At 69.5% G+C, this 56,815-nt stretch carries 50 protein-coding genes (2 of these 50 cut by a window edge); 35 read left to right on the top strand and 15 right to left on the bottom strand.

The features are described 5' to 3' along the window. The 4 genes from AC1DB1_RS12675 to AC1DB1_RS12660 all read right to left on the bottom strand — a co-directional run. Positions 1–918, bottom strand: partial view of a DUF445 domain-containing protein gene (locus AC1DB1_RS12675; protein ID WP_477201018.1) — the 5' portion only. 351 nt of this gene lie to the left of the window's left edge; 918 of the gene's 1,269 nt are visible here — the first part of the coding sequence; its start codon is at positions 916–918; the stop codon falls past the left edge of the window. Beyond that, positions 918–2,030, bottom strand: coding sequence for an aminopeptidase P family protein (locus tag AC1DB1_RS12670; RefSeq protein ID WP_477201017.1), 1,113 nt, complete (start codon positions 2,028–2,030; stop codon positions 918–920). Before AC1DB1_RS12670 ends, AC1DB1_RS12675 begins: the two co-directional genes overlap by 1 nt. A gap of 100 nt (positions 2,031–2,130) precedes the next feature. After that, positions 2,131–3,291: an acyl-CoA dehydrogenase family protein gene (locus tag AC1DB1_RS12665; RefSeq protein ID WP_477201016.1), complete on the bottom strand. Its 1,161-nt coding sequence runs from the start codon at positions 3,289–3,291 to the stop codon at positions 2,131–2,133. Between the two features lie 108 nt (positions 3,292–3,399). Further along, entirely contained in the window at positions 3,400–4,155 is a 756-nt protein-coding gene (locus AC1DB1_RS12660; protein WP_271175379.1) for an SDR family NAD(P)-dependent oxidoreductase, read from the bottom strand. A 59-nt stretch (positions 4,156–4,214) separates the two neighbouring features. On the opposite strand from AC1DB1_RS12660, the gene AC1DB1_RS12655 reads away from it, so the two are divergent. Together AC1DB1_RS12655 and AC1DB1_RS12650 are read left to right on the top strand one after the other, a co-directional pair. Further along, a complete protein-coding gene (locus AC1DB1_RS12655) occupies positions 4,215–4,844 on the top strand; it encodes a TetR/AcrR family transcriptional regulator (RefSeq protein ID WP_477201015.1) in 630 nt (209 codons plus the stop codon). 4 nt (positions 4,845–4,848) lie between these two features. Then, positions 4,849–5,643, top strand: a complete 795-nt coding sequence (locus tag AC1DB1_RS12650) for an alpha/beta fold hydrolase (protein ID WP_271175377.1) — start codon at positions 4,849–4,851, stop codon at positions 5,641–5,643. A 178-nt stretch (positions 5,644–5,821) separates the two neighbouring features. Here the strand turns inward: AC1DB1_RS12650 and AC1DB1_RS12645 are convergent, their stop codons facing one another. Then, positions 5,822–6,415, bottom strand: a complete 594-nt coding sequence (locus tag AC1DB1_RS12645; RefSeq protein ID WP_477201014.1) for a TetR/AcrR family transcriptional regulator — start codon at positions 6,413–6,415, stop codon at positions 5,822–5,824. Positions 6,416–6,485: 70 nt separating this feature from the next. On the opposite strand from AC1DB1_RS12645, the gene AC1DB1_RS12640 reads away from it, so the two are divergent. Continuing rightward, positions 6,486–7,613, top strand: a complete 1,128-nt coding sequence (locus AC1DB1_RS12640; RefSeq protein WP_477201013.1) for an ABC transporter permease — start codon at positions 6,486–6,488, stop codon at positions 7,611–7,613. A gap of 30 nt (positions 7,614–7,643) precedes the next feature. Further along, positions 7,644–8,627 carry an aldo/keto reductase gene (locus AC1DB1_RS12635; protein WP_477201012.1) on the top strand — a complete coding sequence of 328 codons (984 nt, stop codon included), beginning with the start codon at positions 7,644–7,646 and terminating at the stop codon, positions 8,625–8,627. Positions 8,628–8,720: 93 nt separating this feature from the next. Here AC1DB1_RS12635 and AC1DB1_RS12630 read toward each other — a convergent pair whose 3' ends face one another. Both AC1DB1_RS12630 and AC1DB1_RS12625 read right to left on the bottom strand, forming a co-directional pair. Continuing rightward, a complete protein-coding gene (locus AC1DB1_RS12630) occupies positions 8,721–9,659 on the bottom strand; it encodes a hypothetical protein (RefSeq protein WP_477201011.1) in 939 nt (312 codons plus the stop codon). A gap of 128 nt (positions 9,660–9,787) precedes the next feature. Further along, positions 9,788–10,999, bottom strand: coding sequence for an MFS transporter (locus AC1DB1_RS12625; RefSeq protein ID WP_271175372.1), 1,212 nt, complete (start codon positions 10,997–10,999; stop codon positions 9,788–9,790). A gap of 319 nt (positions 11,000–11,318) precedes the next feature. Between AC1DB1_RS12625 and AC1DB1_RS12620 the strand changes: the two genes are divergently transcribed. From AC1DB1_RS12620 to AC1DB1_RS12595, 6 genes are all read left to right on the top strand, one after another. Continuing rightward, positions 11,319–13,790 carry a ribonucleoside-diphosphate reductase subunit alpha gene (locus AC1DB1_RS12620; protein ID WP_477201010.1) on the top strand — a complete coding sequence of 824 codons (2,472 nt, stop codon included), beginning with the start codon at positions 11,319–11,321 and terminating at the stop codon, positions 13,788–13,790. Positions 13,791–13,909: 119 nt separating this feature from the next. Further along, positions 13,910–14,899, top strand: a complete 990-nt coding sequence (locus AC1DB1_RS12615) for a ribonucleotide-diphosphate reductase subunit beta (RefSeq protein WP_477201009.1) — start codon at positions 13,910–13,912, stop codon at positions 14,897–14,899. 119 nt (positions 14,900–15,018) lie between these two features. Next, positions 15,019–15,849 carry a sulfurtransferase gene (locus AC1DB1_RS12610; RefSeq protein WP_477201008.1) on the top strand — a complete coding sequence of 277 codons (831 nt, stop codon included), beginning with the start codon at positions 15,019–15,021 and terminating at the stop codon, positions 15,847–15,849. A gap of 101 nt (positions 15,850–15,950) precedes the next feature. Further along, on the top strand, positions 15,951–16,985 hold the full coding sequence (locus tag AC1DB1_RS12605; protein WP_477201007.1) for a PLP-dependent cysteine synthase family protein: 1,035 nt from the start codon (positions 15,951–15,953) through the stop codon (positions 16,983–16,985). Positions 16,986–17,021: 36 nt separating this feature from the next. Then, positions 17,022–18,323 (top strand): NtaA/DmoA family FMN-dependent monooxygenase, encoded by a 1,302-nt coding sequence (locus tag AC1DB1_RS12600; protein WP_271175368.1) that lies wholly within the window; start codon positions 17,022–17,024, stop codon positions 18,321–18,323. Further along, complete coding sequence (locus AC1DB1_RS12595) at positions 18,323–19,804, top strand: aromatic amino acid lyase (RefSeq protein ID WP_271175367.1); 1,482 nt, start codon at positions 18,323–18,325, stop codon at positions 19,802–19,804. Before AC1DB1_RS12600 ends, AC1DB1_RS12595 begins: the two co-directional genes overlap by 1 nt. Positions 19,805–19,814: 10 nt before the next feature. Here the strand turns inward: AC1DB1_RS12595 and AC1DB1_RS12590 are convergent, their stop codons facing one another. Continuing rightward, on the bottom strand, positions 19,815–20,324 hold the full coding sequence (locus AC1DB1_RS12590; protein ID WP_477201006.1) for a GNAT family N-acetyltransferase: 510 nt from the start codon (positions 20,322–20,324) through the stop codon (positions 19,815–19,817). A gap of 241 nt (positions 20,325–20,565) precedes the next feature. Here AC1DB1_RS12590 and AC1DB1_RS12585 point away from each other — a divergent pair, with 241 nt between their 5' ends. From AC1DB1_RS12585 to AC1DB1_RS12570, 4 genes are read left to right on the top strand one after another with little or no spacing between them, the layout of a single operon-like run. After that, entirely contained in the window at positions 20,566–21,468 is a 903-nt protein-coding gene (locus AC1DB1_RS12585; RefSeq protein ID WP_271175365.1) for an ABC transporter substrate-binding protein, read from the top strand. Between the two features lie 5 nt (positions 21,469–21,473). Further along, a complete protein-coding gene (locus tag AC1DB1_RS12580) occupies positions 21,474–22,460 on the top strand; it encodes an amino acid ABC transporter permease (protein ID WP_477201005.1) in 987 nt (328 codons plus the stop codon). After that, positions 22,457–23,233, top strand: a complete 777-nt coding sequence (locus AC1DB1_RS12575) for an amino acid ABC transporter ATP-binding protein (protein ID WP_271175364.1) — start codon at positions 22,457–22,459, stop codon at positions 23,231–23,233. The genes AC1DB1_RS12580 and AC1DB1_RS12575 overlap by 4 nt, the downstream gene beginning before the upstream one ends. Before the next feature lie 56 nt (positions 23,234–23,289). Beyond that, the gene (locus AC1DB1_RS12570; protein WP_477201004.1) at positions 23,290–24,066 is read left to right on the top strand and encodes an SDR family oxidoreductase; all 777 of its coding nucleotides are present in this window, start codon (positions 23,290–23,292) and stop codon (positions 24,064–24,066) included. Positions 24,067–24,103: 37 nt separating this feature from the next. Here the strand turns inward: AC1DB1_RS12570 and AC1DB1_RS12565 are convergent, their stop codons facing one another. Then, positions 24,104–25,288 (bottom strand): ROK family transcriptional regulator, encoded by a 1,185-nt coding sequence (locus AC1DB1_RS12565; protein ID WP_477201003.1) that lies wholly within the window; start codon positions 25,286–25,288, stop codon positions 24,104–24,106. Positions 25,289–25,483: 195 nt separating this feature from the next. On the opposite strand from AC1DB1_RS12565, the gene AC1DB1_RS12560 reads away from it, so the two are divergent. The 6 genes from AC1DB1_RS12560 to AC1DB1_RS12535 are packed head-to-tail and all read left to right on the top strand — an operon-like array spanning position 25,484 to position 32,388. Beyond that, positions 25,484–26,788: an extracellular solute-binding protein gene (locus AC1DB1_RS12560; protein ID WP_271175361.1), complete on the top strand. Its 1,305-nt coding sequence runs from the start codon at positions 25,484–25,486 to the stop codon at positions 26,786–26,788. A gap of 15 nt (positions 26,789–26,803) precedes the next feature. Then, positions 26,804–27,760 (top strand): carbohydrate ABC transporter permease, encoded by a 957-nt coding sequence (locus tag AC1DB1_RS12555; RefSeq protein WP_477201002.1) that lies wholly within the window; start codon positions 26,804–26,806, stop codon positions 27,758–27,760. Further along, on the top strand, positions 27,757–28,659 hold the full coding sequence (locus AC1DB1_RS12550; protein WP_477201001.1) for a carbohydrate ABC transporter permease: 903 nt from the start codon (positions 27,757–27,759) through the stop codon (positions 28,657–28,659). The genes AC1DB1_RS12555 and AC1DB1_RS12550 overlap by 4 nt, the downstream gene beginning before the upstream one ends. Continuing rightward, complete coding sequence (locus AC1DB1_RS12545; protein ID WP_477201000.1) at positions 28,659–30,350, top strand: hypothetical protein; 1,692 nt, start codon at positions 28,659–28,661, stop codon at positions 30,348–30,350. Before AC1DB1_RS12550 ends, AC1DB1_RS12545 begins: the two co-directional genes overlap by 1 nt. Next, positions 30,347–31,534 (top strand): Gfo/Idh/MocA family protein, encoded by a 1,188-nt coding sequence (locus tag AC1DB1_RS12540; protein ID WP_477200999.1) that lies wholly within the window; start codon positions 30,347–30,349, stop codon positions 31,532–31,534. The genes AC1DB1_RS12545 and AC1DB1_RS12540 overlap by 4 nt, the downstream gene beginning before the upstream one ends. Next, complete coding sequence (locus AC1DB1_RS12535; RefSeq protein WP_477200998.1) at positions 31,525–32,388, top strand: DUF6807 domain-containing protein; 864 nt, start codon at positions 31,525–31,527, stop codon at positions 32,386–32,388. The genes AC1DB1_RS12540 and AC1DB1_RS12535 overlap by 10 nt, the downstream gene beginning before the upstream one ends. Here the strand turns inward: AC1DB1_RS12535 and hrpA are convergent. Further along, positions 32,385–36,251 carry an ATP-dependent RNA helicase HrpA gene (hrpA, locus tag AC1DB1_RS12530; RefSeq protein ID WP_477200997.1) on the bottom strand — a complete coding sequence of 1,289 codons (3,867 nt, stop codon included), beginning with the start codon at positions 36,249–36,251 and terminating at the stop codon, positions 32,385–32,387. The genes AC1DB1_RS12535 and hrpA overlap by 4 nt on opposite strands. 143 nt (positions 36,252–36,394) lie before the next feature. Here hrpA and AC1DB1_RS12525 point away from each other — a divergent pair, with 143 nt between their 5' ends. After that, positions 36,395–37,966, top strand: coding sequence for a long-chain-fatty-acid--CoA ligase (locus tag AC1DB1_RS12525; RefSeq protein ID WP_477200996.1), 1,572 nt, complete (start codon positions 36,395–36,397; stop codon positions 37,964–37,966). A gap of 43 nt (positions 37,967–38,009) precedes the next feature. Here AC1DB1_RS12525 and AC1DB1_RS12520 read toward each other — a convergent pair whose 3' ends face one another. Next, complete coding sequence (locus AC1DB1_RS12520) at positions 38,010–38,417, bottom strand: hypothetical protein (RefSeq protein ID WP_271175354.1); 408 nt, start codon at positions 38,415–38,417, stop codon at positions 38,010–38,012. Between the two features lie 17 nt (positions 38,418–38,434). Then, positions 38,435–39,268 (bottom strand): aldo/keto reductase, encoded by an 834-nt coding sequence (locus tag AC1DB1_RS12515; RefSeq protein WP_271175353.1) that lies wholly within the window; start codon positions 39,266–39,268, stop codon positions 38,435–38,437. A 60-nt stretch (positions 39,269–39,328) separates the two neighbouring features. Here AC1DB1_RS12515 and AC1DB1_RS12510 point away from each other — a divergent pair, with 60 nt between their 5' ends. From AC1DB1_RS12510 to AC1DB1_RS12500, 3 genes are all read left to right on the top strand, one after another. Continuing rightward, positions 39,329–39,811: a hypothetical protein gene (locus AC1DB1_RS12510; RefSeq protein ID WP_477200995.1), complete on the top strand. Its 483-nt coding sequence runs from the start codon at positions 39,329–39,331 to the stop codon at positions 39,809–39,811. Between the two features lie 115 nt (positions 39,812–39,926). Next, positions 39,927–40,574 (top strand): FMN reductase, encoded by a 648-nt coding sequence (gene msuE, locus AC1DB1_RS12505; protein WP_477200994.1) that lies wholly within the window; start codon positions 39,927–39,929, stop codon positions 40,572–40,574. 23 nt (positions 40,575–40,597) lie between these two features. Next, entirely contained in the window at positions 40,598–42,001 is a 1,404-nt protein-coding gene (locus tag AC1DB1_RS12500) for an NtaA/DmoA family FMN-dependent monooxygenase (RefSeq protein WP_477200993.1), read from the top strand. A gap of 2 nt (positions 42,002–42,003) precedes the next feature. On the opposite strand, the gene AC1DB1_RS12495 is transcribed toward AC1DB1_RS12500, so the two are convergent. Both AC1DB1_RS12495 and AC1DB1_RS12490 read right to left on the bottom strand, forming a co-directional pair. After that, a complete protein-coding gene (locus AC1DB1_RS12495) occupies positions 42,004–42,162 on the bottom strand; it encodes a hypothetical protein (protein ID WP_271175349.1) in 159 nt (52 codons plus the stop codon). 11 nt (positions 42,163–42,173) lie between these two features. Then, the gene (locus AC1DB1_RS12490) at positions 42,174–43,343 is read right to left on the bottom strand and encodes a fatty acid desaturase family protein (RefSeq protein ID WP_477200992.1); all 1,170 of its coding nucleotides are present in this window, start codon (positions 43,341–43,343) and stop codon (positions 42,174–42,176) included. A gap of 135 nt (positions 43,344–43,478) precedes the next feature. Here AC1DB1_RS12490 and AC1DB1_RS12485 point away from each other — a divergent pair, with 135 nt between their 5' ends. Further along, entirely contained in the window at positions 43,479–45,329 is a 1,851-nt protein-coding gene (locus AC1DB1_RS12485) for a thioredoxin domain-containing protein (RefSeq protein ID WP_477200991.1), read from the top strand. Between the two features lie 30 nt (positions 45,330–45,359). On the opposite strand, the gene map is transcribed toward AC1DB1_RS12485, so the two are convergent. Then, positions 45,360–46,130 (bottom strand): type I methionyl aminopeptidase, encoded by a 771-nt coding sequence (gene map, locus AC1DB1_RS12480; protein WP_477200990.1) that lies wholly within the window; start codon positions 46,128–46,130, stop codon positions 45,360–45,362. A gap of 105 nt (positions 46,131–46,235) precedes the next feature. On the opposite strand from map, the gene AC1DB1_RS12475 reads away from it, so the two are divergent. The 10 genes from AC1DB1_RS12475 to AC1DB1_RS12430 all read left to right on the top strand — a co-directional run. Then, positions 46,236–46,535, top strand: a complete 300-nt coding sequence (locus AC1DB1_RS12475; protein WP_477200989.1) for a helix-turn-helix domain-containing protein — start codon at positions 46,236–46,238, stop codon at positions 46,533–46,535. A 94-nt stretch (positions 46,536–46,629) separates the two neighbouring features. Then, positions 46,630–47,667 carry a LacI family DNA-binding transcriptional regulator gene (locus tag AC1DB1_RS12470; RefSeq protein ID WP_477200988.1) on the top strand — a complete coding sequence of 346 codons (1,038 nt, stop codon included), beginning with the start codon at positions 46,630–46,632 and terminating at the stop codon, positions 47,665–47,667. Further along, the gene (locus tag AC1DB1_RS12465; RefSeq protein ID WP_271175343.1) at positions 47,664–48,620 is read left to right on the top strand and encodes a carbohydrate ABC transporter permease; all 957 of its coding nucleotides are present in this window, start codon (positions 47,664–47,666) and stop codon (positions 48,618–48,620) included. Before AC1DB1_RS12470 ends, AC1DB1_RS12465 begins: the two co-directional genes overlap by 4 nt. Further along, positions 48,617–49,528, top strand: a complete 912-nt coding sequence (locus AC1DB1_RS12460) for a carbohydrate ABC transporter permease (RefSeq protein ID WP_477200987.1) — start codon at positions 48,617–48,619, stop codon at positions 49,526–49,528. The genes AC1DB1_RS12465 and AC1DB1_RS12460 overlap by 4 nt, the downstream gene beginning before the upstream one ends. A 71-nt stretch (positions 49,529–49,599) precedes the next feature. Then, complete coding sequence (locus AC1DB1_RS12455; protein WP_477200986.1) at positions 49,600–50,892, top strand: ABC transporter substrate-binding protein; 1,293 nt, start codon at positions 49,600–49,602, stop codon at positions 50,890–50,892. A gap of 123 nt (positions 50,893–51,015) precedes the next feature. After that, positions 51,016–52,167 carry an ADP-ribosylglycohydrolase family protein gene (locus AC1DB1_RS12450; protein ID WP_477200985.1) on the top strand — a complete coding sequence of 384 codons (1,152 nt, stop codon included), beginning with the start codon at positions 51,016–51,018 and terminating at the stop codon, positions 52,165–52,167. Next, entirely contained in the window at positions 52,168–53,547 is a 1,380-nt protein-coding gene (locus AC1DB1_RS12445) for an ADP-ribosylglycohydrolase family protein (RefSeq protein WP_477200984.1), read from the top strand. Next, complete coding sequence (locus AC1DB1_RS12440) at positions 53,544–54,479, top strand: ribokinase (protein WP_477200983.1); 936 nt, start codon at positions 53,544–53,546, stop codon at positions 54,477–54,479. The genes AC1DB1_RS12445 and AC1DB1_RS12440 overlap by 4 nt, the downstream gene beginning before the upstream one ends. A 91-nt stretch (positions 54,480–54,570) precedes the next feature. Further along, positions 54,571–56,562 carry a formylglycine-generating enzyme family protein gene (locus AC1DB1_RS12435; protein WP_477200982.1) on the top strand — a complete coding sequence of 664 codons (1,992 nt, stop codon included), beginning with the start codon at positions 54,571–54,573 and terminating at the stop codon, positions 56,560–56,562. Continuing rightward, on the top strand, positions 56,559–56,815 hold the 5' end (the start) of the coding sequence (locus AC1DB1_RS12430; RefSeq protein ID WP_477200981.1) for a CaiB/BaiF CoA transferase family protein. It continues 931 nt past the right edge of the window; the window shows 257 of its 1,188 coding nt (coding positions 1–257); the start codon lies at positions 56,559–56,561; its stop codon lies beyond the right edge, outside the window. The genes AC1DB1_RS12435 and AC1DB1_RS12430 overlap by 4 nt, the downstream gene beginning before the upstream one ends.

The raw sequence follows: 56,815 nt of genomic DNA, 5'->3' as shown, positions 1-56,815 counted from the left end.
GCCCTGCCAGACCGATTCGGCGAGCTCGCGCACCCGCGGATCGTCGAACGCGCGGCCCTTGGCCTGCTCGAGCTTCGCGATGGTCGCCGGATCGTTCTGCAGCCGCTCGACCAGCTCGCCCAGGTAGTCGTCGAGCGCGCGGCGCAGGGTGTGATCCGGGTCGTAGCGCACGGCCGCGACGAAGGTGCGGGCCTCGTGATAAACGCGGTCGTCCACGACCCGCTTGGCGAACGACGGCACCCAGCCCGGCAGCCGGTCGGAGACCGCGACACCGAAGGCCTCCGGGTTCGCCGCCAGCCACGCGTCCAGGCGGTCGAGTGCGAGGTCCACAGCCTCGTGATGGCCGCCCGAGCTCAGGATGCGCGCCCCGAGCCTCCCGATCGGCGGCCCCCACTCCGGATCGATCAGGTGACGGCGCGCGATCGCCTCGATCGCGTCGCGCATGTCGTCGTCGTCGAGCAGCGAGGCGATGCCCGTGAGCGCCGTCGACGCCTCCGCCACGAGCTGCCGCGCGTTCGCCGGGCGCGCGACCCACGACCCGACGCCCGCCGCGATGTCGATCGAGCGCAGCTTGCCCGTCACCACGTCATCGGAGAGGAAGTTCGTCTCGACGAACTCGCCCAGGCTCGCCCCGATCTCGTTCTTGCGGTTCGGGATGATCGCGGTGTGCGGGATGCGCAGCCCGAGCGGGTACCGGAACAACGCCGTGACCGCGAACCAGTCGGCGAGCGCGCCGACCATGCCGCCTTCCGCAGCGGCCCGCACGTAGCCGAGCCAGGGATACCGTCCCTGCAGGGCGAACGACACGGCGAAGACGACCGCCATCACGACCAGCAGCGCGGCAGCGATCGCCTTCATGCGGCGCAGCGCGATCCTGCGCTGCTCGTCGGCCGGCGAGAGCACGCGAAGCGTCGTCATCAGTGCACGATGTGGAGTTCGTGGCTGGTGTTGTTCAGCCGGTGCGCACCGTCGGCGTCCGCGACGACGATGTCTTCGATCCGCACGCCGAAGCGGCCGGGCAGGTAGATGCCCGGCTCGATCGAGAAGCACATCCCGGCCTGGATCGGCTGCTCCTCGCCCTCGACCATGTACGGCGGCTCGTGCGTGGTCATCCCGATCCCGTGCCCGACGCGGTGGATGAAGAACTCGCCGTACCCGGCGTCGGTGATCACGGCGCGCGCGGCGCGGTCGATCTCCTGGCAGGCGACGCCGACCGCGACCGCCTCGAACGCGGTCTGCTGCGCCCGCTTGACGATGTCGAACACCTCGTGCTCCTCGTCGGTCGGCTCGCCGACGTGCACGGTGCGCGTGGTGTCGGAGCCGTAGCCGTCGAGGAGACCGCCGAAATCGAGCACGACCATGTCGCCGTGCTCGATGGTGCGTTCCCCCGCTTCGTGATGCGGGTTCGCGCCGTTCGGCCCGCTGCCGACGACCGTGAAGTCGACTTGCTGATGCCCGTGTTCGCGCAGCAGCCGGTCGAGGTCGGCCGCCACCTCGTTCTCCGTGCGTCCCGCGAAACGCACGCCCAGGATGTCCTCGAACGTCGCGTCGGCCGCTGCTCCAGCGGCCGCGAGCCGGTCGATCTCGTCGGCGCCCTTGACCGCCCGCAGCATCGGCAGAGCGCGCGAGATCGACTCGAACCGGGCATCCGGCAGCTTCTGCTGCAAGCCGAGCAGGTGCATCGCCCAGGTCACGTCGGAGATCGCGTAACGGCCCTGAGGGTCAAGCAGCGCAGCCGTCGGCACGTACTCGTCGGTGCCGTCGGACCAGTCGACGAACCGGATGGCCCCGGCTGCACGCGTGTCGGCGGCACTGCCGTGCTCGAGAGCGGGCACGATCATGGTCGGCTCACCGTCGGCGGGCACGACGAGCAGCGTGATCCGCTCGGTCGTGGCGACCGGCAGGTAGTCGGCGAAGTAGGCGAGATCCGCCCCCGGTGCGATCAGGAGTCCGTCGAAGCCGGCCGCGCGGGCGTTCGCCGCCCCCTGCTCCAGACGTGCGGCGAACTGCTCCGACGTGATCTGCATCATCCGTACTCCTCTGTCTCGGGCGTTGCGTGGGGCTGGGCGTTGCGTGGGGCTCGGGCGGACCGTGCGAGGCGTGTGGACGGTGCGGCCGCGCGCGATCGTCTCAGTCGTCGATCGGTCCCAGCCAGGCGTTCGCGACCGTCGAATGCGCCGACTCGTCGTCGGACGGGTGGAAGATCCCGGCGAGCACGTCGCGGTACAGGCGGCCGAGCTCGTTGCCGGCGAAGTACGTGGAGCCGCCGGTCACCCGGATGGCCTGGTCCACGACCTGGCGCGCCGTCTCTGTGGCGCGCACCTTGAGGCCGACGAGCTTCGGGAACCACTGTCCGCCGTGATTCGCGAGGGCATCGACGTCGTGGGCCAGTGCGTCGAGCTGCGGCAGCAGCGCATCCTGAGCGATCGCGGCGTCGGCGACCCGCCACCGGATGTCCGGATCGTTCGCGTAGCTGCGACCGTCGTTCTTGAGGCTCGTGCGGCGGTGGGCGGCCGCGACCGCGAGCTCGAGCGCCCGCGCGCCGATCCCGGTGTAGACCGCGGCGAGCAGGATCTCGAAGTTCGCGAAGATGGCGAAGACGAGGGAGTCGGGATTGGGGCCGGGGTCGAGCCGGCGCACGATGCGGTCGGCGGGGGAGAGGGCGCCGTCGAGCACGGTGGTATTCGACTGGCTGGCGCGCATCCCGATCGTGTCCCAGTCCTCCTTGATCGCGAATCCGCCGGCGTCGCGGTCGACGAAGCCGTAGACGATCTTGGGGGCGTCGGCGCTCGTCGTGTCGAGGCCCATGGTGCCCAGGCGCGTCCATCCGGGGGAGAGCGACGTGAAGATCTTGGTGCCGAAGTACCGGTACGAGCCGTCGGGCTCCGGCACCGCATCCGTCGTCGAGCCGAACAGTACGAGGTCGTTGCCGGCCTCGCTCAGGCCGAAGGCGAACACCTCGCCGGCGCCGGCCTCGCTCAGCAGGAAGTCGAGCGAGTCGTCGCCGCGGTCGTGGAGCACTTTGGCCACGCCCGTCCAGACCAGGTGCATGTTCACGGCGAGGGCGGTGGCGGGGGCCGCGCCGGCGAGCCGGACCTGCTCCCTGGCGACCCGCTGCAGGCTGAGCCCGAGGCCGCCGTGCTCCTCGGGCACGAGGGCCTTCAGGTAGCCGGCCTGGGTGAGCTCCTCGAAGTCCTCGAGGAAGAAGGCGTTCTCGGCGTCGTACCCGGCCGCCCGCGAACGGATGCGGTCGAGCAGGTCATCGCTCAGGAGCGGGATGTGCTCGGTCACCCCGCCAGCCTAGCCAGTGCGATGCGCACGGGGCAGGCCGGCTGGGGAGACTCACGGGCGCAGCTGCGGTCGGTGCTGCTGTCTGGTCGCTGCTGTCTGACCGTCGCGTTACTGCGCGGTGTAGCCGCCGTCGACCAGGTGGTAGCTGCCGGTGATGAAGCTGGCGGCATCCGAGGCGAGGAAGGCGACGAGGGATGCGACCTCTTCCGGCTCGCCCAGGCGACCGAGCGCGTGCTTGCCCTCGAGGAAGGCGAGGGCGTCGGCGGACATGTTCGCCTCGACCAGCGGGGTGCGGATGAAGCCGGGACCGACGGCGGTGACCCGCACCTTCTGGTCGGCGTACTCGAGCGCGGCGTTCTGCGTGAGGCCGAGGAGGGCGTGCTTGGCGGTGACGTAGGCCGACGAGTTCGCGAACCCGACGCTGCCGAGGATCGACGCCATGTTGACGATCGATCCGCCGCCGTTCGCGGCGATCGCGTCGAGCTGGGCGCGCAGCGAGTAGAAGACGGCGTTGAGGTTGATCTCGATGACCTTCCGCCAGCTGTCGAGCGAGTAGTCGCCGACCTTCGCAGCCTCGCCGCCGATCCCGGCGTTGTTCACCGCGATGCGCAGCGGTGCCAGCTCGTTGGCGCGCGCGACGCTCGCTACGGCGAACTCGGGGTCGGTCACATCGCCGATGAGGGATGCCGCGGTTCCGCCCGCGGCCTGGATCTCGGCGACGACGGCGTTCGCGTTCTTCTCGTTGAGGTCGGTGACGAGAACGGATGCTCCGCTCGCCGCCAGGGTGAGCGCGACGGCGCGCCCGATGCCCGAGCCGCCTCCGGTCACGATCGCGGACCGTTCGGCGACGTCGTACTGAGCCATGGGAAATCTCCTTTCAGATATCCGACACTTGTCGGATAACTCGATTGTACGATCGAAACATGGATGCGCGCCAACAGAAGACGATCACCCGGCTGCGGGCGGCCATCCTGGAGCTCGCGACGGTCGGCCCGGTCACCGACGTCACGGTCTCGAAGCTCGCACAGACGGCCGGTGTGCATCGCTCGACGGTCTACGTGTACGCCTCCTCTCCGGTCGAGCTGCTGCAGCAGGCGCTGCGCGGCGAGCTCGACGAACTCCGCACGCAGTACCTCGTCGATGTCGAGCCGGGCGACGCCGCTGCCGCGATCACCGGAGTGACACGCGCGGTGCTGCACCATGTCGACGACCACGACGCGATCTACCGGCGCGGTCTCGGGTCGGAGCCGGAGCCGGGCTCGGCGAGCCTGCACGCGCTGCTCAGCGAGCACTTCCAGGGGTCGATCGACCTGCTGCTCGACCAGCACAGCGTGTCGGTTCCCGCGGCCGAAGAGACGGAACGGCGGATGATCGGGCGGTACCTCGCCGACGGGATCATCGGAGCCATCGACGTGTGGCTCACGACGCCGCGCCCCCGAGACGCGGACGCACTGCTCGGCGTCCTGTCGCGGCTCACCCCGTCGTGGTGGCCGGACGGCTCGCGCGGCGGAACGCGCGCTGCGTCCGGACGGCGCGCGGACTCGGGAGAATAGGCGCATGGGCCGGATCAGGAACACGCTCGACCGGGTGTTCCGCCGTGCACCGCTCCTCCATATCGCGGGTGACGAGGGCGACGGACCGGTCGTCGTGCTGGTGCACGGGATCGCCTCCTCGTCGGTGACGTTCCAGAACCTCGTGCCTCTGCTCGAACCGAACCACCGCGTGATCTCGATCGACATCCTGGGATTCGGCCGTTCGCCCGCGCCTGCCGACGCCGCGTACACGCTCGAGGAGCACGTGGCGGCGATCCACGCGACCATCCGGTCGCTACGGCTGCGGCAGCCTTTCGTGCTCGTCGGCCACTCGCTCGGCAGCCTGATCGTCGCTCGGTACGCGGCCGAGCATCCGGGTGCGCTCTCGCGGCTCGTGCTCGTCGGGCCGCCGATCTACGGAACGCCGGCCGAGATCGGCGACCGTCGGGTGCGCAATCGGGTGAGTGCGTACCTGCGCGCCTACGAATACCTGCGCGGGCACAAGGAGTTCACGATCGCCAACGCTGGGATGCTCGCCCGCCTGCTGCCGATCAAGGGCGTGTTCGAGATCACCGAGAAGAACTGGACGCCCTTCGTGCGCTCCCTCGAGAACTGCATCGAGTCGCAGACGGTGGTGAGCGATCTCGCTCGGGCGCGCATCCCGGTGCAGGTGGTCTATGGGACACTCGACGCCTTCATCGCGCCGGGGAGTCTCGCGGTGATCGAGGCGATGCGGCACGTGACGATGCACCGCGTCGAGGCGAACGACCACATCATCCGCAAGCGGATGGCGCGCGTCGTCGCCGCCGCCTGCGGCTGACCGCCCCGCCCTTCCCGCCCCCGCCCCGCCCTTCCCGCCCCAGGCCCCGCCCCTTTTTCGTTGAGGGGCGGCGAATGCGTCTAAACACGCCGAAGGAAGCTGCGTTTGCCACCCCTCAACGAAAGGTGCGCCGCCTCAACGAAAGGCGCCCCTCCAGCGAGGGCCCCGAGGTCGGCGGCTACGCCGGGCGGATGCTCGCTGCGGCAGCGAGGTAGGCGTCGGCGTCGAAGTCGCTGAACAGGGTCGACTGGGTCACGTAGCCCTGCACGACGCCCACGTACAGCCCCGCATACCGCTCGGCGAGGTCCGCCGCTTCGCCGCGGCGGAGGGTGAGCGACGATTCGTACCATTCGGTGAGGTAGTCGACCAGCATCGCGCGCACGCGCCCGCCGATCGAGTCGGTCAGCGACCGTAGCCCAGGATTGAGGGCGACCTGGCCCCAGACCTGCACGAGCAGGGAGAGGTCTCCGATCTGCGACTGGAGTCCGCGGACCAGCAAGGCGATGATCTCGCCGGGGGTCGGGATCGGGTCGTGCCGCCGGGCCTCGGCCACCTCGAGGAACCGCGCGTCGAGCACCTCGGAGATCGCGAGCTGCACGAGTTCGTCTTTGCTCTTGTAGTGCCCGTAGATGGCACCGGCCGACAGCCCCGATTCGGCGATGATGTCGGCCATCGACGTCGCCTGGAAGCCGGTGCGCGCGAAGCAGCGGAGGGCGGCCTGGGCGATCTCGTGACGACGGGATTCCCGATGGGCGTCGGAGACTTTCGGCATGACTTGACAGTATCCGATCGCGGACTCAGAATAAAGAACGAACATTCTTTTTCTTGGAGGAGGCACGATCGTGTCCACGTCAGACCCGCGCACCCCGCGCATCCCGCACACGCCCTGGGGCCGCGCGATCGCGCTCGCCGTCGGGGCGGCCGCTATCGTGGCCGTGGTCCTCCTGGCCTTCGTCTGGCCGACCATCACCTCCACCGTCAAAGACGTGCCCATCGCTGTCGCGGGCCCGAGCGCGCAGGTGACGGCCGTCGAGGCATCCCTCGACAAAGCGGCCTCCGGCGCGTTCGACGTCACCCGGGTCGACTCGAGGGCCGCCGCGGTCGACCTCATCAAGACGCGCGACGTCTACGGTGCGATCATCCTGGGCGAGAAGCCGGAGGTGCTCACGGCGTCGGCCAACGGCGTCGCGGTCAGCCAGATCCTCGACCAGATCGCCGGTCAGCTGCAGACGCAGGCCAACGCGCAGGCGGCGGCCGCCGTGCAGCAGGCGATCGCAGCCGGTCAGGCGCCGGCGGGAACCGTGGCGCCGACGATCACGGTGACCGTGACGGATGTGGTCCCACTCGCCTCCACCGACGCCCGCGGGCTCGGGTTGACGGCCGCGTCGTTCCCGCTCGTGCTCGGCGGCCTGCTCGGCGGCATCCTGATCTCGATCCTGGTGGCCGGCAGCTGGCGGCGCCTCGCCGCGGTCACGACCTACGCGGTGGCCGGCGGACTCGGGATCGTCGGCATCATGCAGGGCTGGTTCGGCATCCTCCAGGGGAACTTCTGGATCAACGCGCTCGCGGTCGGGCTGGCGATGTTCGCGACAGCATCGTTCATCGTCGGGATGAACGCGCTGATCGGCCGCGCCGGCATCGCCGTCGGCGGCGTGCTGACGATGCTCGTCGGCAATCCGCTGTCGGCCGCGACCCAGCCGCTGCAGTTCATGGTGGCGCCGTGGGGTGCGATCGGGCAGTGGTTCGTTCCTGGGGCGTCGGCCACGCTCGTGCGGGATCTCTCGTATTTCCCGGATGCGGACACGCTGTTCCCCTGGCTGGTGCTGCTGGCGTGGAGCGCGGTGGGCGTCGTCGGGATGATCGCCGGCCACTTCCGCAACCAGGTCGTCGTCGAGGCCGCGGTCGAGGAGTCGCTGCCCGCGTCGGCGGCCACTGACGACGCCGCCGACCGCATCCCGCAGCCGGCCTGACCCGCGCGCCATCCGGGTTACGCTCGCCGTATGCAACAGCGAACACTCGGACGGACCGGCCGCGAGGTCTCCGTCATCGGACTCGGAACCTGGCAGCTCGGCGCGGACTGGGGCGAGGTGAGCGAAGCGGACGCACTGGCCGTCCTCGACGCGGCGGTCGCCTCCGGCGTGACCTTCTTCGACACGGCGGACGTCTACGGCGACGGACGCAGCGAGCAGATCATCGGCACGTATCTGTCCGCGCATCCGGATGCTCCGCTCACCGTCGCCACGAAGATGGGCCGCCGCGAGGCGCAGGACCCCGCGAACTTCACACTGGCGAAGTTCCGCGAGTGGACGGACCGCTCGCGCGCCAACCTCGGAGTGGACACGCTCGATCTCGTGCAGCTGCACTGCCCGCCGACGCCGGTCTTCTCGAACGACGCGGTCTACGATGCGCTGGACACGCTGGTCGCCGACGGCGCGATCGCCGCCTACGGGGTCAGTGTCGAGACGTGCGACGAGGCGCTCGCTGCCATCGCCCGGCCCGGGACCGCCACGGTGCAGATCATCCTCAACGCGTTCCGGCTCAAGCCGATCGATCGAGTGCTGCCCGCGGCGCGCGAGGCGGGCGTCGGCATCATCGCCCGCGTTCCTCTCGCATCGGGACTGCTGACGGGCACGTACACAAGCGACACGATGTTCGCGCCCGACGACCACCGCACGTACAACCGGCACGGTGAGGCGTTCGACGTGGGCGAGACGTTCTCCGGCGTCGACTTCGAGGAGGGCGTCGCCGCCGCCCGCGAGTTCGCCGCCCTGGTGCCCGAGGGCCTCACTCCGGCTCAGGCCGCGCTCGCCTGGGTCGCCCAGCAGGATGGCGTCTCGTCCGTCATCCCGGGCGCCCGGTCCGTCGAGCAGGCGCGCGCCAACGCCGTCGCCGGCTCCGCCGCCCCGCTCGGCGATGCCTTCCTCTCCGGCGTCCGCGACATCTACGACCGCCGCCTGCGCGCCGCCATCCACCCCCGCTGGTAGCCGGCCCTCATTTCGTTGAGGGGCGGCAAATCGGCCTAAACACGCCGGATGACCCGCTATTCGACACCCCTCAACGAGCAGGGCCGCCGCTGATCAGAGGGTGAAAGTGACCGCCCGGGCACGCCGGATACGGCCGATCAGCGCTGCCGGCGACGGGACCAGGTCGTCGATGGTCACGCGGATCATCCGCCACCCGAGGTCCTCGAGTCGATCATGTCGTGTGATGTCCTTGCGCCAGATCGACCGATCGCTTCGATGCAGGTCGCCTTCGTACTCGATCGCGATACGGTGCACGGGATAGGCGAGGTCGACGCGAGCGACGAATTCGTCTTGCGAATCGTGGATGGCGAACTGAATGCTCGGCTCGGGAAGTGCCGCATCGACGATCGCCAGCCGGAGGGCCGTCTCCTGGGGAGACTCGACGCCGACGCGAACCAGCTCGAGAGCCTCCCGTGCCTTTCGAACCCCACGCGCCCGCGGGGTTGAAGCGATTCGTGTGAGTTCGTCGATCGTGCAGAGCGGATGGATGCCCGACACCATTGCGTCCGCCATTGTCACCAGCTCCTCGCGGTTGAGCCTGGGCGCGAGGTCCAGCCAGGTGAGCGGTGGCGCGATGGCCGTCACCCCGTGGCGGTCGACCGTGTCGAGTCGATTGCGGGTGTGGCCGATGACGCCTGCACCCTGCCGGCCGCGAGCAGCCCCGGCCACAGTCACGTGCACGGGTTCGCCATCGCGGTACCGGAGTCGCGCGGGCAGCGGCACGCCGAACAGCTCGGCCGCGGTCGAATGGCTGAACGCATCGAGCCGGCCGAGCGCGGCGTAGGCCCGGCACGTTTCGAGCAGAAGCGGATTCACGCCCCCGTCGAAATCGTCAGTGCTGCGCGTGACGACCACGGGACGCCGCACCCCGTGGAATGGCCGGGCGAGATCGTCGGACGAGAGGCGGGTATGCGCGATTCCGCGATCACGCGCCTCGGACACCGAGAACGGTCGATCGGCGAATTCGGAGGGGAGCGGCACGAGTCGCGGCATCCACCCACCCTGTCGAATCGGCTCGGTTCGCGCTGAAGTTATCCACAGGGCCGGCGTTGAGGGGTGGCGAATGCGTGGCCTCTCGGCGTGTTTAGGCCGATTTGCCGCCCCTCAACGAAACGAAAAAGCTAGGAGGGCTGGACGGGGACGGGCTCGGTGTCGGGGATGGGGCTCGCGTCGCGGCCGCGCAGGTCGGGGTGGATGCGCCAGGCGAGGGCGGGCACGATGAAGCCGACCAGCGCGAAGGCGCCGGCGACCCAGAAGGCGCCGATGGCGCCGTTGCCGTCGATGAGGAACCCGGCGAGCGCGGAGCCCAGTGCGGCGCCGATCAGCTGCCCGGTGCCCACCCAGCCGTACGCCTCGGCGGTGTCGCTGAACTTCACACTCGCCGACACGATCGCGAACAGCACGGCGAGGGCGGGGGCGATGCCGAGGCCCGCGATGATCAGGGTGAGCGAGAGCCCCCACCACGACCAGAGCATGAACGTCGAGATCACGACGCCCACGAACACGATGAACATGCGCCGCGCCGTCGCCCACGGACCGATCGGCACGTGCCCGAAGGCGAGGCCGCCGATGAGCGAGCCGAGTGACCAGATCGCGAGCACGATCCCCGCGAAAGGCGACCCCTCGCCGAAGTTCGCGACGACTCCCGCCTCGATGGCCGCGCACGAGCCGATCAGCAGGAAGCCGACGACGGTGGCGAGCAGCACGGGTGGACGGGCGAGGACCACGCCGAACCGGCGTTTGCTGCGCGGGATGCGCACGCGGCCGACCTCCGGCGACGCGATGAACCAGAAGCCGCCGAGAACCATGATGGCCACCGACATCAGGATGCCCTGCACGGTGCCGATCTGTGTGGAGACGAACGTGATGGCCACCGGCCCGGCGATCCAGATGATCTCCTGCGCCGATGCGTCGAGCGAGAACAGCGGCGTGAGCTGCCGCGAGTTGACCATCTTGGGGTAGATCGTGCGCACCGCCGGCTGGATGGGCGGCATGCTGAGCCCGGCGAAGAAGGCGATCGCCATCGTCCAGGGGATGGGGAGCACGAACAGGCCGATCGCAGCGACCGCGGCCGCGCAGAACGCCAGAGTCGTCCACAGGACCGTGCGCATCCCGAGGACGCCCATCAGCCGGCTGGTCATCGGACCGGCGATGGCCTGCCCGATGCTCATCGCGCCGAGCACGAGGCCGGCCGCGCCGTAGGAGTGATGGATGTGCTCGATGTGCAGCAGGAACGCCAGCGAGAGCATGCCGAACGGGAAGCGGGCCGTGAGCTGGGCAGCGATGATCCGCGCGACGCCTGGCGTCTTCAGAAGGCTGGAATAGGAGCTCACGGGATGCACAGTCTATCGGTAGGGACCCGCTCGGGAAGGGGTGGAAGAGGGCGTCGGTGCCCTGTGGAAAAGTGGACAAGTTATACACATCTGTGGATGACACGCCCACTAGATATAGGGTTCGAGAAATGTCGGACCCCCGCTATATAGTGGTCACACGCCGAAAGCCGCGAGGGTCCTCGAAGGCCATTCTGTGGGCATTCCACCCCCGGTTTTCTGCGCCGACAAGGGGTTTTCCGCGGGCTGCGCCCGCTGTCCGCACACCGGACGAAGCAGGCATCGCCGTTCAGCGAGAACGGCACGTTGAGAGGGAGAGAAAGTGGCAATCACTGTTGTGAAGCGAAACGGCGAGCGGGAGCCGTACGACGCGAACAAGATCAATCTGGCGATCGAGCACGCCGCCGAGGGTCTTGACGACAACATCACCTGGGTCACCCAGATCGCGAGCGAGCTCGAGCTGACGCTGTTCGACGGCATCACCACGCAGCAGCTCGACGAGGCCGTCATCCAGGTCGCCCTCCAGAACGTGAAGGACGACCCCGCGTTCGACACCGTGGCGGCGCGCCTCCTGCTCAAGACGATCTACAAGCGCGTCCTCGGCGACTACGAGACCGCCGAGGAGCTCGCCTCCCTGCACGCCGGCCACTTCCGCGGCTACATCGAGCGCGGCGTCTCCGAGACGCTCCTCGACTCACGCTTCACCCAGCTCTTCGACCTCGACCGGCTCGCCGCCTCCCTCGAGCCGTCGCGCGACGAGCTGCTCAAATACATCGGTGTCGTGACCCTCAACAACCGCTACGGCATCAAGGCGCGCAACGGCGAGACCCTCGAGGTGCCGCAGTACTTCTGGATGCGCATCGCCATGGGCCTGTCGCTCAACGAGGCCGACCCCACCACGCACGCCCTCGAGTTCTACACCAAGATGTCGAAGCTCGAGTACCTCGCCGCCGGCTCCACGCTGGTGAACGCGGGCACCGCGTACCCGCAGCTCTCCAACTGCTTCGTCATGGAGATGCAGGACGACATCGAGCACATCGCCAAGAGCGTGCGCGACGTCATGTGGCTCACCAAGGGCACCGGCGGAATCGGCCTCTCGGTCACCAAGCTGCGCGCCCAGGGCTCGCCCATCCGCTCCAACAACACCACGTCGACCGGTCCGATCCCGTTCATGCACACGATCGACTCGGTGCTGCGCGCGGTCAGCCGCGGCGGCAAGAAGTTCGGCGCCCTGTGCTTCTACATGGAGAACTGGCACATGGACTTCCCGGAGTTCCTCGACCTCCGTCAGAACTCCGGCGACCCGTACCGCCGCACCCGCACCGCCAACACCGCGGTCTGGATCAGCGACGAGTTCATGAAGCGCGTGCAGAACGACCAGGACTGGTACCTGTTCGACCCGCTGGAGGTCGCCGACCTCAACGAGCTCTACGGCCAGGCGTTCTCCGAGCGCTACGCCTTCTACGTGGCCGAGGCCGAGGCCGGCCGTCTGCGCATGTTCAAGAAGATCAGCGCGCGCTCGCAGTTCAAGGACATCCTGATGAGCCTCCAGACCACCAGCCACCCGTGGCTGACCTGGAAGGACACGATCAACAACCGTGCCCTCAACAACAACACCGGCACCATCCACCTGTCGAACCTCTGCACCGAGATCACCCTCCCGCAGGACCGCGACAACGTGTCGGTCTGCAACCTGGCCTCCATCAACCTGTCGCGTCACCTCGTCGACGGAAAGATGGACTGGGCACGCATCGAGGAGAGCGCCCGCAGCGCCGTCCGCCAGCTCGACAACCTGATCGACATCACGATCTCGAGCGTCGACGAGGCCGACTTCTCCAACCAGCAGAACCGTGCGATCGGTCTCGGCGTCATGGGCTTCACCGACATCGTCGAGAAGCTCGGCTTCAGCTACGAGAGCGAAGAGGCGTACGACCTGATCGACGAGATCATGGAGCACGTCTCCTACGCCGCCATCGACGAGAGCGCCGACCTGGCCCAGGAGCGCGGGGCGTACCCGAACTTCGACGGCTCGCGCTGGTCGCAGGGTCTCGTGCCGTTCGACTCCATCGCGCTCACCGAGCAGGACCGCGGCGTGCCGATCAAGGTCAACCGCACCACCCGTCTCGACTGGGACGCTCTGCGCGCCAAGGTCAAGGGCGGCATGCGCAACGCGACGCTGATGGCGATCGCGCCCACCGCATCCATCGGTCTCGTCGCCGGCACCACGCCCGGTTTCGACCCGCAGTTCTCGCAGATCTTCAGCCGCTCCACCTCGTCGGGCAAGTTCCTCGAGGTCAACCGCAACCTCGTCGAGGCGCTGCAGGCCGACGGCCTGTGGGAGACCACCCGCGAGTCGATCCTGCGCTCGCAGGGCGACATCCAGGGCATCGCCGAGATCCCGGATGCCATCAAGGCCACGTACAAGACGAGCTTCCAGCTCTCGCCGTACGCGTTCCTCGAGGTCGCGGCCCGCGCCCAGAAGTGGATCGACCAGGCGATCAGCCGCAACATGTACCTCGAGACGCGCGACATCGGCGACATGATGGACATCTACTTCGCCGCCTGGGAGCGTGGCGTCAAGACCACGTACTACCTGCACATGAAGCCGCGTCACCAGGCCGAGCAGTCGACCGTCAAGGTCAACAAGGCCGAGGAGATCTCGGGCGCCCGCAAGGGCTTCGCCACCGTCGGCGCTGCTGCTCCCGCTCCCGCGGCCGCCGAGAAGACGGAGGCTCCGGCCCCCGCACGCCGTGGCTTCGGCTTCGGAGGACTTTCGAACGGTGGTGAGAAGTAATGAGCAACACCGCGAAGATCGAGGAGTACTACGTGCCCATCGACCCGATGGACGACCTGCAGTGCGAGTCGTGCCAGTAGACCAGAACCAGCACTGAAGAAACAGGAGAACGAATCACCATGGGGATTCTGGGAACGGGAATCGAAGAGGGCCTGCTGCTGAAGCCGGTCACATACAAGTGGGCGATGGATCTGTACGACCAGGCCGTCGCGAACACGTGGTTCCCCAATGAGATCCAGCTCGGCGAAGACATCGCCGACTTCAAGAAGATGACGGACGAAGAGCGCCACGCCATCACCTTCCTGATGAGCTACTTCAATCCGAACGAACTGCTGGTGAACAAGGCGCTCGCGTTCGGTGTCTACCCGTACCTGCAGGCGGCCGAGGCGCACCTCTACCTCGCCAAGCAGATGTGGGAGGAAGCGAACCACTGCATGTCGTTCGAGTACGTCCTCGAGACGTTCCCGATCGACCGCGAGCAGGCCTACAACTCCCACGTCGACGTTCCGTCGATGGCCCGCAAGGAGGAGTTCGAGGTGAAGTTCATCAAGCGGATGACGGAGCAGACGCTCGACATCACGACGACCGAGGGCAAGCAGGACTTCATCCGCAACCTCGTCGCGTACAACGTGATCCTCGAGGGCATCTGGTTCTACTCGGGCTTCATGGTGGCGCTGTCGTTCCGCCAGCGCAATCTGCTGCGCAACTTCGGCTCGCTGATCGACTGGGTGGTGCGCGACGAGTCGCTGCACCTCAAGTTCGGCATCAACCTGATCCTCACGGTGCTGGAGGAGAACCCCGACCTGCAGACGCCGGAGTTCGCCGACGAGATCCGCCAGATGATCCTCGACGCCGTCGAGATGGAGGAGCAGTACAACCGCGACCTCCTGCCCGGTGGCATCCTCGGCCTGAACGCGAACTACATCAACCAGTACGTGAAGTACCTGGCCGACCGCCGCCTCGAGGAGCTCGGCTTCGAGCCCGAATACAAGGTCGCGAACCCGGCCAAGTGGATGGCGACCGCCAACGACACCCTCGAGCTCGTGAACTTCTTCGAGTCGACGAACACGTCGTACGAGTCGAACGCGAAGGCGTCCACCGGTCACTGACCGATTGCAGCACCGAACCGACGGCCCCGTTCCGCCGCCATCCACCCGGATGAGCGACGGGCGGGGCCGTCGTCGTGCGGCAACCGCCCTGTGCACGCCCGAACTGCGAGGATGGATGCGTGACCCCGCTGATCGACGCCCACGAACTCGCAACCGCCCTCGACTCGCCGACGCCGCCGCGCGTGCTCGATGTGCGCTGGAAGCTCGGCGGCCCTCCCGGGGCAGGGGAGTTCGAGCGAGGCCACATTCCCACCGCGGTATACGTCGACCTCGACACCGAACTCGCCGGGCACGGAGCGCCTACCGATGGACGGCATCCGCTGCCGGAGCCGGACGCGTTCCAGGCGTCGGCGCGATCGTGGGGGCTGAACGACGGCGACGCCGTCGTGGTCTACGACGACGTCTCCGGTACCTCGGCCGCCCGCCTCTGGTGGCTGCTGCGCTACTCCGGCTTCGCCGACGTGCGGGTGCTCGACGGCGGACTGACCTCCTGGCGCGAGACCGGAGGAGCGCTGGAGACCGGTGCCCGTGCAGCCGAGCCCGGACACGTGACCCTGTCGCCCGGCGCCGCGCCGACGATCGACGCCGATGAGGCCGCAGCCCTCGCCGCCGACGGGATCCTCCTCGATGCTCGCGCCGCCGAGCGGTTCCGTGGCGAGGTCGAGCCCGTGGACCCCCAGGCCGGCCACATCCCGGGGGCCGTCAGCGCCCCCACCACCGCCAACCTCGGTCCGGACGGCCGGATGCTGCCGCCGCAGCAGCTCGCCGAGCGCTTCGCCGCACTCGGGATCGACGCCGGCGCCGCCGTCGGCGTCTACTGCGGCTCCGGCGTGACCGCCGCCCACGAAGTGCTCGCCCTCGAGCTGGCCGGCATCCGCGCATCCCTCTACCCGGGGTCCTGGTCCGCCTGGTCGAACGACCCCGCCCGCCCCGTCGCCACCGGCGCCTGACCGCACCCGCCCACGCCCCCGCGACGCCTGGGCACCCGGGCGCAGCGTAATAGTGGGCAACAGGTGAGACGCGGCGCGGGCGGCGCGCCTATCGTCTATCCATGACCGCAATCGACCTGCGCCCGACCGGAGCGCCGAGCGTGCCCACGGGCGAGGTGGGCGCGACCGACGAGGTGTACGACTCGGTCGCCGCCCTCGTCGGCAATACGCCGATCGTCGAGCTGAACGCGCTCACGGCCGGCCTGGGCTCGCGTGTGCTCGTCAAGCTCGAGGGGCGCAACCCCGGCGGCTCGTCCAAGGACCGCATCGCCCTGAACATGATCCGCACGGCCGAGGCCTCCGGCGTGCTCGCCCCCGGCGGCACCATCGTGGAGGCGACCTCCGGCAACACCGGCATCGGCCTCGCCCTGATCGGCCGGCTCACCGGGCATCCCGTCGTCATCGTGCACAGCTCCGACATCTCGGCCGAGAAGCGCACCGTGCTCGCCGCCTACGGCGCCCGTCTCGTCGAGGCCGACTGGGAGGCCGATCCGAGCGATCCGGCCAACCCGCGCGCGGTCGCCGACCGCATCGCGGCCGAGACGCCCGGATCGTGGCGCTCGTCGCAGTTCGCGAACACCGCCAATCCGGATGCGCACTACCAGGGCACCGGGCCGGAGATCTGGCGGCAGACGGCCGGCCGCGTGACCCACTTCGTCGCCTCGATCGGAACGGGCGGCACCGTCAGCGGCGCCGGGCGCTTCCTCAAGGACGTGAGCGCCGGCGAGGTGCGGGTGATCGGCGCGAATCCGGTCGGCTCCACCTACGGCGACGGCGCGGCCGGACGCATCATCGTGGACGGCGTCGGGTCGGCGTGGCCGCGGGAGTACTGGCCCGAGACCTTCGACCGCGCGATCCTCGACGCGGTGCGCACCGTCGACGACCGGGAGGTGTACAACACCGTCCGCCGGCTCGCCGCCGAGGAGGCGCTGCTGCTCGGTCCCTCCTCCGGGCTGGCGATCGCCGTCGCCTTGCAGGTCGCCCGCGACGCCGCGCCCGGGTCGGTCGTCGTCGCCATCGCGCCCGACGGCGGTGTCAACTACCTCACCAAGGCCTATGATCCCCAGTGGCTGGCCGACGCCGGCCTCGGCGACTGAGCCGCACGCACCGCACGCACAACGCAGAGAGTTCACATGAGTCTTCTCCACTTCGGTTGGTTCCTCGGCGCCGGGTTCGGCGTGCAGGGCTGGGGCGACCCCAGCTACGGCATCGGCTATGACTGGAAGCAACCGCAGGTGTACCAGGACGCCGCGCGCCAGTTCGAGGCGAGCGGCTTCGACCTCTTCATCATCGAAGACGGCGTCGCAGTTCCGGACACCTACGGGGGAACGGCCGAGGTCAACCTCGCCGCCGCGCGTTTCGTGCCGAAGCACGACCCCCTCCCGCTCGTGCCGTACCTGCTCGGCGCGACCACCGACCTCGGCATCGTGCCGACCCTCAGCGCCAGTTTCTACGAGCCGTTCACCGCGGCGCGCCTGCTGTCGACCCTGCAGCACTTCGCGAACGGCCGGCTCGGCTTCAACGTCGTCACCAGCGGCTCCGACCTCGCCGCCCAGAACTACGGACTCGACAAGCAGGTGGAGCACGATCTGCGCTACGACCGCGCCGACGAGTGGGTGGATGTCGTGCGACAGCTCTGGCGCAGCTGGGACCACGACGCCATCATCGAGGACACCGCGAACGGCGTCTACGCCGACTTCACCAAGGTGCGGACGATCGACCACGACGGCCGGTTCTTCCGCGTCCGCGGGCCGCTCAACACCGCCCCGGCTGCGGAGGAGCCCGTGATGGTGCAGGCCGGAGCCTCCGGGCGCGGCCGCGACTTCGCCGGCAAGAACTCCGACGTCATCCTGGCCCTCGCCTCGACGGCCGACCGGATGCGCGAGTACCGCGACTCCATCCGCCAGGTCGCGCTCGCCAACGGCCGCAATCCGGATGACGTGAAGGTGCTGTTCGTCGTGAATCCCATCGTCACCGCGAACGCCGAGGAGACCGCCACCGTGAAGGCGGCCCGCGCCGAGCTCACGCAGGGCGCGATCGACGAGCAGCTGCAGTCCATCTCCTATCTGAGCGGCGTCGACTTCAAGCAGTTCGATCTCGACGCGCCGCTGCCCGAACTGACCACGAATGCGAATCAGGGCACCCTCGACAACTTCGTGAAGTCGGCGCCGGAGGGATCGACCCTGCGCGAGATCCTGCAGGTGCGGGCGCGCAAAGACGGCCTGGCGATCGTCGGGACGGCCGACGAGATCGCCGATCACCTCGGCGAGCTGGGGGAGGCGGTCGGAGGCGACGGCTTCCTGTTCACCGGGCAGGTGCATCCGGCGAATGTGCACCGAACGCTCGACACGCTCGTGCCCGCGTTGCGGCGGCGGGGGCTGATCCGCACCGGGTTCAGCGGAGCGGGGCTCCGCCAGAACCTCCTGGAGTTCTGATGTCCGGGCCGAGGGACGTCGTGCTCGGCACGGCACGTCCCCAGCCGTCGGAGGTGGTGGCGATCGCCGACGGGGCCCGGGTGGTGCTGGCACCGGCGGCGCTCGACCTGCTGGCGGCATCCCGTGCTGTCGTCGACCGCGCGATCGAGGCGGGCGAGCCCGTGTACGGCCTCAATCGGCGATTGGGGGCCGGGCGGGACACCGCCATCGACCCCGCCGAGTTCGACGCGTTCCAGCGGCGCACGATCCGGAACCATCGCGGGGGCGTCGGCGAGCCGCTCTCCCGTCGCGAGGCGCGCGCTGTCGTCGCGGCCCGGCTCGTCGGCTTCACCCGCGGCGGCGCCGGAGTGCGTCCCGAACTGGCCGCGGCCTACGCCGCCATCCTGAACGCGGATGTCGTGCCGCTCATCCCGAAGCGCGGCTCCGTCGGGGCCGCCGACCTCACGGCGCTCGCGGAGGTCGCGGCCGTGGTGACCGGCGACGGCACGGTGCTGGAGGCGGAGGGTGGCGAGCTCGCCGCCGCCGATGCGCTCGCCGCCGCCGGACTCACACCGCTCGCCCTGGCGCCCCACGAAGCGCTCGCCGCCCTGAGCGCGAACGCGTACAGCGTCGGCGTGGGATCCCTGGCCGCCGTCGAGGCGGACAGGCTCACCCTCGCCGCCGACCGGGCCGTCGCCCTGTCGCTCGAGGCCGTCGGCTCCGCGGGACCGGCCGGCAATCCGGGAGCCTTCAGCGAGCTCGTGGCCGATGCGCGCGGCGGCGAGGGACAGCAGGCCTCCGCCGCAGCCGTGCGGAGCCTCCTCTCCGGGAGCGCGCTGTACGCCGCCGACCGGGTCATGACGGTGCAGGATCCGCTCTCGTTCCGCACCGCCTCCCAGCTGCACGGCGCCCTGCAGCAGAGCGTGCGGCGGCTGCACGACGAGCTCGTCGTCGAGCTCGCGGCCCGGTCGGAGAACCCGGTGGCGGATGTCGCGAGCGGGCGTCTCGTCTCCGGCGGCAACTTCCAGGCCCTCCCGCTGGCGCTCGACTTCGAATCGCTGCGGGTCGCACTGGCGCACGTCGCCGCCGCCTCGGAGCGTCGCTCCGCCGCGCTCTCCCTCGCACTCGCCCCGGCCCGCGCCGACGGCCGCACCCGCGTTCCCGGTCTCGTGCTCTACGCAGCCGCGGCCGATGCCGCCGAGCTGCGCCAGCTCGCCGCTCCGGTGACGCTGGGCAGCACGACTCTCTCCGGCGTCGAGGACCACGCCTCGCTGGCGCCGCTCGCCCTGCAGACCCTGCAGCGATCCCTCGAGCTGACGCGTGAGGTGCTCGCCATCGAGGCCCTGCACGCGTCCGATCTGCTGCATGCCGGCGGGTCGGTGCCGGCCGGGCACGGAACGGGTCCCCTCGCCGCGGCCGTCGATGAGGTCATCGGCTCGGGCGTTCCGGCGCGCGAGCTCGTGACCCGCGCAGCGGACGCACTCTTCGCCGACCCCCGGTGAGAACCGGCCGCTACAGCGCCTTGTCGAACGACAGGTACGAGACCGCTTCCCAGTCGCCGTCGAGATCGAAGCGCGGCGTGTAGCCGAGCGAGAGGTACAGGGCAACGGCCTCCGGCTGCCGAGCGCCGGTCGTGAGCACGACAGTCCTCACGCCCCGGCGGCGCGCTTCGTCTTCGAGCTCGCTCATCACGCGGCGGGCGAGCCCGCGACGGCGGAAGCCGGAGTGTGTCCAGACCCGCTTGACCTCGACCGTCTCGTCGTCCTCCCGCATGAAGGCGCCGCCGGCGACCGGCGCGCCCTCGGAGAGCAGCAGGATGAACGTGCCGCCCTGTTCCGCGCTGAAGACCTCGGCCGGGTACCGGGAGAGCTCGGCCGACGACGGGATGCCGTCGTTCAGCCCGTAGCGTTCGTCGTATTCGCGCGACAGCTCCTCCACCAGCGGGCGGGCCAGCGGGTCATCCTGACTCGTGACGAGCACGGTGACGGAGGAGGCGAAATCGGTCGGGGGAACGCTCACCATCCGACGATATCCCGAACCGCCCGGAGCATCCCAGCGCAGACCGGCCGCGTACTTCGGTCTGAGATGTGGAAAACCCCGCGAGCGACGGATTCCGTGCAATGAATTGCGAAATCTGCTGGAAATCTTTACGAAAAACGGCGTTGCACGCGTGAATTAGTGTGAATGTACCGCGCGGTGGCTGAGGTATGCTCCACTCACTGCGTTCCTGCATCCCTGCACCCGGAAGAAGGACTCCACCACAATGCGCACCCGATATCTGGCCCCAGCGGCCGCCTTCGTCGCCGTGGCAGCGCTCGCGCTGACCGGCTGTGTCGACAACTCAACGCCGTCCAGCAGCAGCTCGGCGTCGAGCTCGGCCGACACCGTGAAGAAAGACGACAGCCTGGCATCGCAGCTGCCCGACAAGATCAAGTCGGCCGGCACTCTCACGATCGGCATGGACGACACCTACCCGCCGAACGAGTACAAGGACGACAACGGCAAGCCCGTCGGCTGGGAGGTCGACCTGACCAACGCGATCGCTGCGAAGCTCGGCCTGAAGACGAACTTCGCCATCGCGAAGTTCGACAACATCATCCCGAGCGTCGCCGGCGGCAAGGACGACATCGGCATGTCGTCGTTCACCGACACGACCGACCGCGAGAAGCAGGTCGACTTCGTCAACTACTACACCGCCGGCATCATGTGGGCGTCGGCCAAGGGCAAGACGGTCGACCCGGACAATGCCTGCGGTCTCAAGGTGGCCGTGCAGTCGACCACCTACGAGGACACCGACGAGGTCCCCGCCAAGTCGAAGGCCTGCACCGACGCCGGCAAGGCGGCCATCCAGGTGCTGCGCTACGACGCGCAGGACGACGCCACCAACGCCGTCATCCTCGGCAAGGCCGACGCGCTCAGCGCCGACTCGCCCGTCACCCTCTACGCGATCTCCAAGTCGCAGGGCAAGCTGCAGGAGGCCGGCAAGGCGTTCGAGGTCGCCCCGTACGGAATCCCGATCGCCAAGGGCTCGGCTCTGACCCCGGTCATCCAGAAGACCGTGCAGGCGCTGATCGACGACGGCACCTACAAGAAGATCCTCGACAAGTGGGGCGTCGCCGACGGCGCCGTCACGACCGCCGACGTCAACGCGGCGTCGAAGGGCTGATCGCAATGTCCCTGGGCAACCAGGACCGGCCGGCGACGGGGCTCACCCCGTCGCCGGCCGGCACCACCCCCTCCGAGCCGATCAAGGCGATCAAGCTCCGCCACCCCTGGCGCATCTTCTTCGCCGTCGTGCTCCTCCTGCTGCTCGTCTGGTTCGTCATCGATGCCGCCCAGCGTGACGCGTACGGCTGGCAGTACGTCGGCAAGTACATCTTCGACAAGCGCATCAGTGCTGCTGCGCTCGTCACCCTGCAACTGACGATCTACTCGATGATCATCGGCGTCATCCTCGGTCTGTGCCTCGCGGTGATGCGGCTCTCGCCGAACCCGGTGGTCAAGTCGATCGCGTGGCTGTACCTCTGGATCTTCCGTGGCACGCCTGTGTACGTGCAGCTCGTCTTCTGGGGCCTGTTCTCGCTCATCTACCCCAAGATCTTCCTCGGCGTGCCGTGGACGGACTGGGGCGTGTCGTTCGACCTCGGGTTCATGCAGAACGCGTTCATCATCGCCGTCATCGGCCTCGCGCTGAACGAGGCGGCGTACATGGCGGAGATCGTGCGCGCCGGACTGCTCTCGGTCGATGCCGGCCAGGAGGAGGCGGCGACCGCGCTCGGCATGTCGTGGGGCCAGACGATGGTCCGCATCGTCATCCCGCAGGCGATGCGCGTGATCATCCCGCCGACCGGCAACGAAGTCATATCGATGCTGAAGACCACGTCGCTGGTGGCGGCCATCCCGCTCACCACCGACCTCTACGGCGTCGCCCGTGACATCTCGGCGGTGACCTTCACACCGATCCCGCTGCTGATCGTGGCCTCGATCTGGTACCTGCTGTTCACGTCGATCCTGATGGTGGGCCAGTACTTCCTCGAGAAGCGGTTCTCGCGCGGCGTCAACGCACGCCGGCCCGATCGCGGCGAAGCGGCCCTCGCGACCGGTGCGCTGCCCGCCGCCGGCGCACCCGACGGCAACGACCTGGGAGGCAAAGGATGACCGACTCCAGCACGACTCCGATGGTGCTCGCCGACGGCGTCTCGAAGAGCTTCGGCTCCAATGAGGTGCTCAAGAGCATCTCGCTCTCCGTCAACCAGGGGGAGGTGCTCTGCATCGTCGGCCCCAGCGGCTCGGGCAAGTCCACCTTCCTGCGCTGCATCAACCACCTCGAGCGGGTGGATGCGGGCCGGCTGTCGGTCGACGGCCAGCTGGTGGGCTACCGGCAGCACGGCGACAAGCTCTACGAGCTGAAGCCGAAGGAGGCGTCCAAGCAGCGCCGCGAGATCGGCATGGTCTTCCAGCGGTTCAACCTGTTCCCGCACATGACCGCGCTCGAGAACGTCATGGAGGCGCCGATGCGCGTCAAGGGCATCCCGAAGTCGCAGGCGGCAGCGCGCGCGCAGGAGCTGCTCGCCCGCGTCGGCCTCGGCACCAAGGGCGACCATTACCCGGCGCACCTCTCCGGCGGTCAGCAGCAGCGTGTAGCCATCGCACGGGCACTCGCGATGGACCCGAAGCTGATGCTCTTCGACGAGCCCACCTCCGCGCTCGACCCGGAGCTCGTCGGCGAGGTGCTCGACGTGATGAAGGGGCTGGCGGCATCCGGCATGACCATGATCGTGGTCACGCATGAGATGGGCTTCGCCCGCGAGGTCGCGGACGAACTGGTCTTCATGGACGGCGGGGTCGTCGTCGAGTCCGGCGACCCGCGCGAGGTGCTCGCGAACCCGCAGCACCAGCGCACGCAGGCGTTCCTCTCGAAGGTGCTCTGACGTCGTCGCCGCCGGGGGCACTCGCTCCCGGCGGCGGCGACTGCCAGGATGGTCGGGTGACTGCAGAACGACCGATCGCCCTGGTGACCGGGGTCGGCCGACGCATCGGCATCGCTGCCGGGATCGTCGACAGGCTCGCCGACGACGGCTGGGACATCGCCTTCTCGTACTGGGACGGCTACGAGAGCCGGATGCCGTGGGGACCGGACACCGCCTCGCACGATGAGCTCGCCTCCGCGCTGCGTGCGGCGGGAGCCCGTGCCCTCGCCGTTCCTGCCGACTTCGAGCAGCCGGATGCGCCGGCCGCTCTGCTGCGCACGGTGAACGACGAGCTCGGTCCGGTGCGGGCGCTCGTGCTCTGTCATGCCGAATCGGTCGACAGCGGCATCCTGGACACGACCGTCGAGAGCTTCGACCGGCACTTCGCGGTGAACGCGCGCGCGAACTGGCTGCTCATCCGGGCGTTCGCCGAGCAGTTCGCAGCCGGTGCGCCAGGCGCGGCGCTCGGCCGCATCGTCGCGCTCACCAGCGACCACACCGCGCACAACCTCCCGTACGGCGCGAGCAAGGGCGCGCTCGACCGCATCGTGCAGGCGTCCGCCGTCGAACTCGCCCCGCTGGGCATCACGGCCAATCTGATCAACCCCGGTCCGATCGATACGGGCTGGATGACACCGGAGCTGGCGGAGGCGCTGCGTGCGGAGACCGCGCTCGGCCGGCTGGGAACGCCGCGCGACACCGCGGACCTCGTGTCATTCCTGCTCTCGCCCGATGGCGGATGGATGACCGGGCAGCTGCTGCACAGCAACGGAGGCTTCCACCTGCCGGTCTAGCCCCCGACGGCGGTCACAGGGGTGGGGCCGGGCCCCGTCACACGAGGTAGGTCGTCTCGCGTGCCCGCTCGATCGCCAGTTCGCCGATCCCGGTGATGGCGGCGTCGAACCGCAGAGTGCTGGCGGCCAGGCGCGGCGGGGACGGGATTCGACCGACGAGCCTCCGGCTCAGCTGCTCGACCGAGAGGTCGCTGTACTGCGCGAACGCCCCGGCGAGCACGATGACGCTCGGCGCGAGCACGACCGAGATCGCCGCGCACACGAGAGCGATGTGGTCGAAGAAGTCGTCCCGGGCGAGGGACGCCTGCTCGTCGCCGGACTCGACCGCGGCCATCATGCGGCGGAAGGCGGGACCGATCCTCCTGTCGACGTGAGGGCGCGTGCGATCGACCCACGGGGCGAGCTCGTTCGCGATGGCGTTCTCCGCGTCGCCGTGCTCGGTGAAGTACCGCGAGAACGAGGCGGTGGAGGTGAGCAGGTAGCCGACCTCGCCGGCGGCCGAACGGAAGCCGCGGTGGATGCGGCCCTCGCTCGCGATGCCCGCTCCGATACCGGTGCCGAGCACCAGTGCGATGGCGCTCTGCTCTCCGCGCGCGGCGCCTCGGAGGTATTCGCCGTACACGCTGGCGTTCGCGTCGTTCTCCGCGAGAACGGGCAGCCCGGTGCGCTTCCTCAGGATGTCGGCGATCGGCACGTCACGCCATTCCAGTTCGCTCGCCTTCGTGACCTGCCCGTCGTCGGTGATGCCGGGCAGGGCGATCCCGATGCCCACGATCGGCGCCTGCACGCCCGGCGCCTCACGGATCAGGTGGTCGACGAGGTCGAGCACGCCGTCCAGACGAGCTGTCGCGGGATCCGCTCCCTCGAAGTGGAACGGCCGGTTGGACTCGTAGAGCACGATGCCGGCGAGGTCGACGATGCGGCCGCGGGCATTCGCCTCCGTGACGTCGACGGCGGCGATCGCGCGGTGGCTCGACACGTAGCGCAGAAGGCTGGAGGGCCGCCCGGGGGAGGAGCGGTCGAGCCCGGCGACCTCGACGTGCCCGCCTTCGATCATCGCCTGCGTCAGTCGCTCCACCGTGGCCGAGCCGAGCCCCGTGCGCTCGCGGATGTCGCGGCGCGAGAGCGGCCCCGCCGCGCGCAGCAGATCGAGGATGGCGGTGCGGTTGATCTCGGTGACATCGCGGGTCGTTGCCGTGCGCGGGATGTCCGACGCGTTCATCCGGCCTCCTTTCGCATCGCTCTGATCGAATCTTCCCGCACCCGCGTCGCCTGCGCCAAGCGCGCCACGCGGTCAACGCCGGCTTCCTCGCAGCGGGCTTTACTTGTTTCTTTTCTATCGTAGTGATAGAAAAGCCTGCAACGGTTTGCGCATCCGCCGGCCGTCGGCCACTTCTCGAACGATTTGGACTCAACGATGAATCTCACGTCACGCTTTGGAAGAACCCACCGACGGCGGCTGCTGGCTGCCGCCGCCATCGTCACCGCCGCCGGACTCGCTCTGGCAGGATGCTCGGCCTCCGGATCCGGAGACGACGTCAAGAAGCTCACGCTGTGGATCTCCGCGAGCGCGGCCCAGCAGAAGGGCTTCGATCAGCTCGCCGCCGCCTACAAGACCAAGACCGGGACCTCGGTCGACGTCGTGAACATCCCGTACTCGGGGTACTCGACCAAGCTCCATAACGCCGCGCAGGCCAACGCCCTGCCCGACATCGCCGACGTTCCCGCGATCGATCCGATCTGGAAGAACAAGATCGTCGACCTCAGCTCGATCGCCGACGACAAGGCGAACAACATCAACCAGAGCTACGTCGCGAAGGACTCGAGCGGCAAGGCACTCGCCATCCCGTCCGACGTCACCTCCACCGGGCTCTTCATCAACAAGTCGCTGTGGGAGAAGGCCGGGGTCGCCTTCCCGACGTCTGCGAAGGACACTTGGACCTGGACGGACTTCGTCGCTGCGGCCGACAAGGTGCGCGAGGCCACGGGAGCCAAGTACTCCCTCGTCTACGACGCGTCGCCGTCCCGCCTGCGGGCGATGGTGTACGAGATGGGCGGCAAGTACATGCAGGCCGGGTCCGACGGGAAGTTCTCGGCGGACAGCGCCACGAAGAAGGCCGTCGACTACTTCGTCGGCCTGAACGACGACACCACCATGCCGAAGTCCGTCTGGACCAGTGGCGCCGACCCGTCGGCGCTCTTCCAGAGCGGGCAGGTCGCGGCGTACTGGTCGGGCGTCTGGCAGGTCTCGGCCTTCGCCGAGAGCATCACATCGTTCGACTGGGCCAGCGTTCCGACCCCGGCTCAGCCGGTGCAGGCCGCGGACGTCAACGCCGGAGGCCTGATGGTCGGCTTCCAGAACAGCGACGCGAAGGGTGCCGCGGCCAAGGACTTCCTGACCTGGATGTACGAACCCGCCCAGTACACGAAGCTCGCCGAGACGAACGGCTACCTGCCGGTGGAGACCGGGCTCGACGTGAAGTACAACTTCACCTCCAAGGCCGCCCTCGACGCTTTCTCCCTCTACAACGACGAGATCGCCCTCTACGAGCCCGTCTCCGGCTACTTCCTGCAGGCGCAGACCGGCTGGGCCCTCTCCGGCAAGGCGCTGACGACCGACCCGACCGTGACGGAGCTCGGAAAGGCGATCAACGGCCAGCAGACATCGGAGCAGGCGCTGAAGAACATCGTCGACGGCTACAACAAGCAGGTCGGCAAGTAGCGGAGGGAAGGACCCATGTCGGTGACCAGCTCCACAGCACCAACCGCTTCCGGAGCGCGACCAGCCGTCGGCTCGCGCTCCGGCCGCGGCCGGCCGGTGCGCCTGAACCGTTATCGGTTCGCTCCGCTCGTGCTCGTTGCGGTGAACGTCGTGCTGTTCGCGGTGTTCTTCGCCTGGCCGGCGGTGATCGGTCTCATCTACTCGTTCACCGACTACACCGGCGTGGGTTCCTTCCACTTCATCGGGATCGCGAACTATGAGCAGCTGTTCGGGGACTCGGCGTTCTACGCGGCCCTCGTGCGCACGATCGTGTTCACGCTGCTCGTCGTGCCCACCAGCTTCGTCTTCTCCCTGCTGGTCGCGAACCTCATGGTGAGCGCCTACTCGCGGGGCAAGCTCGTCGCCCGCGTCATCTTCTTCGTGCCCTGGCTCATCTCGCCCATCGTGAGCGGCGTGATCTGGCGGTGGCTGTTCGGCGAGAACTTCGGGCTCGTGAACTTCATCATCGAGTCGCTCGGCGGAAAGGCCGTGCCCTGGCAGTCGAACGCCGACCTCTCGCTGATCGTCGTGGTGATCGCCGCCACCTGGGGCGGGACGGCCTTCTCGATGCTGCTGTTCATCGCGGCGATCAAGAACGTTCCCGCCTCCTACTACGAGGCGGCGGCGCTCGACGGTGCGGGTCCGTGGCAGCTCTTCCGCAACATCACGCTGCCGAGCATCGCGCCGACGTCGTTCATCGTGATCCTCCTCACGACGCTGAACGCGATGAAGGAGTACGCGCTGTTCCAGTCGCTCAACAACGGGGGACCGGGCACGTCCAACAACCTGCTGGTGCAGTACATCTACCAGACCGGCTTCCAGCAGGGTCAGATCGGCTACGCAAGTGCGGCCAGCTTCGTCCTCATGATCATCCTGATGGCCATCGCGATCGTCCAGTTGGCCGTCAATCGCCGAACGGAGCGTCGCCGATGACCGCGAACACCCTCAGCCCCCGTGTCGGGACCGCTCCCGGGAAGCCCGCCCCACGGCGCCGCCGTCGCGACGGGCGACCGCGCGAGACCGGCCGCGCGATCTCCTCGACCACGCTGCTGTGGATCCTCGCCGCCGCGTACGGCTTCCCGCTGCTGTGGTTCGTGCTCAGCTCGTTCAAGCCGGCAGGGGACCTGTTCTCCTTCCCGCTGACCCTGCTCCCGAAGTCTTGGACCGTGCAGGGCTACGTCGACGCCTGGAACAGCTTCAACTTCTACCAGTTCTTCGCCAACACCTTCATCGTCGCCATCGTGACCACCGTCCTCACGGTGATCGCCAGCTGCTGCACGGGGTACGCTCTCGCCAAGTACGACAACCGCTGGCTCAAGATCCTCTTCGTCGCGATCCTGGCCACGACGATGCTCCCGACGGAGGTGATGCTCGCGCCGACCTTCCTCGTGGTCCGTGATCTCGGGCTCTACAACTCGCTCGCGGGCATCATCGTCCCGTCCATCCTCACCGCCACCGGTGTGCTGATGTTCCGTGCCTTCTTCCTCACCGTTCCTGACGAGCTGGTCGAGGCCGCGCGCATCGACGGCGCCAGGGAGCTGTCCATCTTCTTCCGGATCATGGTGCCGATCTCACGCCCGATCATGCTGACGCTCGCGATCTTCTCCTTCCAGTGGCGGTGGAACGACTACATCTGGCCGTTGCTGGTGCTCAACGACCCGAACAAGTTCACGCTCCAGATCGGCATCCAGAGCATCGTCGGCGCCCAGAACATCAACTGGTCGGTGCTGCTCGGAGCCTCGGTGATCTCGCTCGTGCCGCTCATTCTGCTGTACTTGGTGTTCCAGAAGTACGTGATGAACGTCAACATCAACGCGGGATTGAAGGACTGATGGACGACGAATTCGTGACGTCCGTGCGGGAGGCGGCCGTGCGCGGGGCGGCGGAGGTCGCCGCCACGACCGCGGCCGATACCGACGGGCTCGCCCACCGCGAACTGATGCGGCGGGCGAAGGTGCTGGGGTCCGTGGCGCTCGCCGCACCGGAAAGTGCGCCCGTCGACGTGTTCGGCCGGACGGCTGCCCTCGTCGAGCGGCTGGCCGCGCTGCAGACCGCCTCCGGACTCTTCGAGGGCGGGGACAATGTGCAATCGCCGCCCGACAGCGCGTTCACGATCAACGACGTCTGCGACGTGCATCACCTGCTCGGAGCGGCTCCGGCGGAGGCGGCCGGGCTGCGGGAGCGTCTCGCCGAGATCCTCGTCAGAGCGACGCCGGCCCTGCTGGCCGGCGGCGTGCACACGCCGAACCACCGCTGGGAGCTGACGGCCGCACTGGCGCGCATCCACCGGTCCTTCCCCGACCGCCGGCTCGTCGACCGGGCGGAGGAATGGCTCGCTGAGGGAATCGACATCGACGGCGACGGCTTCTTCTCGGAGCGCAGTCCCAACTACGCCACGGCCGTGAGCATCCCGTCGCTGCTGGCGGTCGCGGACATCCTGGACCGCCCGGAGCTGCGCGCCGACGTCGAACGCAACCTGGAGCTCACCCTTTCGCTGATCGGGCAGGACGGTGCGGTGGAGACCCTGCCGTCGCGCCGGCAGGACCAGGGGACGCACTTCCCGCTCGCGCGCTACGTCGCGGCGTTCCGCGAGTTCGCCGTGAACACCGGGCGCGGCGACTTCGCCTGGGCTGCCGGCCGCGCCGCTTCCGACGGCATCGATGACCAGGGACTCCTCGCCGAGTTGCTCCTACGGCCCGCCATCGGCGGGGAGCTGCCTGCGGCTCTCGCGCCGCGCCGCGACGAGCTGGTGGTGCACGCCTCCGCCTCCCTCGCGGTGCGGCGCGGAGACCGGTCGGAACTGGTGCTCTTCGGTGGTTCGGACTACCCGAGGCACCGCCGCATCCGTTCGGGGCTGGCGGTCGACCCGACCTTCCTCCGCGTGTTCGCGGGTGCGGCCATCCTCGACTCCGCGCGCCTCTCCCGGTCGTTCTTCGGGCTCGGTCCGTTCCGCGCCGATGGCCTCCACCGCCAGGAGGACGGCGGGATCGCCCTGCGCGAGCGCCTCGTCGGCGGCTACTACGAACCCCTCCCGATCGAGGCCAGGCGGCCGGATGGCGGGTACGACCTCGTCGACGAGGGCCGGTTCTCCGCGTCGATGTCGTTCGGCGAGCGGTCTGTGGACGAGGTGGTGCTCGCCACGAGCGTCGTCGCGCATCCGCGAGCCGACGGCGTCGACCTCGAGGTCGAACTGAGCGGACCGCCGCTCGCCTGGTCGCTCGAACTCGCCTTCCGGCCGGGCGGCGTGCTCGATGCACCCGGTCCCCGTCCATCGGACGGCGCCTACGTTCTCATCGGCCGCACCGCGAGCTACCGTGCCGGCGGCGACGCGATCGTCATCGAGGTGGAGGGACTGACCCCCGTGGACAACCCGATCGGGTACGTCCCCGGGGAGGACTACACGTATCTCGGCGGCACGGACGCCGCCCCGGGCGTGCGGCTGCTGATCGGCGGGCAGGCACCCGCACGCTTCCGGCTGCGCCTGCGCACCGAGCGGGACGCGACGAGCGGAGCCGCCGCGTGACCAGGCTCGACCACGATTCCCCTCCCGCTTCAGCCGGATCCGTCGCCCAGCCGCGGGTTGCGGTGGTCGGCGTGCACGGTTACGGCACCGCGCACATCCTGAACGCCCTCGAACTGCAGGATCGCGGGCTGCTGCGCCTGGTCGCTCTCGTCGACCCGGAGTCCGGACCGGTCGTGCGCGACGGCGTCAGGATCGCCGACGACCGCCTGCCGCCCCGGCTCGGCAGTATCGATGAGCTGCTCGGGCGCGTGCCGGTGGACATCGTGGTCGTCGCCACGCCGCTGCAGACCCACGCGTCACTGGCCGTCGCCGCGCTTCGCGCAGGGGCGGACGTGCTGCTCGAGAAGCCCCCGGTGACCGATCTCGTCTCGCTCGCAGCCGTGGACGACGCCGTTCGAGCAACGGGCGGCCTCGTTCAGGTCGGCTTCCAGAGCCTTGGATCGCTCGCACTGACCGAACTCCAGCGCCAGATCGGCGCGGGCGCGCTCGGCACCCCCGTCGCGATCGGCGCCAGGGGTTCTTGGACCCGCTCCACCGGATACTGGACGCGGTCGCGGTGGGCCGGCCGTCGGCAACTCGACGGTCAGCGCGTCGCCGACGGCGCGGTGGCGAACCCATTCGCCCACGCGGTCATGACCTCGCTGCGCATCGCCGGCTGGGAGTCGGCTGCGGCGATCGGCCGGATAGAGACCGACCTCCGGCGAGTGAATCCCATTGAAGCGGACGACACGTCGGCCGTGCGCATCCGTCCGTCGGCTCTCGGCGCGCTGACCTTCGACGGCACACTGACCTGCGCCTTCACGCTCGCCGGCCCCCGCGAGGAGGAACCGGTCGTCATCGTGCGCGGCACCGAGGGAGACGCCGTGCTGTCCTACACGACCGACCGGCTCTCCATCGCCGGAACGGAACGGCAGTACGCGCGGGTCGACCTGCTGGAGAACCTCATCGCCGCACGTCGCGGTGACGCGGAGCTGCTGTCGCCGCTGTCGGGCGCCGGCGGGTTCGTGCGCGTGATCGAGACGGTCTCGGAAGCGCCCGTCGCCCTGGTCGGGTCCGAGCATGTCGACTGGAAGGGCGAGGGCGGGGAGCGCAGGCCGGTGCTCGCGGGCGTCGAGTCCGCCCTCGACCGGGTCGTGGAGTCGCAGTCGCTGTTCTCCGAACTGCCGGGACTGCCGTGGCGCTGACCGTCGTCGAGCACGCGGAAGGCTTCGACCTCCGGCTCGGAGCGGACACCGTCGGGCGCTACGTCTCCCGGCCGCAGACTGCCGGTCTCGAGTCCCCGCGTCCGTACCTCCACCCGCTCCTGACCGCCGGCGGCATCGCCATCACGGACTTCCGGCCCGAGGACCATCGCTGGCATCACGGGCTCTCGCTCGCCGTCCCGACGGTGAACGGGTCCAACCTGTGGGGCGGGGGCAGTTGGGATCGTGCCGCCGGTGGGTACCTCGAAAAGGGCGACAACGGTTCGCAGCGCACCGACGACGCGACCGTGAACCCGCTCGGCGACGGACTCTCCTCCCGGGTGACCTGGCTCGGTGCCGATGGCGGGGTGCTCGCCGTGGAGGAGCGGTCGTTGACCGTCGCCGAGGTCGGGACCGGTGGCGGCTGGACGCTGGATTGGAGCTCCCGTGTGCGGGCGTCGACGCCGCTGCGTCTTGGCAGCCCGGCCGCTCACGGTCGGGCGGGCGCCGGCTACGGCGGGCTGTTCCTCCGCGCTGCCCCCGCCTTCCGGGGTGCCAGGGCGCGGACGGACCGGGCATCGTCCCGTGCCGCCGACGAGCTGCTCGGCGCCACCGCGCGCTGGCTGGCCCTCACCCGCTCCGACGGCGCGGCGACCGTCGTGCTCGGCACCCGCCACGACGCGACCTGGTTCGTGCGCTCCGAGGAGTACCCCGGATTCGGTCCCGCGCCGTTCTTCGCGCGCGAGGTCGCGCTCGGACCCGGCGAGGAACTGGAGCTGGCCGTGCGCCTGTTCGCCATCGACGGCGAGCCGGATGACGACGAGATCGAGCGCGTGCTCGCCGCGCCCGGTCCCTAGCCCCCGAGCACCTTCCGGATGCGCTGCAGCGAGACCGTCTCGGCCGTGCCCAGCGACTGCGCGAACAGGCTGATCCGGAACTCCTCGAGCATCCAGCGCGCGTGCACGATCGCTTCGGGTGCGGCCGGGTCGAGCGGGATGCGGCCGCCGGCGTCGGTGTAGAGCGCCATCGCCGTCTCCACCTGGTTCTGCCACGCACGGTCGCGCCCGGGGTTCACCGGCAGGGCGGCGATGCGCTGAGTGATGCCGTTCAGGTAGCGGGGGAGGTGCCGCAGCTGCTCGAGCCCGGTCGCCGACACGAAGCCGGGGTACACCAGCCCGGCAAGCTGGCCCTTGGCGTCGTTGAGTGCGGAGAGGAACACCAGGGAGGTCGCGCCGCCGATCGCCTTCTCGGCGGCGCGCGACGCGGTCAGGATGCGCGAGATGAGCGCGACCGTCTCGAACATCGAGTCCATCACGATGCCGGAGACGCGGTCGCGCACCGCCTCGAACTCGGCCCGCATGAACAGCTGGCCGTCGGGCTTCATGCGGTACAGAACGCTGTCGATCACGGCCATCAGGGCGTCGTCGAACAGCGCCTTGGTATTCGGGTACGGGCTGGCCGCGAGCGTGAGCTTCTCGTTCGAGGTGAGGTGCTGCTGCACGTAGGCGACCGGCGACGGGATGGACGCGAGCAGCAGCCGGCGCACGCCGCCCGGCATCGCGGCCGCCTGGTCGGCCGGGGTGCTCATCAACCGGATGCTCGCGCTCGAGCCGTCGTCGACGAGCGCCGGGTACGCGCGGATCACGTTGGTCGAGCCGCCTGGGCCCTTCTGCTCGGTGTCCAGGTGACGAGGAAGCTCGTCGAAGTCCCAGGTCGTGATCCCCGCCCGCTCGATCGCGTTCGGAGTGCGGGCCTCCGCGACGCGGGCCACCGAGTCGCGGGCGCGCGACCGCAGCCGCTCCTGCAGCTCGCCGAGGTCTTTGCCGGAGGCGACCGGCCGGCCGCGCTCGCCGATCACCTGGAAGGTCGGGCGCAGGTGCGCCGGGATGCGGTCGAGGCCGAAGTCGTCCGCGGTAACCCGGGAGCTGGTCAGCCGGTTGATGACCGCCGCCAGCGTCTCCGCGAGGCTCGCCGCCGGGCGCTCGCCCGTGTGGGCGCGCATCCCGGCCGTGCCCTGCAGCTCGCCGAGCAGCCGGGCCGCCCAGTCGGCGGCGGGCACGACGAGACGCCGGATCGCCTTCGGCAGTGACTTGATCATCGCCGTCACCAGCTCGTGCCGCAGCCCGGGCACCTGCCAGTCGAAGCCGTCGGGCAGCAGACCGGCGAGGAGGGCCAGCGGCACCTGCACCGTCACGCCGTCGTCCTCGGCGCCCGGCTCGAATCGGTAGCGCAGCGTCAGCTGCTGATCGCCCTGGCGCCAGACCGGCGGGAAGGCGTCGTCGTCGACCGGGGCCGACTCGGCGTCGAGCAGGGCCTCTTCGGTCATCGTCAGCAGGTCGGGCGTCTCGGACTTGGCCTTCCGCCACCAGCCCTCGAAGCTCCGAGTCGAGACGACGTCGGCGGGGATGCGGCGATCGTAGAACTCGAACACGGCCTCGTCGTCGTTCAGGATGTCGCGGCGGCGGGTGCGCTCCTCGAGTTCGCGCAACCGGGCGCGCAGCTTCTTGTTGGCGCGGTCGAACGCCTGCGGCGAGTCCCATTCCCCGTCGACGAGGGCGTGCCGGATGAAGAGCTCACGGGCGAGCTCCTGGTCGATGCGCGCGTACTGCACCCGGCGACGCGGGATGATCGGCACCCCGTAGAGCGTGACGCGTTCGTACGCGACCACGGCGCCCTGCTTCTTCTCCCAGTGCGGCTCGCTGTAGGTGCGTTTGCAGAGGTCGCCGGCGATCGGCTCCGCCCACGCGGGGTCGATCGCCGCATTCATCCGGGCGAACAGCCGGCTGGTCTCCACGAGCTCCGCGCTCATGACCGCGTCGGGCTGCTTCTTGGCGAGGGTCGAGCCCGGGAAGATCACGAAGCGGGTCTGCCGCGCGCCGAGGTACTCCGCCGAGGCGCGCCCGCGGGCGCCGCCCTTGTTGCCGGAGGCGGTCGCATCCTTGAGGCCGATGTGCGAGAGCAGCCCGGCCAGCAGCGATTTGTGGATGCCGTCCGGATTCACCGAGGCCTCGCCCATCGTGAGTCCCAGGGGCTTCGCCAGCTGTCGCAGCTGCCGGTAGACGTCCTGCCACTCGCGCACGCGCAGGAAATTGAGGAACTCGTTCTTGCAGAGGCGGCGGAAGGCACTCGACGAGAGCTCCTTCTGCTTCTCCTCGAGGTAGTTCCACAGATTGAGCAGGGTCAGGAAGTCGCTGGTCGGGTCGGCGAACCGCGCGTGCAGCTCGTCGGCCGTCCCCCGTCGTTCGACCGGACGCTCGCGCGGATCCTGGATCGTCAGCCCCGCCACGATCGCCATCACCTCGCGCGACGTGCCGTGCCGTTTCGACTCGACGACCATGCGCGCGAACCGCGGGTCGATCGGGAGCTGAGCAAGCTGACGGCCGATTTTTGTCAGGGCGTTCGCGCCGTCGGCGCCGCGGGTGATCGCGTTCAGCTCGCTGAGGAGGTCGAGGCCGTCTTTGATGCCGCGCGAGTCGGGCGGCGTCAGGAACGGGAACGCGGCGATGTCGCCGAGCCCGAGGGAGATCATCTGCAGGATGACCGCCGCCAGGTTGGTGCGCAGGATCTCCGGCTCGGTGTACTCCGGCCGCTTCTCGAAGTCCTCCTCGGAGTACAGCCGGATGGCGATCCCGTCGCTGGTGCGTCCGGAGCGGCCGGACCGCTGGTTCGCGCTCGCCTGCGAGATCGCCTCGATCGGCAGCCGCTGCACCTTGGCCCGCACGCTGTAGCGCGAGATGCGGGCCGTGCCGGCGTCGATGACGTATTTGATGCCGGGAACCGTGAGGCTCGTCTCAGCCACGTTCGTGGCGAGCACGACCCGGCGCCGGATGCCCGGCATCGTCGACGGCTGGAAGACCCGGTGCTGCTCCGCGCTCGACAGCCGGCCGTACAGCGGGAGCACCTCCGTGCCCGGCAGGTTGCGACCCCGGATGGCGTCGGCGGCATCCCGGATCTCGTTCTCGCCCGACAGGAAGACGAGCACGTCGCCCTGCGATTCGCGGGCGAGCTCGTCGAGGGCGTCGTTGATGCCCTGCAGATAGTCGCGGTCGGCGCCGGGCGACGACTCGGGCTCGTCGTCGACGTCGTCGTCTTCCAGCGCGTCGGCCACGAGGGCGCGGTAGCGGATCTCGACGGGGAACGTGCGGCCGGAGACCTCCACGATCGGCGCCGGAGTCCCGTCGGCCGAGGCGAAATGGGCGGCGAAGCTCTGCGGGTCGATGGTCGCCGAGGTGATGATGAGCTTGAGGTCCGGCCGCTTCGGGAGCAGCTGCTTGAGGTAGCCGAGGAGGAAGTCGATGTTGAGGCTGCGCTCGTGGGCCTCGTCGATGATGATCGTGTCGTACTTGCGCAGCATCCGGTCGCGGTGCATCTCGTTGAGCAGGATGCCGTCGGTCATCAGCTTGATGCGGGTGTTCGCCCCGACGCGGTCGGTGAAGCGCACCTGATAGCCGACGAGGCCGCCGACGTCCTCGCCGAGCTCCTCCGCGATGCGCTCGGCGATGGTGCGCGCAGCGAGTCGCCGCGGCTGGGTGTGGCCGATGCTCTCGCGCCCGAGTTCGAGCGCGATCTTGGGCAGCTGGGTGGTCTTGCCCGATCCGGTCGCACCGGCGACGATCACGACCTGGTTCTCCCGGATGGCGCGCGCGATGTCCTCCCGCTTCTGGCTGACCGGCAGCTCGGGCGGGAAGTGGAGGCGGGCGGGGGAGACGGCGGAAGACATGAGCCTTCCATCCTACGACGCGCGGCCCGTCACGCGCGCGTACGGGGGCGTTGCCTCGGGGACCGCCGTGCCGTAGGTTGCAGTCAACCCGCAGCGTTGCGGTGTTGACTGGGCACAGTGTCGATGGAGACAGGGAGCACCCCATGAGTCATGGTTACGCCACGATGTCGGTCGCGAGCATCCTCGCAGAGACCGCCCACCGGATGCCCGACAATGTCGCGCTGATCTTCGGGGAGCAGCAGATCCGCTACGGCGAGCTCTGGGAGCAGACCAGGCGCTACGCAGGCGCACTACGGGCGCGAGGGCTCGGCGAGGGCGACCCCGTCGCGCTGCTGCTGCCGAACGTCCCCGACTTTCCGCGGGCGTACTACGCCGTGCTCGCCCTCGGCGGCATCGTGGTGCCGGTGCACGCGTTGCTGAAGGCGGAGGAGATCGACTACGTTCTGCGGGACAGCGGCGCGAAGCTGCTGATCTGCGCGGCGCCGCTGCTCGGTGAGGGCGCGAAGGGCGCGGCGCTGGCCGGCATCGAGACGGTCTCGGTGCTGGTGCCGGACGAGCTGACCTCGTCCCTGCCGTTCGCCCGCCTCGAAGACGAGGCCGCGGCCGCGCAGCCGATCGACGCGTACGTTCCGCGCGATCCGTTCGACACGGCCACGATCCTGTACACGAGCGGAACGACCGGCAAGCCCAAGGGTGCAGAGGGCTGCCACTTCTCGCTCGTCGAACAGGTGAACACGCTCGCGGCCGATGCCCTCGATGTCACGGCCGACGACCGCATCCTGGGCTGCCTGCCGCTGTTCCACACCTTCGGCCAGACCTGCGTGATGAACCTCGGGTTCCGGGTCGGGGCCACGATCGTGCTGGTGCCGAAGTTCGACGGCGCGACGGCGCTCGCCCTGCTCAACGCCAATGCGTGCACGGTCATGACCGGCGTGCCCACCATGTACATCGCCCTGCTGGAGGCGGCCAAGTCGAATCCGGAGCGGCCGCCGCTGCGGTACGGGATGTCGGGCGGCGCCGCCATCCCGGTCGCGGTGATCGAGCGGATGAAAGAGGTCTACGGCATCGACGTGCACGAGGGCTACGGGCTGACCGAGACGTCGCCGGTCGCCTCGTTCAACCACCGCGGGGTGCCGACCAGGGTCGGCACCGTCGGCACGCCCATCTGGGGTGTAGACGTGGAGATCGCCGACGCCGAGATCGACGACCGCATCCAGCTGATGCCGCGCGGCGAACTGGGCGAGATCGTCGTGCGCGGGCACAACCTGATGAAGGGCTACCTGAACCTCCCGGCGGCCAACGCCGAGGCCGTGGTCGACGGCTGGTTCCGCACGGGCGACCTCGGAACGAAGAGCGCCGACGACTACATCACGATCGTCGACCGCAAGAAGGACATGATCGTGCGCAACGGGTACAACGTGTACCCGCGCGAGGTCGAGGAGGTGCTGTCGACGCACCCGTCGGTCGCGATGTGCGCCGTGTTCGGTGTCGCGGACGACGCGCACGGCCAGGAGATCATGGCCGTGGTGACGCTCATGCCCGAGGCGACCGCCGAGGGCGAAGATCTCGTCGCGTTCGTGCGCGAGCACGTCGCCGCCTACAAGTTCCCGCGGCGCGTGGAGATCCTGGAGGCGCTGCCGCTGGGGCCGAGCGGCAAGGTGCTCAAGCGGGAGCTGGTGGCGCGCTTCGAGGCGGCGCCCGTGGACGGCGCCTGACCGGCTCCTGACCGGCTCCTGACGGTCGCGCCGGACCGCGCGCTCAGGGCTGGTCGAGCATCCGGAGCTTGTACGACGAGTGCAGGTAGAAGATCGCCAGCGCGCCGTAGACGACGCACGAGACGGCAGGGACGAACGAGTTCTCCGGCTTCGACGCGAGGGCGCCGAGCAGCGAGATGCCCGACCCCACCGCGAGGCCGGCGCCGATCCAGAAACCGGCTGCCGGCCGCGCGGTCGCGCGCCACCAGGCACGCGGGTCTTCACGGTTCTCCGTGGCTCCGCGGAAGGTGCGCACCCCCACCACGACGTACGCGATGTTCAGGATCGCCACGATGACCACATCGATCGTCGGGTTCACCAGGCGCATGAACACGAAGATGTTCAGGACGAACAGGAGGGCGTAGACGCCGACGACGTAGAGGATCTTTCCGGTGATCGAGACGATGCGCACACCGCGAGCCTAACGGGCTAGTTGACCTCGTTGGGGTGGGCGCTGACGCGTCCCTCGCGCTCCATCGACGTGATCGCGGCCACCTCGTCGGCCGTGAGCTCGAAGTCGAAGACGTCGAAGTTCTCGGCCATCCGCTCGCGGCGGTTCGACTTCGGGAACACGATGTTGCCGGTCTGAAGGTGCCAGCGGATGACGACCTGGGCGGGCGACTTCCCGTGGGCGGCGGCGGGGCCGGCGACCTCGGGGGCGTCGAACAGCGGGTACTTGCCCTGGCCGAGCGGACCCCAGGCCTCGATCTGGATGCCGTGCTCGCGCGAGAACGCGGTCACCTCCGGCTGCTGGTGGGCGGGGTGCAGCTCGATCTGGTTGACGGCGGGCACGACGTCGGTGTTCGCGAGCAGCTTCTCGAGGTGCGGCACCAGGAAGTTCGAGACGCCGATGGCCTTGGCGCGGCCGGTCGCGGCGATCTTCTCGAGCGACTTCCAGGCCTGCACGAACGTGTCCTTCTCGGGCGTCGGCCAGTGGATGAGGTACAGGTCGACGTAGTCGAGGCCGAGCTTGGTCAGCGACTCGTCGAAGGCGGCCTCCGCGTCGGTCTGGCGGTCGTTCCAGAGCTTCGTGGTGACGAAGAGCTCGTCGCGGGCGATGCCGGACGACGCGATCGCCTCGCCGACGCCGGTCTCGTTGCCATAGATCGCTGCGGTGTCGATGTGGCGGTAGCCCACCTCCAGCGCGTCGGTGACGATGCGCGTGGTCTCGGCCGGGTCGACCTTGAAGACACCGAAGCCCAGCTGGGGGATGAGGGTGCCGTTGTTGAGTTCGAGTTCAGGAGTATTTGCGTTTGCAACCATTCTTCTACGGTAATCGGTGCGGGGCGCTAACGTCGAATGCACGACGGAGGAGAGGCGCCCATGGCATCGCGAGACGACATCGACCAGCTGGCCACGACGCTCCTCGTGGAGCACGGCGACCGGTTCGACGCGCTGCGCGACCACATGTTCCGCCTGATCGACGCGACCACCGCCGACGAGCATCCGCAGACCACCGAGCCGCTGGCGCTGCTCTCGCCGGTGCGGGATGGCGTGCTGTGCGTCTTCTCCTGCGTGTGCGTCGCCGCCACCGATGGCCAGCCGATCACGGTCATCGCGACGCGGCTGAGCGCGGTCGACCGCGAGGAGGCGGAGGTCGCGCCCACCCATGTCGAGGCCCTCGCGTTCGCGCGCGCCCTGCTCGGCGAATCATGGTTCCAGCAGTCGTTCCGCGAGATCTCGGAGCTGACCGATCCGTCCCGCGCATCGCGTGGTGTGCGCCTGTACCTGTCGGGGGACTTCCAGCCCGGTCTGCCTGCGGTGCTCGGCGACAGCCTCATCCCGACGGTCGAGACCCTGGACTGACGCACACCCGCCCGCACGCCTGCCCGACCCTGCGTGTGTGACGCGCGGGTCGCCTTGGTTGCGGAGTGTGACGCGCACGGTGGCGTGCCGCCCGGCACAGGCCTAGCGTCGTCGCATGTCCCAGCTCTCGTCAGTCTCCGCGACCGGTGCGGTATCCACCGGCGGCGAAGGGTCCACCGGCGCCGCCGGTCGGCCGTTGCGCGTCGTCGCCGTCTCCGGCAGCCTCCACACGCCGTCCAAGACGACGGCTCTCGTGCGGGAGATCCTCGCCTCGTTCGGGCGCGAGCTCTCCATCGACGCCCACCTGATCGCGGTCAACGAGATCGGCCCCGACTTCGCAGGCACGCTGCGGCGCGACGAGCTGCCGCCCTCGGTGGAGGACGAACTGCAGCGCATCGAGAACGCCGACCTGCTCGTCGTGGCGAGCCCCGTGTACCGCGCATCGTTCACCGGCCTGTTCAAGCACCTGTTCGACTTCGTCGGTCAGTACGCACTCGTGGACACCCCGGTGCTGCTCGCCGCCACCGGCGGCTCCGACCGGCACGCCCTCATCATCGAGCACCAGTTCCGGCCGCTGTTCGGGTTCTTCCAGGCGCTCACCCTGCCGATCGGCGTCTACGCGAATGACTCCGACTTCACCGCCGGTGCGGTCACGAGCCTCGACCTGCAGGAGCGGATCGATCTGGCGGTCGCCCGGTCGCTCCCACTGATCCGCAGCAACGTGGCCGAGGCCGACTCGATCGCGAAGTACCTGGGCCGATGAGCATCGGGCTGAGCGCCTGAGGCATGGCGCGCACGCTCATCCTCGGCGCGGTGTTCCGCGCGCTCGGCGCCTACCCCTCGGGTTGGCGCTATCCGGGGGCGCACAGCAACCCGCTCGGCGATCCCGCCGTGCTGCGCGCGACGGCGCGTGCGGCGGAGGCGGCGAAACTCGACTACCTCTTCTTCGGCGAGTGGCTGGCGACCGGGCCCGATCTGGAGTTCCGCGATCCCGATCTGCTCGCGCGTCTCGATCCGATGAGCTCGATCGCGTTCCTGGCCGGCGTCACCAAGCGGATCGGCCTGATCGCGACCGCGAACAGCGGGTATTTCGACCTGTACACGCTTGCGCGCCAGACCGCCTCGATCGACCGCTTGAGCGGTGGTCGCGCCGGCATCAACATCGTCACCGGCGCCGACCCGCGGGCGGCGGGCAACCACGGACGCGGTCCCGGGGGAGCCGAGCCGCGCTACGACGAGGCCACCGAGTACCTGCGCGCGCTCCGGCTACTCTGGGACAGCTGGGAGGACGACGCGTTCGTGCGCGATCGTCGCACCGGCCGGCTGATCGACCCGGAGAAGCTGCACCGCACGGATGCGCAGGGAGAGTTCGTGAGCGTGACGGGACCGCTCAACGCCGCGCGCCCGGTGCAGGGCCACCTGCCGATCGTGCACGCGGGAGGATCGTCGCGGTCGCGTCGACTCGCGGCGGAACTCGCCGACCTGGCCCTGGTCGCCCAGCCGTCGTTGCGGGAGGCGGTGGCCTACCGATCCGAGCTGATCGCGCAGTCGCGGGCGTACGGCCGCCCGGACGACCCGCGGGTGATCACCCCGATCCTGCCGGTCGTCGCCGAGTCGACGCGTGAGGCGCAGGAGGTTTTCGACGACCTCCTGCGGTTGGTGCCCCTCGACGACGGCTCTCCGCTCGCGCAGTCCGCGGACTTCCCGGCGAACCGCTCGATCCGTGCGTTGTCATCGGTGGTCGGTGTTCCGCTCGGCGCCCCCGATCTCGACGACGACGTGCCGCTGCGCGTCGCGCGCCGCTTCGCCGACGGCGGGCAGCGGCTGCTCGAACTCGTCGAGCGTCGAACCGGGCGGCGCCTCGGGGGCGAGCGCGCCGTGACCTATCGTCAGCTGCTCGCGACCCACGCCGTGCCGGCGGCCGCGGTCGTCGGCAGCGGCGCCGAGGTCGCCGACCACCTGCAGGAATGGTTCGAGGCCGGCGCGGTCGACGGCTTCAACGTGCTCACGCCGTTCCTGAACGGTCAGTTCAGTGCGTTCACGGGACTGGTCGTGCCCGAGCTGCAGCGGCGCGGGCTGTTCCGCACCGAGTACGAGGGGCGCACTTTGCGCGAGCACCTCGGCCTCTCGACACCGGCGAACCTGCACGACTCCGCCGCCGGCGGCGCTGCCGGGCGGCGGAGGGCCTGACGTCAGGGCGTCCTGTGGTTCGCGCGCTGCGCGATGCCGAACGCCAGCGTTCCGATGAACAGGATCGCCGCGATGATGCCGAGCCAGAGGAGTCCGTCGAAGGCGAACCCGACGACGCCGAGGGCCGCCCACACGACCAGGAGGATGATGATGACCGCCATGATGTACCGCCTCAGCTCTCGTCGGCCGCGCTCGGCGGCAGGATCGCCGGCACGATGGCCGGGAAGTCGGGCGAGCGGGCGCCGGTGCGGATGATCGCGCCGGGAGTGGCTCGCAGCTCGAGCAGGGGGCAGTCGAACGGGTCCTTCTCGCCGAGCCCGACCCGGTTGATGTAGTGGGTCACGATCACATACGACGCGATCAGGGTCGTCTCCGTGTAGTGCACGCCGTGCTCGTCGCAGAACGCCCGGATGGCGGGCGCCGCGCGCCGCAGGTGCGGGCGCGGCATCGACGGGAAGAGGTGGTGCTCGATCTGGTAGTTGAGGCCGCCCATCATGAAGTCGAGCATCCTGCTGCCCCGGATGTTGCGGCTCATCAGCACCTGGCGGTTGAGGAAATCGAGCTTGGCATCGTGCGGAACCAGCGGCATCCCCTTGTGGTTCGGGGCGAAGGAGATGCCCATGTAGAAGCCGAACAGGCCGAGCTGGACCGCGAGGAAGACGGCCGCCTTGTCCGGTGACAGCACCAGCAACACCAGGGCCAGATAGCCGAAGATCCGCACGGCGAGAAAAGCGATCTCCACCGGCCGGCGCTGCAGCGGTTCCCTGAGGAACATGCGCCGCACGCTCGACGCGTGCAGCGAGAGTCCCTCCAGCAGCAGGATCGGGAAGAAGAACCAGCCCTGGTGGCCGATGACCCATTGGAACAGGGGAGGGCGCCTCGAGAGTGCCTGCGCGGGGGTGAAGGCCACCACAGGCAGATCGATATCGGGGTCGACGCCCTCCCTGTTCGGATTGGCGTGGTGGCGCGTGTGCTTGTGCTGCCACCAGCCGTAGCTCATGCCGACGAAGAGGTCGCCGACCACGAGACTCGTCCAGTCGTTCCAGCGGCCGGAGCGGAAGATCTGACGGTGCGCAGCGTCGTGTCCGAGGAACGCGATCTGCGTGAAGACGAAGGCGAACAGCGCCGCGGTGAACAGCTGCCACCAGCTGTCGCCGATGAGGACGAAGAGGCCGATGGCCGCGAGGGTGACCACGGGGACGAGGATGAGCTTCGTCCAGTAGTAGCCGTACCGTCGTCGCATCAGACCGGAGGTGCGGATCATCGCGGCGAGCGCCGAGTAGGAATCGGGGGACGCGCCCCCGTTGCCGATCGTGACCGATCGTGTCGTTTCCTGTGGCATCCGGACTCCCTCAGCGCGTCTGGCACCGGGGTCCGGGGTACGGACTCCAGTTTACGCTCGGTCGGCGGATGGCGCCGAAGCTCCCGGCCAACGCGCAGCCTGCCGCCCGCGACCGGCGGCGCGTATGGTGGCCGCATGGCGAATCGGCTCGCGGACGCGATCAGCCCGTATCTGCGCTCGCACGCGGACAACCCCGTCGACTGGTTCCCCTGGGGGGCCGAGGCCTTCGCCGAGGCGGAGCGACGGGATGTCCCCGTGCTGATCTCCGTCGGCTACGCCACCTGCCACTGGTGCCACGTGATGGCCCGCGAGAGCTTCAGCGACCCGGTGCTGGCCGCGGAGCTGAACGCGCGGTTCGTCGCCGTGAAGGTCGACAGGGAAGAGCATCCGGATGTCGACGCGGGCTATCTGTCGGCTGCGAGCGCGTTCACAGGAAATCTCGGCTGGCCGCTCACTGTGTTCACGACGCCGCGCGGACGTGCCTTCTACGCGGGCACCTACTTCCCTCCGCTTCCGATCGCCGGACGGGCCTCGTTCCGGCAGGTGCTCGACGCGGTCTGGGACGCCTGGGAGAACCGTCGCGCCGAGGTGGACGCCAACGCGGCTGCCGTCGTCGGCGCCCTCGTTGCAGCCTCGGAGGCCGCCACCGCCGCCGCCGATCTGCCGGCCGAGCGCGAGCTGGACGATGCCGTCGCGGTGCTCGCCGCTGCCGAGGACACCGAGTACGGCGGGTTCGGCACCGCACCGAAGTTCCCTGTCGCCCCGGTGCTCGGCTTTCTGCTCTCCCGCCCGGCGGGCACCGGCGTCGCACTCCGCGCGCTCGAGCGGATGGCGTCGTCACCGCTGCACGACGGCGTGGACGGCGGATTCTTCCGGTACTCCACTCGCCGCGACTGGGGCGACCCGCACTACGAGCGGATGCTCTACGACAACGCCCTGCTGCTGCGCGACTACGCGACGGCCTGGCAGTTGACGGCGGACGAGTGGGCCGAGCGCACGGCGGACGGCGTGGCGGGCTTCCTCCTCGACGTGCTGCGGCGCCCGACGGGCGGCTTCGCCTCGGCGCAGGACTCCGAGAGCACGATCGACGGCGCCAGGGTCGAGGGGACGTACTACCGGTCGACGGCGCAGGAGCGCGCGAACCTCGAGGCGCCGCCGATCGACGGAAAGGTGCTGACCGGCTGGAACGGCCTGGCGATCGGAGCACTGGCGCGCGCCGGCTTCGCGCTGGACCGACCGGCCTGGATCGCGGCGGCCGTGCAGGCGGCCGAGCTGTTGCTCGAGCGTCACGTCCGCGACGACGGTACGCTCGTACGCACCTCCCTCGGCGACCGGGTCTCCGACGCCTCGGCGACCCTCGAGGACTACGGCGCTTTCGCCGGCGGCCTGCTCGAACTCGCACTCGTGACCGGTGACGTGGGCTTCGCCTCCGCCGCCCGCGATCTGATCGATCTGTGCCTCGACGCCGCCGGTGAGACGGTCTGCCCGTTCGAGGTGCCGGGCGGCGGCGATCCGGTGCTGCAGAGCAACGGGATGGCCATCCGGGTCGATCCGTCGGAGGGGGCGTACCCGTCTGGTCTGTCGTCGGCGGCCGCGGCGGCGCACACGCTCTACCTGCTGACGGGCCAGCGCCGCTACGAGCGGGCGTCCCGCGAGGCCATGCGGCTCGTGGCCGCGCCGGCCGGGGCGACGCCGAGCGCGTTCGGCGCGGCGCTCGAGCTCATGTCGGCGCTCGCCGCGGAGCCGGAGCAGCTGGTGGTCGTGCTGCCGGGCGGCGGGGGAGACGCCTCCGGAATGGTCGACGCCGTTCGCGGCCGGCCGAGCGGTCTGGTCGCCGTCGTCGACGAGTCGCAGGCCGAGGCGTTCGCTGCAGCCGGGTTCGAGCTGTTCGCGGCGCGGACGACGCGCGACGGCCTGCCGACGGCGTACCTGTGCCACGACTTCGTCTGCCGGCTGCCCGTGACGCTGCCCGCCGCCCTGGGCTGACGCCCGCCCGGTCGCTAGCTCTGCCGGTCGCTAGCTCGGCAGGGTGAGGATCTCGGCGCCGCCGGCGGTGATGGCGATCGTGTGCTCGCTGTGCGCCGTGCGGCAGCCGGTCGCGCTTCGCAGCGTCCACCCGTCCGCGTCGGTGACGAGCTCGTCGGTGTCGGCCATGACCCACGGCTCCAAGGCGAGCAGCAGGCCCGGGCGCAGCCGGTAGCCTCGGCCCGGCCGTCCGCTGTTCGAGACGTGCGGGTCCTGATGCATCGTCGATCCGATCCCGTGTCCGCCGAACTCGAGGTTGATCGGGTACCCCGCCGCGCTCAGGACGGAGCCGATGGCGGAGGAGATGTCGCCGATGCGCGCTCCGGGGGCCGCCGCGGCGATGCCGGCGCCCAGCGCCCGTTCGGTCGCGCCGATCAGCGCGACACTCTCCGGGGACCGTGATCCGCCCACGACGAAGCTGATGGCGGAGTCCGCTGCGACTCCGTGCAGCGAGACGGCGAGGTCGAGGGTCAGCAGATCGCCGTCGGCGAGCGCGTAGTCGTGCGGGAGCCCGTGGAGCACCGCATCGTTGACGGCCGTGCAGATGTAGTGGCCGAACGGACCGCGCCCGAACGACGGCGCGTAGTCGACGTAACAGGACTGCGCTCCGGCGCCGACGATCATCCTCTCGGCCCAGTCGTCGATGTCGAGGAGGTTCGTGCCGACCGTGACGCGGCTCTTCAGCGAGCGCAGAATGCCGCCGACCAGAGCCCCGGTCTCGCGGGCTCGCGCCAGTTCGTCGGGGTTCAGGATCTCGATCATGCGGTGCCTCTCTGATGGATCTCACGCCTGCCGGATCTCACGGCACCGATAACTATACCGGTCAGACTATCCCAGCACTTCTATCCCGGTACTACAATCGGAACCATGGTCAGGTTGCCCCTCACGCCCGCGGACGTCGAACGCGGAGAACGGCTCGGCGCCCTGCTGCGGCAGGCCAGGGGCGAGCGCTCGATGCTCCACACCGCGCTCGATGCCGGCATCTCGCCCGAGACGCTCCGCAAGATCGAGACGGGCAGGGTGGCGACCCCCGCCTTCCCGACCATCGCCGCGATCGCGGCCGTCCTCGGGCTCTCCCTCGACGCGCTGTGGGCCCAGGTCGAGCAGCCGGAACGCGACGCCGTGCCGCCCGCGGCCGCCGACGCTCGCGGGCGAATGGCCTCGTAGCCCCGCCTTCTGCACTGATCCGTTCGTCACCCTCGATCTGCGATGTGCTATCGTCTCTGTAAACGTTCTTGTAAACGTTTACGAACCTTCGATGATGCAGGGAGCACCAGTGGTCGAGACCAGGAAGTCGACGCTCGTCCTCGTGGCCGAGCGCGCCGGAGTATCGATCGCATCGGTCTCCCGCGTGCTGAACGGGCTGCCGGCCTCGCCGCAGCTCACCGAGAAGGTGCGCGAAGCGGCGGAAGCCTTGGGCTACGTGCCCGACGCCACCGCCCGGTCGCTCAAAGTCGGGCGGACCGACCAGATCGCCTTCGCCGTCGCCGACGTCGGAAACCCCGTCTACGTCGCCATGATGCACGAGGTGTCGCGCGTCGTCTCCAAGGCCGGGTTCCGCCTCGTGCTCTCGTCGACCGGTAACGATCCGCAGGACCAGATCGAACTGCTTTCGAGCCTCAACCGAGGCTTCGCCGACGGGCTCCTGCTCAGCCCGCTGCGCGTCACCGAGCCGCTGGTCGCTGCACTGCGGTCGAGCCGGCTCCCGATCGTGATCATCGGTTCGCTGCCGGCCGGCGTCGAACTCGACAACGTACGGGCCGACTCGGTCGCCGGCATCGGGCTCGCCGTCGAGCACCTGGTCGAGCAGGGCCGCAAGCACATCGCGTTCGTCAACGGCCCCGTCGACACCGTCCCCGGTGCGGCTCGACTCAGCGGATATCTGACCTCCATCGAGCGATTCGGCCTCACGACCACCGCCGACCTGCAGGTCACGGCCTCGGACTTCACCTACAAGGCAGGGCGCAAGGCGGCCGCGCGTCTGCTCGCGCAGTCGTCGCCGGACGCGATCGTCTGCGCGAACGACCTGCTGGCCGTCGCAACCCTCAAAGAGCTCACGAGCCGGGGGATCCGCGTCCCCGACGACGTGGCCGTCGTCGGCATGGACGACACGGATGCCGCCGAGCTCGCCAATCCCTCGATCACGAGCGTCGACCTCGGTTCGGCAAAGCGTGCGAAGGCAGCCGCGAAGCTGCTCATCCGGCGCCTCGCAGATCCCGGTGCGCCCGTGAAGCAGGTGGTGATCGAACCGACCCTGTCGGTCCGGGAGTCCTCGGTGCTGGCGGAGGTGACCGTATGACGACGGCCGCACCCGTGGTGATCGCTCCGGGCGATGCTGCCAAGACGCCCAAGCGCCGTAAGCGCAACCGGGGAGGCCCGGCGGGCGGCGGTGGGAAGGACGCGTGGCTGCTCGTCCTCCCGGCGTTGATCCCGGTCGTGCTGTTCAGCGTCTACCCGCTGGTCCAGGGCATCCTGCTCGGCTTCACGGATGCCCGTGCCGGGCTCAACCTGCCGGTGAACTTCAACGGCGTCGACAACTACGTGAAGCTCAGCGGCAACCAGCTGTTCTGGAGCTCGTTCGGCATCGGCCTCGTCTGGGCCTTCAGCGTGACGATCCTGCAGTTCCTCGCCTCGCTCGGCCTCGCGCTCCTCCTCAACCTGAACCTTCGGCTGCGCTGGCTCGCCCGCACCCTCGCCCTCGTGCCGTGGGCGATGCCGCCCGTGATCATCGCCATCATGTGGCGCCTGATGCTCAACCCGAGTTACGGGCCGATCAACCAGTCGCTGCACGCCGTGGGCCTGCCGAGCGACATCAACTGGCTCGGCAACGCCTCCATCGCTCTGCCCGTCGTGATCATCGTTGGTGTCTGGGCGGGGATGCCGCAGACCACGATCACGCTGCTCGCCGGCCTGCAGAACGTGCCGGCCGAACTGCACGAGGCCGCCTCGATCGACGGCGCCGGCGCCTGGAAGCGGTTCTGGCACGTCACGCTTCCCGCCCTGCGGCCCATCATCGTCGCCATCACGACGCTCGACCTGATCTGGAACTTCAACTCGTTCGCGCTGGTCTACGTGCTCACCGCTGGCGGCCCGGGAGGGACAACGATGCTGCCGATGCTCTTCGCCTACAACGAGGCGTTCCGCTACGGCAACTTCGGCTACGCCGCGGCGATGGGCAACGTCATGGTCATCGTGATCGCGATCTTCCTGTTCGTCTACCTGCGCGGCCAGATGAGGAGCCGTAACTCATGACCACCGTCGAGAACCGCCCGACATCGTCCTCCACGCCCTCCGGCTCACCGGAGAAGTCGCACAGCGCCTCCATCCGGCGGGGCCGCCTGATCGGCCGGCCGCTGCAGTACGTCGCGCTGTTCGCCTACATGATCTTCCTCGCGTTCCCGCTGCTGTTCCTGCTCACGACGGCGTTCAAGACGCCGCAGGAACTGCAGTCGCCGAACCCCGGGTTCCTGCCGACGAGCCTGAACTGGGACAACTTCGTGCAGGCGATCGAGAAGGCGAACCTGTTCACGGCCGCAGGCAACAGCCTGATCGTCGCCGTCTCCACCACGGTCCTGGTGACGGCCATCTCGCTTCCGGCGGCCTACGCGCTGGCCCGCTTCCGCACCAAGCTGCGGGGGATCGCCACCGGCTGGATCCTGCTGAGCCAGGTGTTCCCGTTCATCCTGATCATCATCCCGCTGTTCCTGGTGCTCAAGAACATCGGCCTGATCAACAACCTCTTCGGGCTGGTGCTCGTCTACACGGTGTGGTCGCTGCCGTTCGCGCTGTGGATGCTGCAGGGCTACGTCGCCGGCATCCCGGTCGAGCTCGAAGAGGCGGGGGCGATGGATGGCGCGAGTCGTTTCCGCACCCTGCGCACCATCGTGCTGCCGCTGCTCGCGCCCGGCCTGGTCGCCACCAGCCTGTTCACCTTCATCTCCGCGTGGAACGAGTTCTTCTTCGCCCTCGTGCTGATCCAGGACCCCAACCTGCAGACCCTGCCCCTCGCCCTCGCCCGCTTCGTCGGCGCCGAAGGACAGGTGCAGCTGGGGCAGCTCGCCGCGGCTTCGCTGCTGGCGACCATCCCGAGCCTGGTCTTCTTCCTGCTCATCCAGAAACGCCTGACCTCCGGGCTGCTCAGCGGCGCCGTCAAAGGCTAGGCGCACCGCACCACCACCGCATCACCGCACCTCTGCATCACCTCCGCACTCCATCCGAAAGAGAGAAAGCAATGCGCAACAAGATCCTCGCCCGCACGGGCATCGCGCTCGCCGGCATCGTGGCCGCGTCGCTCGCGCTCGCCGGCTGCTCGTCGTCGGGCTCCGACTCGTCGAGCGGCGGCAAGGTCACGCTGACCTTCCAGTCGCTGGCCTACCAGGACACCACCGTCGCCGCGACGAAGAGCATCGTCGACTCCTGGAACAAGGCGAACCCGAACATCCAGGTGAAGCTCCAGCAGGGCAGCTGGGACAACGTGCACGACCAGCTGGTCACGCAGTTCCAGGGCGGCACCGCTCCCGACATCATCCACGACGAGTCGGCCGACATCATGGGGTTCGCCGGCCAGGGCTACCTCGCCGACCTCAGCAAGTATCTGAGCGACGACGTCAAGAAGGAGGTCTCGAACGACGTCTGGAGCTCGGTGACCACCGGCGACGGCAAGATCGTCGCCGCCCCGACGCTGCTGCAGTCGTACGTCGTGTTCGCGAACACCGACGCGCTGAAGAAGGCCGGCGCGACCGCTCCGACCGGGTCGTCGATGAGCTGGGATGACTTCCAGAGCCTGTCGAAGAAGCTCACCTCGGGCGGGAACTTCGGCACCGGCTGGGGCATGAAGCAGCCGACGGCGACAGTGATGAACCTCGCGCTCGGCTTCGACGGCACGTTCTTCGATAACAAGGACGGCAAGTCGACCATCCACGTCGGCGACGACGAGCTGCAGGTCCCGAACCGCATCCACGACATGGCCTACACCGACAAGTCGCTCGACCCGGTCTCCCTGACCCAGAGCGGCACGGATGTGCTCCCCGGCTTCTTCGGCGGGAAGTACGGCATGTACGTCGGCGGCAACTACGTGGCCCAGCAGATCACCGAGTCCGCTCCGTCCGGCTTCAACTGGACCGTGCTCCCGCCGCTGGCGGGGTCGGACGGCGCCGCCCAGGCGGCCAACCCGCAGACCATGTCGGTCTCGGCCCAGAGCAAGCACGTCGAACAGGCTGCGAAGTTCATCGACTACTTCATGGGCGCGGAGAACCAGGCCAAGCTCGCAGAGGGCGACTGGCTGATCCCGGCGTCGGCTGCGGCGCGCACGCAGGTCGCGAAGGACACCGCAGGCAAGAACGGCTGGGACACCATCCTGAAGTCGGGCGACGAGCTGAAGGCGGCACCGTTCCAGGCGGCCACCGGCTACCCGCAGTGGAAGGACCAGTACGCGACGCCGGCCCTGCAGAAATACCTGGCGAACGCGATCAGCCTCGACGAGCTCAAGAAGCAGCTCACCGACGGCTGGAAGGCGCTCGGCTGACCCCGTCTTCGAGTTTCGGACCTGTTGCGTCGGGATCGGCTGATCGGGCGCAACAGGTTCGGACCCGACGGGAGCCGTACGGGCGTCGAGCGATAAGACAGTAGAAACACAAAGGAGAAGGTTATGGACGCGCTGGTCACGAAGGCGACGGGGGCGCTCGCGGGCGCGGCAGTGGGCGACGCGCTCGGTGGAGCGGCGGAGGGCAACACGCCCGACGCCATCCAGGAACGCTACGACGGCTTCATCACCGGCATCGTCCCGCCGTTCCTCGAAGACTGGCGCAACGCCCGCCCGATCGCGCCGTACCACAAGGGCGACGGGCACGTCACCGACGACACCCTGATGACCACGGCACTCGTCGACGTCTACGACACGGTGCGCGATCACCTCGACGCCTACGCGATCGCCGACCACCTGGTGCCGCTGCTGATCGGCGACAAGCGCTGGATCCCCGAGTTCGAGTCGGAGGGCCTGCTGCTGCACCGCATCTTCCTCGCGGAGAAGTGGCTGGTCGCGCGCCTGCACTACGGTCACATCGACCCCCGCGAGGCCGGTGTCGGCAACATCGTCAACTGCGGCGCGACCATGTATGTCGCGCCGATCGGGATCGTCAACGCCGGCGCACCGGATGCAGCGTACGCCGAGGCGATCGACGTCGCCGGCGCCCACCAGTCCAGCTACGGCCGGGAGGCGGCCGGTGTCTACGCCGCGGCTGTCGCCGAGGCGATGCGCCCGGGCGCCAGCGTCGCCGATGTCGTGGACACGGCGCTCCGGCTGGCCAAGGACGGCACGCGTGACGCGATCGACGCTGTCGTGGAGGCGGCCTCGGGCATCTCCGACTGGCGCGGCGGGCTCGGCGTGCTCCGCGCGGCGGTGACGCCGTTCGACACCGTGGGGCCGAACTACCGCCAGCCGGCTCGGGATGCCCGCATCCCCAGCCGCACCAAGTCGATCGAGGAGCTGCCGATCGCTCTGGGCATGCTCGTCGCCGCACAGGGGGATTACCGCGAGGCGGTTCTCGGGTCCATCAACTACGGCCGCGACTCCGACTCGATCGCCGTGATGGCGGGATCGCTGGCCGGTGCGCTCGATGGCATCGACGCCGTGCCGGCCGAGTGGGTCGACGGCGTGAGCGAGGGCAGCCGCATGGACATCACCGCCACCGGCTCCGTGATCGCCTCGGTCGCGCGGGACGTCTGGGCGGCCGACGCCGACCGGGCGAGCCGCACCGCCGCCTCGCGCTCGGCGTTCGCCGCCGATCTCGAGGTCGCCTAGATGCTCCGGCTGAGCTGGACGCAGCCGGAGGACCTCCTTCCGCACGCTCTCGTCGCCGCCGAGCTCGACGGCCGTGACGTCGCCGACCTGCGCTTGCGATGGGTCGCCGCGGGCGGAACGCCCGATGCAGCGGTGAGCGGCGCGACGCCCGAACCGGCGCCAGACCCGCTGCGCGCGCTGGCTCGCGAGCTCCTCGCAGAGATCGATCAGCGGCCGGCTCCGGCTGCGCTGGTGGCCGCAGAACCCGATGACCTCGACGCGATCCTGGCGGCAGCGCCGGCGGTGTGGGCGGCGCCTGCACCGGAAATGCAGCCCGCCGACCTCGACGATCGCGTGCTCGGCGCCTGGCTGGGCCGCGCATCCGGCTGTCTGCTCGGCAAGCCGGTGGAGAAGATCTCGCTGGAGGGCATCCGGGCCATCGGACGCTCCACCGGCAACTGGCCGATCGCCTCGTACTTCACCGAGGTCGGACTCGACCCGGACGTCGCGGCCCGCTATCCGTGGAACCGCAGAAGCCGCCCGACGAGCCTCCTCGAGAACATCGACGGGATGCCGGAGGACGACGACCTCAACTTCCCGCTGATCGCGCTCGGGCTGCTCGAGCGGATCGGCACCGGCTTCACGACCGACGACGTCGCTCAGGCCTGGCTGAGCGACCTGCCGGGTGGCCGGGTCTTCACCGCCGAGCGCATCACCTACCGCAACCTGCTCGACGGCTACGAGCCCGATGTGGCCGGAGCCGTGCAGAACCCGTTCAGGGACTGGATCGGCGCGCAGATCCGCACCGACGTCTACGGCTGGGTGAACCCGGGCGACCCGGTCGCGGCCGCACGGCTCGCGTGGACCGACGGTCGGCTGAGTCACGGTCGCAGCGGCCTGTACGGCGCGATGTTCGCGGCGGCCGCCTGCTCCGCCGCGGTGGTCGCGACGTCGGTCTCGGAGGTCGTGGCCGCCGGATGCTCCGTGGTCCCCGCCGGCAGTCGCTACGCGGCCGCGATCGCACGTGGTGTCGAACTGGGCGCCGGAGACCTCGACGACGAGGCCGCCGTCGACGCGCTCCACGCCGAGTTCGGACGGCTGCACTGGGTGCACGCGCTCAGCAACTCCTCGCTGCTGGCCTTCGCCCTGACCCGCGGCGACGGCGACTTCGAACGCTCGATCACCCTCGCGGTGAGCGGAGGGTGGGACACCGACTCGGTCGGGGCGACCGTCGGCTCGATCACGGGCGCCCTGACCGGCGCGCGCGGCCTCCCCGGCAGGTGGACCCGTCCTCTGCACGACACCCTCGCCACGAGCGTGCCCGGCTTCGCGGGAGCGCGCTTCACCGACCTCGCAGCGCGCACCGTCGCGCTGGCTCCGGCACCGGCGGCCACGCGATGAGCGTCGTCGTCGTCGGAAGCGCCAATCTCGACCTGGTGTATCGGGTCGAGCGCATCCCTGCGCCCGGTGAGACCGTCCTGGCGACGGGCGCGGACTCCGCTCCCGGAGGCAAGGGCAACAATCAGGTCACCGCCGTGGCCCGCGCCGGAGGCGATGCGACCTTCATCGCCGCCATCGGCGACGACGCAGCGGGAGACCGGCTCGAGGCCGGACTCATCGAGGCCGGCGTCGACCTGCGCGTGCGGCGCAGCGATCGGCCCACCGGAACCGCGGTGATCACCGTCGACGACGGCGCCGAGAATGCGATCGTCGTCGACTCCGGCGCCAACCGGACGCTCGTCGACCTCACCGACGTCGAGCGCGACCTCATCGCCGGCGCGGATGTGCTGCTGCTCCAGCTGGAGACGCCGCTCGAGACCGTCGAACGGGCCGCCGGCGTCGGGCACGCCGCCGGAGCGACGGTCGTGCTGAACGCCGCGCCCATCCGGCCGCTCCCGGCGGAGCTGCTCAGCACGGTCGACCTGCTCATCGTCAACGAGCACGAGGCGGCGCAGCTGGCCGCCGACACGCACGGTGCCTTCCGCGGACGCGCCGATGAGGAGGAGCTCGCCCAGGTGCTGAGCTCCCTCGGGCTCGCCGTGATCATCACCCTCGGCTCCCGCGGCGCCCTCGTCTGCGTTCCCGGGGAGCCTCCGGCGCACGTCGCCGGCCACCCGGTCGACGCCGTCGACACCACCGGCGCCGGCGACACCTTCTGCGGGGCCCTGGTCGCCGAGCTCGACCGCAGCGGCGGCGGGCGACCCGATCTCGGCCGGCTCGTCGACGCCGCCGCGTTCGCCACTGTCGCGGCCGCGCTCTCCGTGCAGCGGCCGGGCGCCGTCCCCTCCATTCCCACACTCGAGGAGATTCACGATTTCCGCGCGACCAGCTGACCCGGCCTTCCGGCCCGACCCGGCCCTCCGGCCGGACCCGGCCCTTCCGTTCGATCCGGACGAGGAGAACACCAACGACTTCGATCCGCTGGTGCCGCGCGCGATCGACCTGCCCACCGTGCTCCCCGTCGGAGGCGCGATCGACCCGGCGGTCGGAGACATCGCGAAGATCTTCGCGGCCCCCGACGATCCAGCCGACTGGCCGGCCTGGCGCGCCGATCTCGCGACGTGGCGCACCGAGGCCAGGGAACGCCTCGCGTACAGCGGCGACGCCTACGAGCGCGACGAGACCGGCTGGGCGCGACGGGCGTACAGCGTCGCGCAGATCTGGCTGTGGGACGAGCGGCTCTTCGACCATGAACGCCAGCGGTTCACGGTCGACGCGTTCCTCGACAGCGTCTCCGATCACGGCGGTCTCGACGGCGTCGTGCTCTGGCACGCGTACCCGCTGATCGGCATCGACGACCGCAACCAGTTCGACTTCTATCGGGACGTCCCGGGCCTGGATGCCGTGGTCGCCCGCCTGCACGAGCGCGGTGTCCGCGTGTTCGTCGACTACAACCCGTGGGACACCGGCACACGGCGCGCCGCCGGTGATGACGCGGCCGAGCTCGCGGCCCTGGTCGAGCACCTGGGTGTCGACGGCGTCTTCCTCGACACCATGAAGGAGGGCGACTCGCGCCTGATCGACGCGCTGCGGAACGCACACCCGCCGCAGGTGCTCGAGGGCGAGTCCCGTGTGCCGAACGCCAGGGTCGAGGATCACCAGCTGAGCTGGGCGCAGTGGTTCGCCGACTCCGACGCGCCCGGCGTCATGCGCGCCCACTGGTACGAACGACGCCACATGATGCACTCGACCAGGCGCTGGAACCGCGACAACAGCGATGAACTGCAGTCCGCGTGGATGAACGGCACCGGGATGCTCGTCTGGGACACCGTCTTCGGGGTCTGGGTCGGCTGGAACGAGCGCGACAAGTCGACCCTCCGTCGCATGCTGCGCGTTCAGCGCGCGCTCACCGACCTCTTGGTCGAGGGGGAGTGGTCACCGCTCGAGGGAGCGTCGGAGTCGGCCCTCCAGGCCGGTGTATACGTCTCGCGGTATGCGAAGGACGGCGCCACGCTCTGGACGATCGTGAACCGCGGAACCGCCCCGTGGAGAGGAGACCCTGTCGCGGTCGATCCGCTGCCGGGATCCCGCCGATTCGACGTGACCGCAGGGCTCTCCGATGTCCGCGCGGTGACGGTCCCGGCCCGCGGTGTCACCGGCATCCTCGAGCTGGCACCCGGTGCGACGGTTCCATCGCAGCTCAGCGCCCTGCTCGCCGAGGGTGCGGCCGACGCTCCGTCGACGGACGCGGCGTTCCCGGCGAAGACGGCCGTGCGTGCCATCCCTCGGCGCTCGGCGACCGCGTCGGCGCCGGCGGATGCGATCATCGTCGAGCCGGGCGAGCGCGAGGTGACGGTCACGTTCCGGCGACGCGAGACGGGCTTCTACCAGGGCGCCCCGTACGTCGAGGAGTGGAAACCGCTGCCTCCGCGGCTGCACGACGACCGCGCGGAGACCGTCGCCGTCGCGATCCAGGGACGGGTGGCCGTCGCGGCCCGCGAGGTGTCCGCCGGCGAGTTCGCGGCGTTCCTCAGCTCGACCGGATATCGCCCGACGGTCGAAGCGCGCTTCCTGGTCGGGGCACTCGACGGGCAGCTCGACGCTCCGGTCACCGGCATCTCGCTCGCTGACGCGCGCGCCTATGCCGGATGGGCGGGTGCGCGGCTCCCGACGGAGTTCGAATGGCAGCTCGCCGCCCCGCAGGCCGGGTTCGAACGGCGGGCGCCCGCCGTCTGGAACTGGACGGAGAGCGAGCACAGCGACGGCATCACCCGGTTCGTCATGCTCAAGGGTGGCAGCGAGCACGTCTCGAGCGGGTCGGACTGGTACACCGACGGCGGCCCGCGCGAGCCGTCGTTCAGCCTGAAACTGCTGCTCGCAGGGCTCGGGGTCGAACGGTCGTCGAGCATCGGGTTCCGGCTCGCCTGGGACGGCGCGGACGACACCGCAGACGGAGACGCGGAGGAGAAGCGATGAGTGCACCCCTGGAGGGCATCCGGGTTCTCGACGTGTCGACGCTGTTCGCCGGTCCGCTGGCGGCGACGTTCCTCGGGGACTTCGGCGCCGACGTGATCAAGGTCGAGCATCCGTCGCGTCCCGACGCCGCGCGCGGCCACGGTCCGGCCAAAGACGGCGTGAACCTCTGGTGGAAGACGCTCGGCCGCAACAAGCGCACCGTGACGATCGACCTCGGCTCGCCCGACGGCGCCGATCTGCTGCTGCGTCTCGT

This window comes from Leifsonia sp. 10N434 (genome assembly GCF_056394405.1).
Note: the sequence above shows the minus strand (reverse complement) of the source record. Positions and strands in the feature narration are given on the sequence as shown.

Bases quoted from the DNA above. Each gene is read 5' to 3' on its own strand.
- AC1DB1_RS12555 (WP_477201002.1), top strand. From the start codon at position 26,804: ATGTCGGTGACCAGCTCCACAGCACCAACCGCTTCCGGAGCGCGACCA.
- msuE (WP_477200994.1), top strand. From the start codon at position 39,927: ATGTCCCAGCTCTCGTCAGTCTCCGCGACCGGTGCGGTATCCACCGGC.
- AC1DB1_RS12645 (WP_477201014.1), bottom strand. From the start codon at position 6,415: ATGCCGAAAGTCTCCGACGCCCATCGGGAATCCCGTCGTCACGAGATC.
- AC1DB1_RS12595 (WP_271175367.1), top strand. From the start codon at position 18,323: ATGTCCGGGCCGAGGGACGTCGTGCTCGGCACGGCACGTCCCCAGCCG.
- AC1DB1_RS12605 (WP_477201007.1), top strand. From the start codon at position 15,951: ATGACCGCAATCGACCTGCGCCCGACCGGAGCGCCGAGCGTGCCCACG.
- AC1DB1_RS12450 (WP_477200985.1), top strand. From the start codon at position 51,016: ATGGACGCGCTGGTCACGAAGGCGACGGGGGCGCTCGCGGGCGCGGCA.
- AC1DB1_RS12475 (WP_477200989.1), top strand. From the start codon at position 46,236: ATGGTCAGGTTGCCCCTCACGCCCGCGGACGTCGAACGCGGAGAACGG.
- AC1DB1_RS12635 (WP_477201012.1), top strand. From the start codon at position 7,644: ATGCAACAGCGAACACTCGGACGGACCGGCCGCGAGGTCTCCGTCATC.
- AC1DB1_RS12490 (WP_477200992.1), bottom strand. From the start codon at position 43,343: ATGCCACAGGAAACGACACGATCGGTCACGATCGGCAACGGGGGCGCG.
- AC1DB1_RS12600 (WP_271175368.1), top strand. From the start codon at position 17,022: ATGAGTCTTCTCCACTTCGGTTGGTTCCTCGGCGCCGGGTTCGGCGTG.
- AC1DB1_RS12590 (WP_477201006.1), bottom strand. From the start codon at position 20,324: ATGGTGAGCGTTCCCCCGACCGATTTCGCCTCCTCCGTCACCGTGCTC.
- AC1DB1_RS12575 (WP_271175364.1), top strand. From the start codon at position 22,457: ATGACCGACTCCAGCACGACTCCGATGGTGCTCGCCGACGGCGTCTCG.
- AC1DB1_RS12580 (WP_477201005.1), top strand. From the start codon at position 21,474: ATGTCCCTGGGCAACCAGGACCGGCCGGCGACGGGGCTCACCCCGTCG.
- AC1DB1_RS12650 (WP_271175377.1), top strand. From the start codon at position 4,849: ATGGGCCGGATCAGGAACACGCTCGACCGGGTGTTCCGCCGTGCACCG.
- AC1DB1_RS12615 (WP_477201009.1), top strand. From the start codon at position 13,910: ATGGGGATTCTGGGAACGGGAATCGAAGAGGGCCTGCTGCTGAAGCCG.
- AC1DB1_RS12455 (WP_477200986.1), top strand. From the start codon at position 49,600: ATGCGCAACAAGATCCTCGCCCGCACGGGCATCGCGCTCGCCGGCATC.
- AC1DB1_RS12660 (WP_271175379.1), bottom strand. From the start codon at position 4,155: ATGGCTCAGTACGACGTCGCCGAACGGTCCGCGATCGTGACCGGAGGC.
- AC1DB1_RS12560 (WP_271175361.1), top strand. From the start codon at position 25,484: ATGAATCTCACGTCACGCTTTGGAAGAACCCACCGACGGCGGCTGCTG.
- AC1DB1_RS12470 (WP_477200988.1), top strand. From the start codon at position 46,630: ATGCAGGGAGCACCAGTGGTCGAGACCAGGAAGTCGACGCTCGTCCTC.
- AC1DB1_RS12510 (WP_477200995.1), top strand. From the start codon at position 39,329: ATGGCATCGCGAGACGACATCGACCAGCTGGCCACGACGCTCCTCGTG.
- AC1DB1_RS12515 (WP_271175353.1), bottom strand. From the start codon at position 39,268: ATGGTTGCAAACGCAAATACTCCTGAACTCGAACTCAACAACGGCACC.
- AC1DB1_RS12445 (WP_477200984.1), top strand. From the start codon at position 52,168: ATGCTCCGGCTGAGCTGGACGCAGCCGGAGGACCTCCTTCCGCACGCT.
- AC1DB1_RS12500 (WP_477200993.1), top strand. From the start codon at position 40,598: ATGGCGCGCACGCTCATCCTCGGCGCGGTGTTCCGCGCGCTCGGCGCC.
- AC1DB1_RS12565 (WP_477201003.1), bottom strand. From the start codon at position 25,288: ATGAACGCGTCGGACATCCCGCGCACGGCAACGACCCGCGATGTCACC.
- AC1DB1_RS12545 (WP_477201000.1), top strand. From the start codon at position 28,659: ATGGACGACGAATTCGTGACGTCCGTGCGGGAGGCGGCCGTGCGCGGG.
- AC1DB1_RS12670 (WP_477201017.1), bottom strand. From the start codon at position 2,030: ATGATGCAGATCACGTCGGAGCAGTTCGCCGCACGTCTGGAGCAGGGG.
- AC1DB1_RS12525 (WP_477200996.1), top strand. From the start codon at position 36,395: ATGAGTCATGGTTACGCCACGATGTCGGTCGCGAGCATCCTCGCAGAG.
- AC1DB1_RS12465 (WP_271175343.1), top strand. From the start codon at position 47,664: ATGACGACGGCCGCACCCGTGGTGATCGCTCCGGGCGATGCTGCCAAG.
- AC1DB1_RS12440 (WP_477200983.1), top strand. From the start codon at position 53,544: ATGAGCGTCGTCGTCGTCGGAAGCGCCAATCTCGACCTGGTGTATCGG.
- AC1DB1_RS12550 (WP_477201001.1), top strand. From the start codon at position 27,757: ATGACCGCGAACACCCTCAGCCCCCGTGTCGGGACCGCTCCCGGGAAG.
- AC1DB1_RS12585 (WP_271175365.1), top strand. From the start codon at position 20,566: ATGCGCACCCGATATCTGGCCCCAGCGGCCGCCTTCGTCGCCGTGGCA.
- map (WP_477200990.1), bottom strand. From the start codon at position 46,130: ATGATCGAGATCCTGAACCCCGACGAACTGGCGCGAGCCCGCGAGACC.
- AC1DB1_RS12630 (WP_477201011.1), bottom strand. From the start codon at position 9,659: ATGCCGCGACTCGTGCCGCTCCCCTCCGAATTCGCCGATCGACCGTTC.
- hrpA (WP_477200997.1), bottom strand. From the start codon at position 36,251: ATGTCTTCCGCCGTCTCCCCCGCCCGCCTCCACTTCCCGCCCGAGCTG.
- AC1DB1_RS12655 (WP_477201015.1), top strand. From the start codon at position 4,215: ATGGATGCGCGCCAACAGAAGACGATCACCCGGCTGCGGGCGGCCATC.
- AC1DB1_RS12460 (WP_477200987.1), top strand. From the start codon at position 48,617: ATGACCACCGTCGAGAACCGCCCGACATCGTCCTCCACGCCCTCCGGC.
- AC1DB1_RS12485 (WP_477200991.1), top strand. From the start codon at position 43,479: ATGGCGAATCGGCTCGCGGACGCGATCAGCCCGTATCTGCGCTCGCAC.
- AC1DB1_RS12495 (WP_271175349.1), bottom strand. From the start codon at position 42,162: ATGGCGGTCATCATCATCCTCCTGGTCGTGTGGGCGGCCCTCGGCGTC.